This is a genomic window from Mesorhizobium sp. LNHC232B00 (assembly GCF_000502435.1).
In the GTDB taxonomy this organism is placed as follows: domain Bacteria; phylum Pseudomonadota; class Alphaproteobacteria; order Rhizobiales; family Rhizobiaceae; genus Mesorhizobium; species Mesorhizobium opportunistum.
Map to the genome: position 1 here is coordinate 284,178 of NZ_AYWP01000001.1, position 57,459 is coordinate 341,636.

49 protein-coding genes, 3 tRNA genes and 3 pseudogenes (1 of these 55 cut by a window edge) are annotated in these 57,459 nt (G+C 58.8%); 26 read left to right on the forward strand and 29 right to left on the reverse strand.

What is annotated here, in order from left to right; translation table 11 throughout:
- From X743_RS167190 to X743_RS167160, 7 genes are all read left to right on the forward strand, one after another.
- On the forward strand, positions 1-334 hold the 3' portion of the coding sequence (locus X743_RS167190) for a sugar ABC transporter substrate-binding protein (protein WP_023763518.1). The gene continues 794 nt to the left of window position 1, outside the view; 334 of the gene's 1,128 nt are visible here — the last part of the coding sequence; its start codon lies off the left edge, out of view; it ends in the stop codon at positions 332-334.
- 103 nt (positions 335-437) lie between these two features.
- Positions 438-1,970, forward strand: coding sequence for a sugar ABC transporter ATP-binding protein (locus tag X743_RS167185; protein ID WP_023763519.1), 1,533 nt, complete (start codon positions 438-440; stop codon positions 1,968-1,970).
- On the forward strand, positions 1,967-4,042 hold the full coding sequence (locus X743_RS167180; protein ID WP_023763520.1) for an ABC transporter permease: 2,076 nt from the start codon (positions 1,967-1,969) through the stop codon (positions 4,040-4,042). Before X743_RS167185 ends, X743_RS167180 begins: the two co-directional genes overlap by 4 nt.
- Before the next feature lie 13 nt (positions 4,043-4,055).
- Positions 4,056-4,862, forward strand: a complete 807-nt coding sequence (locus X743_RS167175; RefSeq protein ID WP_023763521.1) for an SDR family oxidoreductase — start codon at positions 4,056-4,058, stop codon at positions 4,860-4,862.
- A gap of 13 nt (positions 4,863-4,875) precedes the next feature.
- Positions 4,876-5,823, forward strand: a complete 948-nt coding sequence (locus X743_RS167170; RefSeq protein ID WP_023763522.1) for a 3-hydroxyacyl-CoA dehydrogenase — start codon at positions 4,876-4,878, stop codon at positions 5,821-5,823.
- Entirely contained in the window at positions 5,820-6,782 is a 963-nt protein-coding gene (locus tag X743_RS167165) for a 3-keto-5-aminohexanoate cleavage protein (protein ID WP_023763523.1), read from the forward strand. The genes X743_RS167170 and X743_RS167165 overlap by 4 nt, the downstream gene beginning before the upstream one ends.
- A 45-nt stretch (positions 6,783-6,827) precedes the next feature.
- Entirely contained in the window at positions 6,828-7,706 is an 879-nt protein-coding gene (locus tag X743_RS167160; protein ID WP_023763524.1) for an SMP-30/gluconolactonase/LRE family protein, read from the forward strand.
- A gap of 128 nt (positions 7,707-7,834) precedes the next feature.
- Here the strand turns inward: X743_RS167160 and X743_RS167155 are convergent, their stop codons facing one another.
- The 13 genes and pseudogenes from X743_RS167155 to X743_RS167095 form a co-directional block, all read right to left on the reverse strand.
- Positions 7,835-8,608, reverse strand: coding sequence for a hypothetical protein (locus X743_RS167155; protein ID WP_023763525.1), 774 nt, complete (start codon positions 8,606-8,608; stop codon positions 7,835-7,837).
- A 298-nt stretch (positions 8,609-8,906) separates the two neighbouring features.
- Positions 8,907-9,134, reverse strand: a pseudogene (locus tag X743_RS1000000170210) (JAB domain-containing protein); the annotation flags it as partial.
- Between the two features lie 676 nt (positions 9,135-9,810).
- On the reverse strand, positions 9,811-11,169 hold the full coding sequence (locus X743_RS167150) for a glycosyltransferase (protein ID WP_023763527.1): 1,359 nt from the start codon (positions 11,167-11,169) through the stop codon (positions 9,811-9,813).
- A gap of 576 nt (positions 11,170-11,745) precedes the next feature.
- Positions 11,746-13,593: an asparagine synthase-related protein gene (locus X743_RS167140; RefSeq protein ID WP_084555404.1), complete on the reverse strand. Its 1,848-nt coding sequence runs from the start codon at positions 13,591-13,593 to the stop codon at positions 11,746-11,748.
- A gap of 897 nt (positions 13,594-14,490) precedes the next feature.
- Positions 14,491-15,159: a hypothetical protein gene (locus tag X743_RS1000000171850; protein WP_156934369.1), complete on the reverse strand. Its 669-nt coding sequence runs from the start codon at positions 15,157-15,159 to the stop codon at positions 14,491-14,493.
- A gap of 58 nt (positions 15,160-15,217) precedes the next feature.
- Entirely contained in the window at positions 15,218-17,203 is a 1,986-nt protein-coding gene (locus tag X743_RS167130; RefSeq protein ID WP_023763534.1) for a radical SAM protein, read from the reverse strand.
- Positions 17,193-18,125 (reverse strand): hypothetical protein, encoded by a 933-nt coding sequence (locus X743_RS1000000172680; protein ID WP_023763535.1) that lies wholly within the window; start codon positions 18,123-18,125, stop codon positions 17,193-17,195. The genes X743_RS167130 and X743_RS1000000172680 overlap by 11 nt, the downstream gene beginning before the upstream one ends.
- Positions 18,122-19,621: a radical SAM protein gene (locus X743_RS167120; protein WP_156934370.1), complete on the reverse strand. Its 1,500-nt coding sequence runs from the start codon at positions 19,619-19,621 to the stop codon at positions 18,122-18,124. Before X743_RS167120 ends, X743_RS1000000172680 begins: the two co-directional genes overlap by 4 nt.
- A 1,541-nt stretch (positions 19,622-21,162) precedes the next feature.
- Positions 21,163-21,426, reverse strand: a complete 264-nt coding sequence (locus tag X743_RS1000000172685) for a hypothetical protein (protein WP_198028401.1) — start codon at positions 21,424-21,426, stop codon at positions 21,163-21,165.
- Complete coding sequence (locus X743_RS167100; RefSeq protein ID WP_023763541.1) at positions 21,423-22,154, reverse strand: hypothetical protein; 732 nt, start codon at positions 22,152-22,154, stop codon at positions 21,423-21,425. The genes X743_RS1000000172685 and X743_RS167100 overlap by 4 nt, the downstream gene beginning before the upstream one ends.
- A gap of 482 nt (positions 22,155-22,636) precedes the next feature.
- Entirely contained in the window at positions 22,637-22,861 is a 225-nt protein-coding gene (locus X743_RS0135270) for a helix-turn-helix domain-containing protein (RefSeq protein WP_031257363.1), read from the reverse strand.
- 424 nt (positions 22,862-23,285) lie between these two features.
- A pseudogene (locus X743_RS1000000171855) lies at positions 23,286-23,408 on the reverse strand (DUF3363 domain-containing protein); the annotation flags it as partial.
- A 215-nt stretch (positions 23,409-23,623) separates the two neighbouring features.
- A complete protein-coding gene (locus X743_RS167095; RefSeq protein ID WP_023763542.1) occupies positions 23,624-24,082 on the reverse strand; it encodes a MucR family transcriptional regulator in 459 nt (152 codons plus the stop codon).
- Between the two features lie 189 nt (positions 24,083-24,271).
- On the opposite strand from X743_RS167095, the gene X743_RS167090 reads away from it, so the two are divergent.
- Positions 24,272-25,027, forward strand: coding sequence for a DUF5131 family protein (locus X743_RS167090; protein ID WP_023763543.1), 756 nt, complete (start codon positions 24,272-24,274; stop codon positions 25,025-25,027).
- Here the strand turns inward: X743_RS167090 and X743_RS167085 are convergent.
- Positions 25,024-25,848, reverse strand: coding sequence for a three-Cys-motif partner protein TcmP (locus X743_RS167085; RefSeq protein WP_023763544.1), 825 nt, complete (start codon positions 25,846-25,848; stop codon positions 25,024-25,026). The two genes, X743_RS167090 and X743_RS167085, sit on opposite strands and share 4 nt — an antisense overlap.
- A gap of 118 nt (positions 25,849-25,966) precedes the next feature.
- On the opposite strand from X743_RS167085, the gene X743_RS167080 reads away from it, so the two are divergent.
- Positions 25,967-27,007, forward strand: a complete 1,041-nt coding sequence (locus tag X743_RS167080) for a hypothetical protein (RefSeq protein ID WP_023763545.1) — start codon at positions 25,967-25,969, stop codon at positions 27,005-27,007.
- The gene (locus X743_RS167075) at positions 27,004-27,588 is read left to right on the forward strand and encodes a hypothetical protein (protein ID WP_023763546.1); all 585 of its coding nucleotides are present in this window, start codon (positions 27,004-27,006) and stop codon (positions 27,586-27,588) included. The genes X743_RS167080 and X743_RS167075 overlap by 4 nt, the downstream gene beginning before the upstream one ends.
- A gap of 437 nt (positions 27,589-28,025) precedes the next feature.
- Here the strand turns inward: X743_RS167075 and X743_RS167070 are convergent, their stop codons facing one another.
- Both X743_RS167070 and X743_RS167065 read right to left on the reverse strand, forming a co-directional pair.
- Positions 28,026-28,889, reverse strand: a complete 864-nt coding sequence (locus X743_RS167070) for an ImmA/IrrE family metallo-endopeptidase (RefSeq protein ID WP_031257364.1) — start codon at positions 28,887-28,889, stop codon at positions 28,026-28,028.
- A complete protein-coding gene (locus X743_RS167065; RefSeq protein WP_023763549.1) occupies positions 28,882-29,262 on the reverse strand; it encodes a helix-turn-helix transcriptional regulator in 381 nt (126 codons plus the stop codon). Before X743_RS167065 ends, X743_RS167070 begins: the two co-directional genes overlap by 8 nt.
- A 181-nt stretch (positions 29,263-29,443) precedes the next feature.
- On the opposite strand from X743_RS167065, the gene X743_RS1000000169755 reads away from it, so the two are divergent.
- The 7 genes from X743_RS1000000169755 (at position 29,444) to X743_RS1000000171860 (ending at position 34,568) form a co-directional block, all read left to right on the forward strand.
- Positions 29,444-29,899, forward strand: a complete 456-nt coding sequence (locus X743_RS1000000169755; protein WP_023763550.1) for a multiubiquitin domain-containing protein — start codon at positions 29,444-29,446, stop codon at positions 29,897-29,899.
- Positions 29,874-31,061 (forward strand): ThiF family adenylyltransferase, encoded by a 1,188-nt coding sequence (locus X743_RS167060; RefSeq protein ID WP_023763551.1) that lies wholly within the window; start codon positions 29,874-29,876, stop codon positions 31,059-31,061. Before X743_RS1000000169755 ends, X743_RS167060 begins: the two co-directional genes overlap by 26 nt.
- The gene (locus tag X743_RS167055) at positions 31,058-31,489 is read left to right on the forward strand and encodes a DUF6527 family protein (RefSeq protein WP_023763552.1); all 432 of its coding nucleotides are present in this window, start codon (positions 31,058-31,060) and stop codon (positions 31,487-31,489) included. Before X743_RS167060 ends, X743_RS167055 begins: the two co-directional genes overlap by 4 nt.
- Before the next feature lie 278 nt (positions 31,490-31,767).
- Positions 31,768-32,454, forward strand: a complete 687-nt coding sequence (locus tag X743_RS1000000172690) for a phosphoribosyltransferase (RefSeq protein ID WP_198028402.1) — start codon at positions 31,768-31,770, stop codon at positions 32,452-32,454.
- Between the two features lie 4 nt (positions 32,455-32,458).
- Positions 32,459-33,424, forward strand: coding sequence for a DNA-processing protein DprA (locus X743_RS0135280; RefSeq protein WP_198028403.1), 966 nt, complete (start codon positions 32,459-32,461; stop codon positions 33,422-33,424).
- Between the two features lies 1 nt (position 33,425).
- Entirely contained in the window at positions 33,426-33,935 is a 510-nt protein-coding gene (locus X743_RS1000000169760) for an HAD-IA family hydrolase (RefSeq protein WP_023763555.1), read from the forward strand.
- Between the two features lie 324 nt (positions 33,936-34,259).
- Positions 34,260-34,568: a hypothetical protein gene (locus X743_RS1000000171860; RefSeq protein WP_156934371.1), complete on the forward strand. Its 309-nt coding sequence runs from the start codon at positions 34,260-34,262 to the stop codon at positions 34,566-34,568.
- Here the strand turns inward: X743_RS1000000171860 and X743_RS1000000170215 are convergent.
- The 4 genes from X743_RS1000000170215 to X743_RS167025 form a co-directional block, all read right to left on the reverse strand.
- On the reverse strand, positions 34,511-35,056 hold the full coding sequence (locus X743_RS1000000170215; RefSeq protein ID WP_084555409.1) for a hypothetical protein: 546 nt from the start codon (positions 35,054-35,056) through the stop codon (positions 34,511-34,513). The genes X743_RS1000000171860 and X743_RS1000000170215 overlap by 58 nt on opposite strands.
- Before the next feature lie 145 nt (positions 35,057-35,201).
- Complete coding sequence (locus X743_RS167035; RefSeq protein ID WP_023763558.1) at positions 35,202-36,365, reverse strand: hypothetical protein; 1,164 nt, start codon at positions 36,363-36,365, stop codon at positions 35,202-35,204.
- Positions 36,366-36,962: 597 nt separating this feature from the next.
- On the reverse strand, positions 36,963-40,796 hold the full coding sequence (locus X743_RS167030; protein WP_023763559.1) for a hypothetical protein: 3,834 nt from the start codon (positions 40,794-40,796) through the stop codon (positions 36,963-36,965).
- Positions 40,797-40,942: 146 nt separating this feature from the next.
- Positions 40,943-41,140 (reverse strand): helix-turn-helix transcriptional regulator, encoded by a 198-nt coding sequence (locus X743_RS167025; protein ID WP_084555417.1) that lies wholly within the window; start codon positions 41,138-41,140, stop codon positions 40,943-40,945.
- 145 nt (positions 41,141-41,285) lie between these two features.
- Between X743_RS167025 and X743_RS1000000170220 the strand changes: the two genes are divergently transcribed.
- Complete coding sequence (locus X743_RS1000000170220; RefSeq protein ID WP_245264140.1) at positions 41,286-41,924, forward strand: hypothetical protein; 639 nt, start codon at positions 41,286-41,288, stop codon at positions 41,922-41,924.
- A gap of 33 nt (positions 41,925-41,957) precedes the next feature.
- Here X743_RS1000000170220 and X743_RS167020 read toward each other — a convergent pair.
- The 4 genes and pseudogenes from X743_RS167020 to map all read right to left on the reverse strand — a co-directional run bounded on the left by X743_RS167020 (position 41,958) and on the right by map (position 45,021).
- Positions 41,958-42,033, reverse strand: a tRNA-Ser gene (locus X743_RS167020).
- A 33-nt stretch (positions 42,034-42,066) separates the two neighbouring features.
- On the reverse strand, positions 42,067-43,329 hold the full coding sequence (locus tag X743_RS167015; protein WP_023763562.1) for a site-specific integrase: 1,263 nt from the start codon (positions 43,327-43,329) through the stop codon (positions 42,067-42,069).
- Between the two features lie 189 nt (positions 43,330-43,518).
- Positions 43,519-44,136 (reverse strand): annotated as a pseudogene (radC, locus tag X743_RS0135285) (DNA repair protein RadC); the annotation flags it as partial.
- A 57-nt stretch (positions 44,137-44,193) separates the two neighbouring features.
- On the reverse strand, positions 44,194-45,021 hold the full coding sequence (gene map, locus X743_RS167010; protein WP_023763563.1) for a type I methionyl aminopeptidase: 828 nt from the start codon (positions 45,019-45,021) through the stop codon (positions 44,194-44,196).
- A gap of 345 nt (positions 45,022-45,366) precedes the next feature.
- On the opposite strand from map, the gene X743_RS167005 reads away from it, so the two are divergent.
- From X743_RS167005 to X743_RS1000000171865, 3 genes are all read left to right on the forward strand, one after another.
- Positions 45,367-45,663 carry a DUF982 domain-containing protein gene (locus tag X743_RS167005; RefSeq protein ID WP_023763564.1) on the forward strand — a complete coding sequence of 99 codons (297 nt, stop codon included), beginning with the start codon at positions 45,367-45,369 and terminating at the stop codon, positions 45,661-45,663.
- A gap of 197 nt (positions 45,664-45,860) precedes the next feature.
- Positions 45,861-46,124: a DUF6074 family protein gene (locus X743_RS1000000173185; protein ID WP_013895144.1), complete on the forward strand. Its 264-nt coding sequence runs from the start codon at positions 45,861-45,863 to the stop codon at positions 46,122-46,124.
- A gap of 159 nt (positions 46,125-46,283) precedes the next feature.
- Positions 46,284-46,359, forward strand: a tRNA-Cys gene (locus X743_RS1000000171865).
- Positions 46,360-46,490: 131 nt separating this feature from the next.
- Here X743_RS1000000171865 and X743_RS29590 read toward each other — a convergent pair.
- The 5 genes from X743_RS29590 to phaC all read right to left on the reverse strand — a co-directional run bounded on the left by X743_RS29590 (position 46,491) and on the right by phaC (position 53,531).
- Entirely contained in the window at positions 46,491-46,697 is a 207-nt protein-coding gene (locus X743_RS29590) for a hypothetical protein (protein WP_023763565.1), read from the reverse strand.
- A 965-nt stretch (positions 46,698-47,662) separates the two neighbouring features.
- A complete protein-coding gene (locus X743_RS166990; RefSeq protein WP_023763568.1) occupies positions 47,663-48,031 on the reverse strand; it encodes a hypothetical protein in 369 nt (122 codons plus the stop codon).
- 1,941 nt (positions 48,032-49,972) lie between these two features.
- A tRNA-Glu gene (locus X743_RS166985) sits at positions 49,973-50,047 on the reverse strand.
- 190 nt (positions 50,048-50,237) lie between these two features.
- Positions 50,238-51,479 (reverse strand): YcbK family protein, encoded by a 1,242-nt coding sequence (locus X743_RS166980; RefSeq protein ID WP_023763571.1) that lies wholly within the window; start codon positions 51,477-51,479, stop codon positions 50,238-50,240.
- A gap of 216 nt (positions 51,480-51,695) precedes the next feature.
- Positions 51,696-53,531, reverse strand: coding sequence for a class I poly(R)-hydroxyalkanoic acid synthase (phaC, locus tag X743_RS166975; protein WP_023763572.1), 1,836 nt, complete (start codon positions 53,529-53,531; stop codon positions 51,696-51,698).
- A 98-nt stretch (positions 53,532-53,629) separates the two neighbouring features.
- Between phaC and X743_RS01000000168535 the strand changes: the two genes are divergently transcribed.
- The 5 genes from X743_RS01000000168535 to X743_RS1000000170230 all read left to right on the forward strand — a co-directional run bounded on the left by X743_RS01000000168535 (position 53,630) and on the right by X743_RS1000000170230 (position 57,348).
- Entirely contained in the window at positions 53,630-54,022 is a 393-nt protein-coding gene (locus tag X743_RS01000000168535) for a hypothetical protein (RefSeq protein WP_023763573.1), read from the forward strand.
- A 59-nt stretch (positions 54,023-54,081) separates the two neighbouring features.
- The gene (locus tag X743_RS166970) at positions 54,082-55,299 is read left to right on the forward strand and encodes an LL-diaminopimelate aminotransferase (RefSeq protein WP_023763574.1); all 1,218 of its coding nucleotides are present in this window, start codon (positions 54,082-54,084) and stop codon (positions 55,297-55,299) included.
- A 37-nt stretch (positions 55,300-55,336) separates the two neighbouring features.
- Positions 55,337-56,650: a homoserine dehydrogenase gene (locus X743_RS166965; RefSeq protein WP_023763575.1), complete on the forward strand. Its 1,314-nt coding sequence runs from the start codon at positions 55,337-55,339 to the stop codon at positions 56,648-56,650.
- Between the two features lie 103 nt (positions 56,651-56,753).
- Entirely contained in the window at positions 56,754-57,110 is a 357-nt protein-coding gene (locus X743_RS166960; RefSeq protein WP_023763576.1) for a hypothetical protein, read from the forward strand.
- A gap of 70 nt (positions 57,111-57,180) precedes the next feature.
- Positions 57,181-57,348: a Thivi_2564 family membrane protein gene (locus tag X743_RS1000000170230; RefSeq protein ID WP_023763577.1), complete on the forward strand. Its 168-nt coding sequence runs from the start codon at positions 57,181-57,183 to the stop codon at positions 57,346-57,348.
- Positions 57,349-57,459: the final 111 nt, after the last annotated feature.

The following is a 57,459-nucleotide window of genomic DNA, read 5'->3' on the forward strand; positions in this document are numbered from 1 at the left end:
CGAAGTCGAAGGTGCCGCTACTCCCTATGCACCGGCGGGCGCGCAACGCATTTCCTATGCCTCGCCGCCCTATTCCGGCGCGTTGGCGTTGAAGCTTGCCGTCGAGGCGATCGAAGGCAAGGACGTGCCGAAGACGACGATCCTGCCGTTGCCGGTCGTCACCAACGAGACGATCAAGCTTTGCAACGAGGGCACCTGGGCGGAGATGAAGGCCGGCTGCAACGTCTTCAAGCCGTCACTGGTTTCCAATCCCGGCTGGTTCGCTTCGATCTTTTCGGACCAGACGCCCGAGATCGGCCTCAACGCCGCCCTCGTCGGACAGCCCGAGAACTAGCCTCCCAAGGCAAACCCTGACGATGCGCGGACATCTTGTCCGTGCATCGTCGATCCGCGCTAATGCGTGTCGCCCAGAAATGCGCAGCCCGGCGATCGAGGACATGACAGAACACCCAGCGCTTCCCGCCATCGAGATCGACGGCATCGGCAAGGCCTTCGGGCCAACGGTGGCGCTGGATGGCGTGTCGTTCCGCATTGCGCCCGGCAGCGTCCATGCGCTGCTGGGCGAGAACGGAGCCGGCAAGTCGACGCTGGTGAAACTGCTTTCGGGACTTGTGCGGCCGAGTGCCGGTCATATCAGGGTCTTCGGCAAGGAGATCGGCTACGTCGCACCGCGCGCGGCACACGCGCTGGGCGTGCAGACGGCGTTCCAGGAGATGACGCTGGTGCGCGACCTCTCGGTCCTCGACAACATGCTGATGCCTTATGCTCCGGTCGGCATCTCCGGCCTGATCCGGCGCGCGGCGGCGCGCAAGGCGGTCCGTCGCCATATCGACGAGCTCGGCTTTTCCGTCGATCTCGATGCCGAGGTGGGCGAGCTCGAGCTTTCCGTGCGCCAGAAGATCGAGATCGCGCGCGCCGTCTACCGCAAGCCGCGCATCCTGCTGCTCGATGAGCCGACCTCGACGCTCGCCGGTCGCGATGTCGAGTGGCTGGGCGACATCATCGCCAGGCTGAAGGCGGCAGGCACCACCATCGTCTTCATCACCCATCGCATGCGCGAGGTCCGCGCTTTTTGCGACACGCTGACGATCCTGAGGAATGGCCGCCACATCGTCACCGCGCCGGTTGCCGATGTCTCGGACGCCGACGTCATCGAAAAGATCATCGGCCGCAGCATCGAACAGACCTTTCCGCCCAAGCCCGATGGCGCCCAGGCTTTCGGTCCGCCGGTCCTGGGCGTGCGTGACTTGAAGGTCGGGCGCAAGCTCGACGGCGCGAGCTTCGATCTGCGCCGCGGCGAGATCCTCGGCATTGCCGGGCTGCAGGGTATGGGCCAGCAGGATCTGTTCCTGGCCTGCTTCGGCATGGCCGAAATCACCCGCGGCGACGTCCTTGTCGATGGCCGAAAGGTCTGGCTCGGCTCTCCGGCGGATGCCTTGCTGCCCAATATGGCCATCGGCCTGGTGCCGGAGGACCGCAAATCCGAAGGCCTGTTCCTGAAACTGCCGGGTAGCCAGAACGCCACGCTGCCGGTGGTGTCGCGCTTCACACGCTTCGGCCTTGTCGATGTTGTGGCCGAGACGCGCGCCGTCGAGGCGGCGTTCGCAACCGTCGAGGTCGACCGACGGGCGCTGTGGACGCGGGCCGGGGCTTTTTCCGGCGGCAACCAGCAGAAGATCGCCATCGCCAAATGGCTGGTGGCGCAGAGCCGCATCCTGCTGCTGTTCGACCCCACGCGCGGCATCGATGTCGGCACCAAGCACGAGCTCTACGTGATGATGCGAAACTACGTCGCCGCCGGCGGCTCGATTCTGCTGCACTCGACCGAGATTCCCGAACTGGTCCACCAGTGCGACCGGGTTCTGGTTCTCTATGACGGGCGCATCGCGGCCGAGCTGGAAGGCGACGCCATCGCCGAGCCTGCCATCATGCGGCCGGCGCTTGGACATGCCGGGGATGTAGCCGCATGAGCAGCGTCTCCTCCTCTGCTTCCGCCGGATTCGGGCTGCGCCGTGCGCTGATACGCAATCGTGGGGCGCTGATCGCCGCGGGCGTCCTTGCGATCCTGCTTTTCATCGTCGACTGGATCAGCGCCGGGCCGCTGACCTATTTCGACGTGTCGTTCCTGTCCAGCGGCGGCGCGACCTCGGCGCTCGCGGCGATCGGCCAGACGATCGTGATCCTGTCGGGCGGCTTCGACCTGTCCGCCGGAGCGGTGATATCACTGGTCAATGCCGTGCTGGCGTCGAGCATGGATCCGATGGCGCCAGGCGCAAGCATTCTCTTGTGGACGGCCGTCGGCATCGGCGTCGGCATGGCGGTCGGTGCCTTCAATGGCTTCTTCATCGCGGTGCTGCGCATGCAGCCCATCGTGGTGACGCTGTCCACCATGTTCATTCTGCAAGGCGTGACGCTGCTGGTGATGGACAAGCCCGGCGGCTTCGTGTCGCCCGATCTCGGCACCTTCTATTTGGGCGACGCGATCACCGGCTGGCTGCCAATGCCGCTGGTGGTGATCGGCGTCGTCCTGCTCGCCTGGTTCTGGCTGAAGGGAACCCGTTTCGGCACGGCGCTCTATGCGGTCGGCAGCGATGCGGATTCGGCTGCCGCAGTCGGCATCAACGTCGTCCTGGTGCGCTTTGCCGTCTATGTGATCGCCGGCGGCTGCTACGGCCTTGCCGGCGTCTTCATCAGCGCGCAGACCGGCAGCGGCGACCCGCTGGTCGGCAATCCGCTGCTTCTGTCTATGTTCGCGGCGGTGGTTGTCGGCGGCACGCGCCTGGGCGGCGGGCAGGGTGGTCCGGTGGGCACCGTCTTCGGCGCCTACATCCTGATGATGGTGGTGAACATCCTGCTGGTGCTCAATGTATCGGCCTATTATTCGACCATCGCCGAAGGCACCATCCTGGTGCTGGCGGCCCTTGCCGGATCCCTGTCTCACGCATCGGTGCTTGCCGTGCAGCTACGCGCGGCGCGCGCCCGGCTGGCCGCCTGGCGAGCGGGTATTCTGCCCTCGCAGCTTGAACCGATCGACCGGCGGCTCAAGATTGCCGGACCCTCGCATGGCAAACCCGACACGGTGTCTCCGCGTCCCACCTTCCATGTTCGCAACGCGGAGACGCTGCGCTACGCGCTGCCCGCCTATATCTGCCTGCTTATCATCGTGGTCGTCACCCAGATCTGGCTCGGCCGTGCCATCCTCAATCCCGGTTACTGGAATTCACTGCTGGTGCTGTCGTCCTTTCTCGCCGTGCTGGCGCTCGGACAGGGAACGGTCATCCTGACCGGCGGCCTCGATCTCTCCGTTCCGTGGACGATCGGTATTTCCGGCATCATCCTGGCCGGCATGGTCAACGGTTCCGATGCGGCACTCCTCTACGCCTTGCCGGTCGTGCTGGTGATGGCCTGCGCCATCGGCTTCGCCAACGGCTTCGGCATCGTCTATCTCGGCATCTCGCCGATCGTCATGACGCTTGCCACCAACGGCATTCTGCAGGGCTTCGCGCTACTCTATTCGCAGGGCACGCCGGCCGGGTTTTCCTCGCCCATGCTGCGCTGGTTCATGACCGCCAAGCTCGGTTTCGTGACCCCGGTGGTCCTGCTGATGATCGTCTTCGTGGTGGTGGCGGTGCTGTTGCTTGGACGCACGCCGTTCGGGCGCCGAGTCTACGGCATCGGCAATGGGCTGCGCGCGGCGCGCCTGTCCGGCATCGGCGTCGAGCGCACGTTGATCCTGGTCTATATGCTGTCGGCAGTCTGCGCCGCTGTCGTTGGCATCATGCTGACCGGCTTCTCCGGCCAGGCGAGCCTTGGCATGGGCGACGACTATCTCTTGCCGTCGATCGCCGTCGTGGTGGTGGGCGGTGCGCTGATCACCGGCGGGCGCGGCCATTATCTCGGCATGCTCGGAGGCGTGCTGCTTTTGACGGCGCTGCAGATGCTGCTGGCCGGTACCACGCTGCCCTACGCCACGAGGGCAATTCTCTACGGACTGGTCGTTCTGGGCGCCGTCATGGCGTTGCGCGAGCGGCAGTTGCAATGAAAAGGATGGAACGATGAGCGCAAAGGCACCTCAAACGGCGGACGAATTCTTGGCCGGGCTGAAAGGACAGCGCGTGCTGGTGACGGCGGGCGCCGGCGGCATTGGCTTTGCCATCGCCGACACGCTCTCGCGGCTTGGCGCGCGTGTCGTCGTCTGCGACGTTTCCGACGAGGCACTGGCTGCCGCGCCTGGCAAGATCGACCTGGTCGCGGCGGTCAAGGCCGATGTCTCGCGCGACGATGACGTCGATCGGCTGTTCGAGGCGGTTGAGAAAAAACTCGGCGGGCTGGACGCACTGATCAACAATGCCGGCATCGCCGGGCCGACCGGTGGTGTCGACGAGATCGAGCCGGACGACTGGCGGCGCTGCATCGACATCTGTCTCACCGGCCAGTTCCTGTGTGCGCGGCGCGCCGTGCCGCTGATCAAGGCGGCGGGGGGCGGCTCGATCGTGTCGATGTCATCGGCGGCTGGCCGCCACGGCTATGCCTTTCGCACGCCCTATTCGGCGGCCAAGTTCGGCGTCATCGGTTTCACCCAAAGCCTCGCCAAGGAGCTTGGGCCGCACGGCATCAGGGTCAACGCCATCCTGCCGGGCATCATCGAAGGGCCACGCATCGAGGGCGTCATCTCGGCGCGCGCCAGGCAGGTCGGCATCAGCCACGAGGAGATGACCGGGCGCTACCTGCAGAACATTTCGCTGCGCCGCATGACCAGCCCTTATGACGTCGCGTCGATGGTCGCGTTCCTGCTGTCGGACGCCGGCATCAACATTTCCGGGCAGTCGCTCGGCGTCGACGGCAACGTCGAAACGCTCTAGGGAGGGCCGATCCATGGCAAAGGTTGCGATTGTCGGCAGCGGTTTCATCGGGCGGGCCTGGGCGATCAGCTTCGCCCGCGCCGGCCATGACGTGCGGATGTGGGACCAGTCGCCCGCCGCGACGGGTGGTGCCCGCGACTACATTGAAGGCGTGCTCGGCGATCTTTCCTCGAACGACCTGCTGCGCGGGCAGTCCGTCGACACGGTGCTTGGCCGCATCGCCATCGCGGCCGAACTGGAGGAGGCGCTGGCCGGGGCAATCCATGTCCAGGAGAACACGCCTGAAAACCTCGATGTGAAGCGGGAAGTGTTCTCCCTGATCGACAGTCTGGCCGGCCCGCAAACGGTGATAGCCAGCTCCACCTCGGCGCTGTTGCCGTCGAAGTTCACCGACCATCTGCAGGGACGGCACCGCTGCCTGGTGGTGCATCCGATCAATCCGCCCTACCTCATTCCGGCGGCCGAGGTGGTGCCGGCGCCATGGACGTCGGTCGAGACGCTGGAAAGAACCCGCGCCTTCCTCATCGATGCCGGCCATGCGCCGCTGGTGATGAAGCGCGAGCTCGACGGCTTCATCATGAACCGCCTGCAGGGTGCCTTGCTTGAGGAAGCCTTCCGGCTCGTCGCCGACGGCTATGCCAGCGTCGAGGATGTCGACATCGGCATCCGCGACGGGTTGGCGCTGCGCTGGTCGTTCATGGGACCGTTCGAGACCATCGACCTCAACGCGCCCGGCGGCGTGCGCGATTATGTCGATCGCTACCAGGGCATCTATTCCAACATTTTTCCGCAGATGCTGCGCCGGGTCGACTGGGCGGGCGAGGTCATGGCAACCGTGGAGGCCGAGCGCAGCAAGCGACTGCCCAGGGAAAATCTGGGCGGGCGGCAGGTCTGGCGGGACCGCCGGCTGATGGCGCTGGCGGCACACAAGAAGAAATCGGATCAGGAGTTCGGACAATGAAGGAAACCAGCCGCAAGCCCGGCGCAACGGCAGCCAGGGGCAAGGTCATCATCACCTGCGCGGTGACCGGGGCGATCCACACGCCGACCATGTCGCCCTACCTGCCGATCACGCCGGACCAGATCGCGTCGGAGGCGATCGCCGCGGCCGAGGCCGGTGCCGCGATCCTGCATCTGCACGCGCGAGACCCGGAAACCGGCAAGCCCGACCAGACGCCCGAGGCCTTTGCCCGCTTCCTGCCACGCGTCAAGCAAGGCACCAATGCCGCCATCAACATCACCACCGGCGGCAGTCCGTACATGAAGGTCGAGGAGCGCGTGCGCCCGGCCGCCCAGTTCAAGCCGGAAGTCGCTTCGCTCAACATGGGCTCGATCAATTTCGGGCTCTATCACCTCGCCGACAAATACGAGACCTTCAAGTTCGACTGGGAAAAGCCGCATCTGGAGGCGACGCGCGACCTGGTCTTCCGCAACTCGTTCAAGGACATCGAGTACATTCTGGCCACCTGCTACGACAACGGCACGCGCTTCGAGTTCGAGTGCTACGACATTGCCCATCTCTACAACCTCGCCCATTTCGCCGATCGCGGGTTGGTGAAGCCGCCGTTCTTCGTGCAGTCGGTGTTCGGCCTGCTCGGTGGCATCGGCACCCATCCGGAAGACGTCGCCCATATGAAGCGCACCGCCGACCGGCTGTTTGGCGACCGGTTCCGCTGGTCGGTGCTCGGCGCGGGCGCCAGCCAACTGCGCATCGCCGCGCAATCGGCCGCACTCGGCGGCAACATCCGGGTCGGGCTGGAGGACAGCCTGTGGGCCGGCAAGGGCAAGCTCGCCAAGTCGAACGCCGAACAGGTCGTGCTGGCGCGCAAGATCATCGAAGGGCTCGGCATGGAGGTGGCGACGCCGGATGAAGCGCGCGAAATCTTGTCCCTGAAGGGTGGCGACAAGGTTGCCTTCTGAGGCCGGACCAATCACCGCGCGGGCGTCAATAGAGAGGAGGACAGCATGAAGATCGAAGTCGTGGTGGATGTGAAGACCACCTTGGGAGAGGGGCCGCTTTGGGACGTCGAACAGGAGCGCCTTTACTGGATCGACAGTTTCGACGGGCGGGTGTTCCGAGCGACCGCCGACGGGCGTGAAATCCGCTCCTGGGACGTGCCGATGAAGATCGGTTCAATGGCGCTGCGCAAGGACGGCGGTGGCGCCGTCGTCTCGCTGCAGCGCGGCTTCCATCTGCTCGATTTCGCCACCGGCGAGGTGACGCTGATCCATGATCCGGAGCCGGACAAGCCGATGAACCGGCTGAACGACGGCAAGGTCGACCGGCGCGGGCGCTTCTTCGCCGGCTCGATGGATACGATGGAGGAGGGACCTTCAGGCGGGCTCTACCGGCTCGATCCGGATTTTTCCGTCACCCGGATCGATACCGGCATCATCTGCTCCAACGGCCCGTGCTGGAGCCCCGACGACCGCACCTTCTACTTCGCCGACACCTGGACCGGCGAGATCTGGGCCTACGACTACGACATCGCCACCGGCGCGGCCACGAACCGCCGCACCTTTACCCGCGTCGACACCAGCCGGGGCGGTGCGGCCGATGGCTCGACCGTCGACGCCGAGGGCTATCTGTGGAATGCCCTGGTCTATGACGGAAGGCTGGTGCGTTACGCGCCGGACGGCACTGTCGACCGCATCGTCGACATGCCGGTGAAGAAGATCACCAGCGTCATGTTCGGCGGGCCGAAGCTCGACACGCTCTACGTCACCTCGATGGCCAAGCCGCCGCTGCCGCGCTTTCCTGGCGACGGTGTCCTGCGCGGCAGCCTCTTCGCCATCACCGGCCTCGGTGTTACGGGCGTGGCGGAGCCGCGGTTTGGCGGGTGAAGTTCGGCGCACGACGGATCGCCCAAGCCGCCACGGATAGCCGCTCTTTACCTTCAGCAACCAGCAATGCCGCCGGCAAACCGGCGGCATTGTGACTGGCGGCTCCTGCCGTTTTCGATCGTTATGCCTTAAGGCGTCGTTTCCGCTTCGATCTTGGCGGCCGTCTGGTCGATCTTGTCGGCAAGGACTCCTTGGGCCCAAGTCGTGACCTCGGCGTCTATGGGCTTGTTGGCCATGTTTGCCAGCGCAGCGTCGAGTGATGCCTGATCGGTGCCGACGGTGGCCGTGGTAGCTGCTGCCTCAGCTTCGGCGGCGGCCGCGTTGGCGTCGGCGACAACGGCCGTCTGAGCCGTGATCTGCTCATTCAAGGCCTGGATCTGTGTGGCGTTGGCGACAGGGTCGACCTGCGCTGCCGTCAGCTGCGTATTCAGGTCATCCAGTTTGGCCTGGGCCGCTGCCGCTGTGGCTGCCGCCGTCTCCGCCGCGGCTTGCGCGACCTTGGCTTTCGCGGATTGCGTCACGAATGCCTGAACACCGGCGAACTTCTTGCTCTTGGAGTTCATATAGGCGTTAATGTTGCGCTGCAGAGAGTTCAGCCGGCCAAGCTTGGCGTGGATGTTCTTGTCCTTGGTCACCGACGAGACCTGCGTGCTCGTGTCGACCGTCGTGTCCTTTTGCGCCTTGGCTGCCTGCCCCGGGGCCGACGACGACTTGCCATGCGTAGCGCCGCTGTTGCCGTGTGAGGCGCCGGCATTGCCACCGCCGTTGCCGTTGCCACCGCCATTGCCACCGCCGTTACCGCCGCCATTGCCACCACCGTGCCCGTTGCCACCGGCGAGCGCCGGAGTTGCCAGGAGCGCCAGTGAGGCAAGGGCCGCAAATAAAGTTTTTCGGGTTGTCATGGTAATCTCCTCGAGGAATCGCCATCCGCCCGACAGCTAAGAAAGGCTCGTATGAGAAATCGCTAATTCTACAGAGTAAACTTTAGTCAAATGCCGTATCAATACGCGAGCCCGCAGCCCGCAGACGCGGTAACGGTTTGATAATACAAAGAAATCGGCGCCATAAAGCTGATGCAGTACTGAAGTCCCATGTCGGCGGGACCTTGGTCCTAGTTGCCAACCGCGGCACTGCTACGCCAAGCGCGAACGCCTGGTTTCGTCTTGGCGAAGACGATTTCACAACATGTGTTTTGTTGCCCTAGATCAGCAACAAACCCTTCATGCTGGCGTATCCCTTTCGCCCGATGATGAGGTGATCGTGCACGGAAATTCCGAGGGGCTTAGCCGTATCGATGATCTGCTTGGTCATCTCGATGTCCGCGCGCGATGGCGTTGGGTCGCCTGACGGGTGATTGTGGATCAGCAGACCAATGGAGAAATAGTTATGTTTGTCAGATACTTGAGTGACAATGACAGGGTGCAGGGGCCTTTAAATGGGATATGTGCCGACTGACGAGTCGTGATCGTTCATGCTTGGGCACGGCTGTATTTTCTCAGCACCCCAACGTGACGATCGATCATGGATTCCGAACGCTCATTTTTCTCGCTGGCGCCATGGCCGATCTAGCGCCCAAGATGCTCCTTCAGGGCGCATTTCTCTCACTCCTATCGACTGGGTCGTTTCGCTCTTTTGATATGCCGGCGATAAGTTCGTCCGCTCGTGACAGGAACAGCGTGAGGGTCGGCGATGTTGCATAGGTGTAGCCGATAACCAGTTCGATTGTTGGCGCTTCGCCCTCCAGCGGATGGCTAACGATTACCACGGCAGCAGGCTGTTGGCGCAGGCATTGGCAACAACCCACGATTGGACGCAACGAGCGACATGGTCATCGTAAGGTTGTCCACTCCATGATCCTGTTTGTTGTCGAGCCCGCAGCGGCCATAGCTTTTAGTCACGCTGTGAAGCACTGTGGCCTTGTTCGAACCACCGATGAAAATCTCGCCGGCCAATTCCTGCGGGTGAATTGCTCGCGGCTGGTGAGGCGATGGTCGCTCGGCATCAGAACGATATCTGGACGATCAGCGATCCGTGGTCTGCCCCTCGTACCACGGCCATTGGTGACACTATGATATATCTTGCAAGCTCAAAGGCAGCAAATCATTCAAGCTGTCGGTAATGGATTGATCTGAAAGTCCGCCTCATTGGTGTTCGCAGGAAGCACGGAACGTCCAATTTGCTCTATTGCAGCTGCAACGGGGTGAGGATGAAAGAATCGCTCACAGGTAGATGACAAGTAATATCCATGTTTTCCAATTACTTTACAAGCAATTCTATCTTCAATCAGTGCACCCAAGCGCTTCGCCACCTCAGAGATATTTGTTGGATCGGTTATCTCGATGAAGTTCTTGCCGTCGACAAGACTTTCTGCAAATGGTTGCTTTCGCGCAACTTCACTTGAGCAGACCAAACAGGTGCCAGTGGCCAAAACCTCGCGCGGCACTCGGGGAGCATGGAACTCAATCGGAAAGTTTCTCTCAAGAAAGCATACAACGTCGCTCGACGTAATCAGATCTGGCACATGCCACGGTGCAACCAACGGCAGAAATGTTGTGCGTTTTAGCAACGACGGATGAGCCGCGATCTCGCTATAGTAGCGTTGCAAGACCTCGCGCCACCCACCGGCCACGGTTAGAAAGTTGAACCTTAGCCCATCCTGCGCCAAGGCAGCAAGTCCAGAAACGAGATCGAAACTTCCCTTGACCGTTCCCACCTTCCCATACGTGGCGATAGTCGGAATGCTCCAATCGATGGGAGGCTCATTTGCATTAGTGAGCTGTTCGAGGAGCGCGGGCTCGAGTCCAATTGGCGTGACCCATTCCCGAAACTGCTTCCGATACATCTCGATGGTGGGCCGCCCTTGCCGGCTTGGACGAGAGAACATCGTCTCGACGCGAGCAATTGGCAGTTCGAACAGTTTACTCTCTTGTATTCCCAAATCACTTAGCTTGGCCCTAACGCTGGGAGAGTGTCCAGAGGTCAGAACACCGGACGCATGCTCGAGCATCCATTCGTATGCGCTTTTCAGATTGTGGTGTTGTGCGAGCCTACCGATATCACTTCCTGCGTGACACACGATATACGGAAGGTTCAACGCGCGAGCTACTTGAGCGGCAACGAGCCCATACGGTTCGAAATACCATCCAACGACAATATCAGGTCGAAAGTCACGCCCGATCGAAAGTCCAAGCCCGAACAGCTTCGACCCGTATGGATTTGCAAATGGAATGTAGGCCCGCTCTGAAATCTCTTCGACGTGGAAAACGCTAATCCGCGAGGTCGTCGATTCCATCTCGCTATCGTCATCGAGGATGCACTGTCTGAAACTCGCTTCGACCTCCCGCGCATTGGTAAGCAGATACACGACGTGGCCGCGCTCAGCGAGAGTTCGCGCAGTTGAATAAACGCGTCGACTTACCCCTCCCTCGATCGGTGGGTACTTTCCTACAATTAGTATCCGCATTTGCGAGTCAATCGAAGGGAATCATATTTAGAGACCTATGCGATGCATCGACAGCCACAGCTGCACACGCATCCCGCGGCGGCATACGCTAAGGTTTCAGTAGGCATCGGCCTGGGCCAAAGGTGTGCAGGAGGCACTTCACCAAAAACAGTTTCGTAGTCAGCAAGAAACTTCTTGTATCCGTCAACAATGTTCGCGCCATCCTCTCTAGGGGCAGGAGGCTCGCTATCCGAGTCGACAAGTTCGCCCGGGATATGGTGGATAAACTGGCCTGCTACCACGTTGCAAAAATCCGCATACTGGCGAGTGAATACTACAAACGTATGCCAGAACTCGTCGATTGGCCCTCGCATCCCGTAGAAGCCATCAGAATTCGAAGCGCAAAGCGCAAGGTACCGCTTCAGTTCTCTTTCATGCTCCACTGCAACATCAAATGGAAGGCCCTGCTCGTTGGCATATCGAGCGGTAACCTCCTGCATTGGGAAACGTAGCGCTCTTGCGATAGCCGAGTTTGTCATATCGAAAACCCACCAAGCAACGGCGAATAGGGCCGTCTCTCTATTGCGTGTAGAATAGTCAACTCTCAAAGATCGCACTTGTCAAATCCTCGAACGAAAGGCCGTCGATACGACCGCAGCGTTCTTGGAATATTACGATCAGCGCGCCGATCCAAAACTTTTCCGCAGGATCGAGACTGAGTTCGTGGAGCGCCGGGTGCCGAAATCGAGAAACTGAAGTTTTCGCTTTCACAAATTCGCTTAGCCACCGCCGACATCTGTTCGTTGCCATAAACGCTGGTGAAGTTCGGCGGGCGAGCAGTTGCTTCGCTAACACTTGGTGCTGCTGAAGTACCGTTGCAAGTGCCAACCGCAACAGCGTCTTTGGCCTCTGAAGCACGCTATGTATCCGAGGCGGAATTTCGGCTGCTATTGAGATCAAATCCGTGTCCAAGTATGGGACGCGGCACTCAATTCCGTGGGCCATGGGCCCATGATCGCATCCCAGCAAATGAGAATTTACGAGCTGATCGCGCTGAAAAAGTTGAATCAGATCTAGCCAGATATCCGTAAGCGGCAATTTGGACCAATTGTTTACTCTACTCAGTAATTCCGAAGACTCAACAATTTCGTTCGGCACCTTTTCAAGCTTAGCATTTACGCCGGAAACATATTCGCGAAAGTTGGCAAATATGGAATACCCTAGGAATATCTCATCGGCGCCTTCCCCCATAAGAAGCACCTTCGCATCCGGCCATCTCAGTCGAACGGCCTTGGCAATCTGGTATCCGGAATAGCTTGATGAAATGGTACCTTGAGCCAATACCATTGCGGCAAAGTTATGTTTGAATTCGTCGATCGATAGATTGTATACGAAATGTGTCATATTTGTTGCCGCGGCAAAAAGGGCGCTGTACTTAACGTCGTCGGTGTCGGGGCGGTCGGCGATAGTGATCGCGCTTACCTGTGAAGGAAAGTCTTGCGCTGCGAGCGCTGTCATAAGCGTCGAATCGATTCCCCCGGACAAGGACATCACTACGGGAAAATGGGAGGAATGGCGGACTCGCTTTGCGACGGCTGCTCGTAGATATTCTGTGGTCTGTTGTACCGCGTTCCCAATCGGGTCAAGGCTAGCGAGGAGTCTCGATTGTTTGAGGGGCCGCGCAGCGTCGCGAATGGAGGGTGGCCTGCTAGCGGATAGAGTAACATGGCTGCCTGGCGGGCACTGCCGGATGGTCCGGAAGCAAGTTCTGTTTTCTGACCAGAAGCCAAGGACCATTCGTTCTTGCACGACAATTGGATCGAGTTCGCACGAGAACCCCGGAATTGCAAAAAAGGCAGATACTGCCGAGGAGAACGCCCACCCGCCGTCATTTAGCGGGGCGTAATATAAAGGCTTTACGCCTACTGGGTCACGAAAGAGGTGACAAGATTTGCTACTTTGCTGAAGAACAACAATAGAAAAGTCTCCATCTATTAACTTAGTGAAATCTGAACCAAAACGAATATATAGCACCAATAATAAATCAGCCTCACAAGATTGCCGATCAATGTCGTATTGCCTGAGTAGAAGGTCGAAGTTGTATATCTCGCCGTTGAAGGCTAACACAATGTCTCCGTTGGAACTTATGACCGGCTGCTTTCCATTCTCCAAGCTCATAATCGCGAGACGCGTGAAGCCAAGGGCGAACCAGTCCTTCGTCATCATTTGGACGTCGTCCGGGCCTCGCGAACGGATTAAGGAGACTGGCGAAATGAGTTCGGACGCTCGAATGTTCTGGGCGACAATACCAAAAAGCCCACACATCTGCCCTGATCCCCCAAAATAGTGTCCGTTGTCACGACGGCGGCAGAGCCCTAAATGAGACGGAATTGTACATAGGACACAATTTGACCCTAGAAGAAAGTGCTCGATATTGTTGAACATATCTAGGCTGGCGGGATCCCGCCATCATGTAGACCTGCGCGTCGTCCGCTCAGTTTGAGCTATAAGGAGAGGTTTCTCTATAGCCTTGTTGTCTCGGCCTGCCGATGTAACTGGCTCTGGGCTAGCATCAGCACCAAGCGAAAGGACCTGGCTAAGGGCTCGACGTCCTTTGTAGCGACAAGCTGAAAGCTTAGCCTCTTCATTTCGCGAGCCGGGTCGGCTCGGCGCTGCCACGAAGTGGCTCGCCTTCACCGCGAATGCGATCTGTTGCGTGAGGTCAGACCCTCCCCAACGACGGTTCGATAAGAGATTCAAACAAGCTGCATACACCGGCGACGTCGGGAGCTTGACCCTCGTTTGTATCGACTACTTCTACCCCGTTCTCGCGAAGTACGTTCAGATTCCTTTGTAAGAGGTTATTGGACCACATCATGGAATTCATTGACGGGACAACCATGCGGGGCTTGTGGTGACCTGTCAGAAAAGTCGTTGACGCGACATCCGTCGCCAAACCGCACGCTGTCCTGCCAATGAAATCCGCACTTGCAGGATACACCAGAATGCCAAGCGCGTGACTGGCAAGCCAAATGTGATCGGGACGTCCGAACAGCGGCTCGGAGTTGTCCGTCACCACCGCGGTGGCTTCCCCTGCGTAGCGGATGGCGTCCGTCGTAACGAACCTCCTAGCACCTTTCGTAAGAACCACGAAAGTCGCCAAACCGATACGCTCCCTCAACAAACTGGCAAGCCCTGCTGCATTGCACGCTGCAAGTGAGCCAGAAACAATCAGCACTATACAAGCACGGTCATCCAACAATCCGGGCACAGTCAATTCCTCAAGAGACTGTCCGCGGACAGCCTCAATTCTAATAAAGATTGCGCATCGCGATCGGCTCACTAAACGGCGGTAACTTCGATCACTTCGATTCTTCCAAATTGGTCGATGTCGAATCCCCCTCGCTTCAGTCTACTGGCGAGAACCTTGTCGAGACGGGTAGTTGGAGGGATCTTTCCATCTCCGAATTTCCTGTCGGCGCTGATCGCCAATTCAGCCAGATCGATTCCGTTAGCTGAGAGAAAGTTCTTAACGCGAGGTGGAAGATCACAATCACCGAAGATCGCCTCGATAATTTCGCCGGTGACTTCTTCATCGACGTCGTCGATGAAGATCTTAGGCACTTGTAGACGTACGTAGATCACCTCAGACGGATATTTCATTTTGGCCGCTTGATCGTATTTGAAGTCGATGTGCACGGACCCCCCACGGAGGGCCGACAGTTTCCGATCGGCCAAGAGCTTTCTGGTCTTAGGACCAGGAATGAACTCACGATCACCAGGCGCGGGACATATGCCGAGTGATGGCTCAGCATATGCGGCCGCAAGACTGTTCGCGCTTATTCCTCTACGCTCCAAATTGGCAATGAGTTCTGGGCGAAGCAGATCAGGGCCAAGCAGGAACTGAACTGCCGCTTCCTCAAACTTTTGTCGGTCGCCGTCTGGAACCGCTTTAGGTACAAGAATTTCTATGGCGATGGCTGCGTTCAAGTCTACATATTGTACGCTCATTTGGAGCTCCTCTCTTGCTGCACATCAGTTTATTTTTTGAACATTGCCTCGCGTGAGACTAGTCCTCCGGCTTCTCGACCATGTGTTCCTCAGAAGTTCTAAGGACAAAGACTTTTGAGTCGTCTTCTGAAAGCGCAGCGCGGGACCCAGACAGTTCATGCCGGGAGGCTTTGGCGCCTCTTGCGATGGACTCCACTGAAACTAAGTCAAACGTGAAGTTTACCGATCTTTCTCGTAAACTGTTTTCTGACTCAAGAGACCTACTCAGGTGCGGTATCGCAACGGGCTGTTTGAAAAAGGAGACTCTCTGGCGACAGCAAGCAAGGAAGGTCAGCCAACCACCAATCCCAACTGTGTGGATCTCCGCATGTTGCGGGTATCTGTCTTTGATCGAATTTTCCATTTGCCACACCACAGTCGCAACTCGTTCGGGGGGCATACCGTCCTTGTTTCTGTTGCGGTAGGAAAATCTTGGTTGGATTAACCCACGTTCAGCTATCAATTCGATATTTGCTAGTTTTGGATTATACATGAGGGGAGAGCCAGCCGAAACATTGAACCTGTGCAAAGTTACAAAAGAAATCTTCTCTGCATTGTCCAGGTAAAACCTGATGGTGCGCCAAGCGTCCTCTTCAGTTTCGGTCGGGAAGCCAATTATACTCATCAGGCTGACTTTGATGTCTAGGTCATAGCAATCACCTAAGATCCTCTTTACAATCTCAAGATCGTTGCGTTTGTTCATGGCCGCAAGCGTGCTCTCGTTAACGGATTCTAGCCCGAAGCGAAGGTGCTTGCAGCCGCTTTCAGCCATTTGGGTCAAGCGAGCTGTGTCGAAATTGCGGTCGAGCAGGACCTCGGCATTCCAGAGGATATTGAGCTTGGCTTTTGAGATAGCCGTTGCCAGCTCGGCAAGCCCTTTGGGGTGGTATGCGTCAATGCAAAAATCGAAGTACCTTGTACCGACCACAGCGCTGAGCGCCTCAATGTCAGCTACTACATTTTCCACCGCGCGGAATCGGTACGGCTCCTCAGATTGGTTTGAGATATTGCAAAACGTGCACTTTCCCCAATAGCAACCCTTAGAAATCGGTAGGGCAACTATGGGATGAGGCGCTACATAGGTAGCGTGGTCGATGCCGTCGAACTCCAGCATGGGTATCGGCAGATCATCCAATTTGGTACGCGCAATTCTATGGCTCTTTTGAATGCTTCCATTTGCAACGAAATGGAGGTTCGGGATTTTGGCCTGTTCGTCTGCAGTACCATTTTCACCGAGTTCTGCGAGCGATAGAAGAGCGTCTTCACCATCCCCTAGGACAAGATAGTCGAAGAAATCGAACCACCGTCTCTCTGACGTGAACGATTGCGCCATCCGCGTCATATAGCTCCCGCCGAAAACGATGCGGCGCAATGGAAACATTTCACGCCACTTCCTGGCAATGCAGAGGGCCGGTAAAAGTTGGTCCGGGTAAGTGACTGAGAGACCTAAAAGCTTGGCGTCGGGCAATGGGGTCGAATCAACGAAATCTAAGAGAAGGTTGGCCTCCTGGCTCGTCACCGCTCTCTGAAGGTTCTCCCAGCTATCGTATACTCCGTCCACCCGGAATTCCTGAAAGCTGAAGTGTTGTCCAGGATGAGCTGCCGTAATTGCCCGTCCGGCGTCCTTCAACGTGCGTAAGGCCCTCGCTAGTCGTATTGGTTCATCAAGAATGGCCGGATCACGCAGTTCCTCTATGATACTTCCGATCTCCCGGCCGACCCTATCCAGAAGCAGTGTTAGGCGGACCTTTGTTGCCAAACTTTTAGCCTCGCTCTGTGTAAGAGCATCTAGCCGGCCATCTTGCTCCGCACTCGAGCGAACCTTGTCACGGAGCGCCAACAGGTATTTAGACGAATGATAGTGATGAAAGCACTCAATCGCCAGATCGCGTTGGGTCGCCGTGACTCCTTTTGATCGCAGGTAAGCGGTCAGCACACATATGGCTGGATGCACCTGCGCGAAGTTGCCAACCGGTGGGGAAACCAAGAGTACATCAGAGGGCATGTTTCGCATCCGTCTGACGTAGAATCCCAGCGGCCATTCTCCAGCGAGCCGCGAGATTCCCCCACCCCATCCATGCTGGAGGTGCTTGCGCCACCGCTGAGTCGAAAATGGGCTGAATCCGGGCGAGCATGTCTCCAAGTGGCGTTTCGGAGTGATGATCCCATTCATGGATATCTTCGGCGGAAATCACGACTCTGCCTTCGCTTCGCGAGACAACGATCGGGACAACTTGAGCATTGTGACGGCGTGCCGCTCGGAATATTCCGCTCGGGACGACTCCAGCACGTGTGAAAATTTTTGCAATCACCACCTCTGAGCCAGGATAGGCATAATCTATGTTGCAAACGACTACTTGGCTGGAACGAAAGGCCTCAAGGATTGCACGCCCTGGTCGATCATCCAGGAAGACGAAACTCCACGCCGGGTCCGCTTTTGTCAAAATCTGGGGTATGCCAGGGTGCTGGCGGTGCAAAATAAGTTTGTAAGAAACGTTGTCAGGCAGGTTTGCGAACAGAATATGCAGAGGGACTGATGTCTGGATGGTGGGGGCAAGTATCGGCCGGCCGCTGCTGAGTGCCCGGCGAAGGCCGTCGAGACGGAGAACAAGCCCCGTCTCAATTCGGCGTTTAATGGATTTCCGAGGAGCATCCATCATGTCGGCCATCTCTAAGAAAAAACCGATGACGTATTGAAGGTGCCGCCTTTCGAAGTCGCTTGTGTCGTCAAGTAGCAGAGCGTAGCGCGCCCCTATTGTAGCGGATTGAAAATATCCGCTATCGAGGATGTTATAGCGCCTTCGCAGAAAGGTATCTGCCAAATCAACGAAGAGTCGTCTCGATATCACGCTACGGGCAAGCTGTGCCGGCGGGCTCAGAAGCATTGGGTAAAGCCAGTTCTCCCAACTCTCGCCCGTTACTTTCATGCGCTGACCGCCTTCATCGGCGAGCGGCGCCGACTACTCAGGTAGTAGTCGCGTAGCTTCGAACTAGGGTTCGCAAGGCTCTCAAACATAGCCGGAAAGATCGCTTTGCGCACAGAGCATTCGAAGTCGTCTACAGCCTTTACCGTTCCATGCTGGATAACGGCTTTCGCCATGCACGTTCCTGCGCAGTAGTGAAACCATGGGCAGGTAGCACATTCAGCTTCATGCAGTAGCCAATCTTGTCGTTCCGACAATGCTCTCCCATTTGCTGAGACCTGTGCCGCCGCAACCTCATCGCCGAGCGTCCCAATCACGAAAGATGGATGGTAGGTAGCATCGCAGGCCATTATCGTTTTGTCCGCGGCGGCTACAAGGAACTCCCTCCCTGCACCACATGGAAACTTTAGGCACATGTTTGACCGCCGGACTGAAAAAACATTGTCTAGTAGTTCTAGAATATTGTTGTACCTAAATCCGAACCAGCGCCCAGCTGCGCAATCGTCCAAAGCTCGAAGCAGAAATGTGATGTAGGCGTTCAAGTCTGGAGCAAGTTGCGATGCATTCCGCGCGCGGCCTTCCATATCAAAAATTGCCGTTTTCCAAGATGTAACACCGAGATTTCTTAAGTAATCAGCCACTTGCGACAGTTTGTCCACATTAGTGGAAGTTACGGTAGTTATATAACCAACCTTGGACCGCATGAAATCCGGAAAGAGGTCAAATAGCTTTTCGAACTGGGCAGAGGTGCCTCTCCCTAGGTGATCAATGCGGTTCTGGTCATTGAGCTCGGAGGGGCCGTCGATTGACATCCCCACTTCCACGGAATTTTGCTGCAGAAATGAAATCACATCCTCATCCAGGAATGAGCCGTTTGTCTGGATGGAGAATCGAACCGTAGCGCCGCGTGCTGCGCAGACTTCGTTGGCGAAGCCCAGTATCGCCTTCAACTCTTTGAACCGCAGCAATGGTTCACCACCATGAAAGATGATGTTCAGATGCTTATGGTTGTTCGCCATCTGTTCTATTACTGGTGCAACGTCGCCAAGCTCCAGGCTCTCTCGAAACCGCCTACGATCATAGTCATAACAGTATGTGCACGCCCAATTGCATGCACCAGTCAGCTTGACTAGGAGTGTGCTTGGAAAGGGAGGTGTTTCGTCGGAAGAAGACTGGAGGGCGGATGTTTGAGCCCCCGTCATGCCCGATGAAATGCCCGTAGCACCGCCCACCTCCAATAGCCCAGCTGCATAGAGGCGCGTGGCAATCTCCTTCAACTCCACAGCCGTAGTCGATTGAAGTAGCGCTCCCACGGTCGTCTCGACCATCTCAGCCAAAAGGTCCCTTCCGTCATCAGGAAGCAAAGCCCATCCAGGAGAGTCCTCCGCCAGCAATAGGGTATGGCTTTCAAGAAGGACGCGACGATGACGCCTCAGCCTAACCGCAGAACCAATAGGAACGGCATTCAAATTGAGGGGGCGACCGACCGAATAGTTCACGCCAATACCTCCCCAATTCGGGCTGGAAGGGTCCTCCTGGGAGCGTCGTTCGAAGGTGTTCGGCGCCGCTTAGCAGCAGGTCGACTTTTCCCACATAACGGGGATGTCAGGCAGTGTCGCGTCGAGATTGGCGTCAAATGTCAAAATTTGAGCACTGGGTTTTTTAGTTCCAGAGGTCTGAGACGTTTGCGTTGCCGCCAAATTCTCCCTCAACTCCCCTGCCAAGCGCATTTTCCCGACTTCGGAATTCTGCTTTGCAAACACACCTTTGGACATAAGACTGCCCTCCACAAGCGGAATATCCACCAATATGTTTCAAGGGAAGTGACATGTCAATACTTTCGGTCTGTTCAGGATTGAACGTATCGGAATGTGAGTACTTCTTGGTTGGTATTGATCGTGGGAAGGTCTTGGAAACGATCGCGTCCTGCGGATACCATCATGCAAGCCTTCGCCGGAGGCCGGCAACACACTCGCTTAGCTTCAGAGGCATTGGTCTAGTCACGATGAACTCGGATCTCGCCGCTGTAGTCCTGATGGCTGACAGCGATCTGCTTCCAAGCGGGTGAACCATCACGGTGCAGTGGGCGGAGTACGGTGAAACACCCGCGCCCGTATCTGCAGTCCAATCTGCAACAGCGCTGAGGTCATGGACACTTAGCTCAGAGCTGTCGATATCGACATAGGGCACGCCAGAGCCTCGCGTTTGGCGGAGAGGGTTTCCTGCTGAATGGAGAACGCATCGGGGGGCCTGCCGTTGCTGGCTTCGTGCATGTATACGCGCAGCCCACGATAGGGGAGCAACTCCGCATAAGCTTGGGGGAGGTGCTTCCTCTCGACGACGGTCTTTGCTTTGTAGGGGGACAGCGCGTGCGTCGGCCGGAACATCCATTGACCGCTATGCCGTTAAGCGCACTCAAGGTTATCGCGATTCCGTGGAACGCGCCGGAAAGCTTTGAGTACGTGTTCTCCGGCTTAGTGATGTCGGCCACATATCAACGCCGTCACCTCGTGTCCTGTCTTGCACTTAGGGCGACACCGATTCACAATTCCAATCTTACGTTCGCCCAGTTCGCCTCGACAAGCTGCAAGAGAACCTCATGACAGATACGAGCGTTGAAGCGACGATGCCCGGATACGGCCCAAAGTATGCACGTGACGTAGCTGACACGTGCAGGAGGATCGCCGCTCTGACGAACAACGATGCAACAAGATGGGAGGTGCCGGCAAAATACCAAACGGTTGCCCGCTCAAATGCTGATCACGCAGCTCTGGAGCGCCACGATGTAGACCGAGCTACCGCCGCATTAGGCACTGTCGACAACCCCAAGTTCGTGGATGCCGATGGCGTAGCGTTCAGCTTCTGGTCGGGTCTCAGGTTCGGGCCTTTAATTGCAAAAGAATAGGCGTTCGTCTGCAACGGAGACGGCCGCACGATGCGCCTGCTTGCGGAGTGGCTGCATCCATTCGGCAACGAGATTGCCCATGGTTTGGAAGGGTAATGATCGTTGGCGGCGGTAGTCGAGCAGGTGGAGCTTCGACTATTCGTCGGACAGAGCGAGCGCGGCAATCGCTCCATCGTGGTCATCAGCAGGTATACAATTATGCTCGTCGCATTTGCCTGTCGCGGGATCAGTCTTGCAGAAATATCCTCTCTGATTGATGATCATGAAGCAAAGATAGCCATGCCTCTTGTCTTCCTTCAAATCAGCGGCAAGCAACTCCAAAAGTGGCTTCGGAGTGCGTCGGCGCGGACTTTCCTTTTTGCTAGACTTTTCTGGGTCTGATTTCGAAGGGCTACTCATGGCGTGATCCTTCCTAGGTCATGGATGGAAGAGTTGATCTGTGAGGCCAAACTGGATACCTGCGCCGCCGGACCCAGCAGGTTGGGGTTCTTGTCGTCCGGCGGACCGAGCGTAAGCACCATCTGCTGATATCGGTCCCGTGAGCTGGCAAACAACGGATTGGAACCCGCTGAAAACTCGACAAGCTTCCACGATGGAGCGACGCCGCCTGACCATACGATGTCGAATTTCATGTCGTGGGAAATAGCGGTCGTTTTCGGAAAAGTGGGATGAGCTTTCATGTCGCTCTCAGGGCCTTCTGACACAGCCACGTTCAACGCGGCTTCAAGCCATTCGCCGATCTTGAGGTCGTTCTGAATAAAAACTGTCCCTTTTTCTCGTCTGCCAATTCCGCAGTTGCCATCTCTCGGTTTATCACCGATGAAGTCCTTGATTTTGTAGTTCAGCGTCACCTTGTCGATACGTGTTGCTTCGTTCTTGTGGCTTGCATTCAGTCCTAAGGTGAACGTGTCTCCCGCAGCAAGAGGATGAAGTTTCGAGATAAAACTCGCCGTGGGATTGATGGTCGTTTGCTCATCCACGTAGAATGTAAGCTGGAGTTGAGCAAGCCAACCAAAGAAGAAGTCGTAGTTCTGCCTACCCTCAGGATGTTTTTTGGACTCGTTGTATACGACGTTGACTTCTCTACTTAGTTCGCATGCAATCTGAGCTGCCACCGCCGACTCCATGGCCCCGGCATCCCCAGCACTGCCCCAAAATTCCTGAATTTCGGGAGTGTATGTTCCGCAGGAAGTCAGGACGAGAGAGGCCGAAATGACGACCGAGCACGTAAAAGGATGGCGAGCCAAGGAGTAACCTCGCAGTAGAATCACGCTATTTGTTAGACAAGGTTATTGCAGTGGACGCGTTTAGTGCGAGGGCTGAGTTCTTTTCCACAGGCATATTACAATGGAACTAACGGGAACGGCCGAGACATAGCGTGTCAGAGCGACAACCGAATTAACATGCCGCGACTACGTTGGCTCGCGTATTCAGAGGAGTCTGAGCGGGAAGATGGCGGCCCGTTTCCAGCATTTATTTTACCATCAGAATTCGAAATAGGTTACTTGCCTTTTAGCGCGAACGGCCCAACCTAGAGCGCAGGCGTTGCATCCCTCGGCTTTGCGCAATAAGGGATCGGTATTGGATGCTCCTCCGTCACTAATCACGCTCACTCACCGCCGTTCATGCTGAATCGCTTTGACGCACGGCACGCCACTGTGTTCTTTTGATCCCACGTCTCGAGTTCCTCAATTGGATACAACACAGCTTTGCCAAGCTTGACGTACGCCGGTCCAATCCTCTTGGCTCGCCAATTTCGCAGCGTTCCAAGAGAGATGCTGCCGCGATAGCGTTCCGACACTTCCTCAGCTGTCAAAAACTTCCTGTTGTCCATCAAGCTCTCCAAATGTCCGACGTCGGGAACATGTGAGCAGGCTCAAGCACGCTCCCAAACCCTTGGTCATCCAGTTGCGCAGCCATGAGTGGGTATGCGCATCGGAAATAAAAGCCGCTGAGTGAGGGAGTAGAAGCAGGGGATATGTCCGGATAGAAATCGGATCAACTGCCAACAAAGTGTGCAAAGTCGGTCGACCCGGGCCAGCCGGAAAATGAGGTGGCCGATCTCCGGTACCGTCGCCTCGACCCGTTAGTGCTTGGGGTTGACGTCAGAGTTTACGAATTGGAATGAGGCGACGCTTGTCGGCGAGTTTGAGCCAGCCGAGAGGCTGAGCGGGGGCGCGCAAGAAACGCGAGGCGAACTACTCTCAAAATCTCATCCCCATGTCGCAATGTAGGAGTGATGGGTTAATCAGAGGATGAACGCACGGTGACCACGGCACGAGTTGGAAGCCGAGGCCGTCGTCGCTCATCGCGAAGCGGCCAGGTGCCAGTATCAGGCGCTGGCGATAGGTGCCTGAGACGTGTTCGCCAGCGGTAGCCGCAGGCAGTGACCAGCTACTAGAGTCACCACCAAACCGGCACTGCCGCAGATTGAGTGAGCGACAATTGAAGCAATCGTCTATTGTCGCCCCGCTAGGAAAAAAGGCCGGCGCCCTCGCTGGGAGGTTGCCCGAATGGCGCCGGCCGGACGGTCCTTTTCAGGTCCGCCGCTCCCCAGACATAGCTGAGTCTTTCCGTTGCGTCAGGTGGTGGCGGACTACGCTTTGGCTTTCCGCTTGGCAGGTGCCTTCTTGGCTGGTGCGATGGGTTCCGCCTTGCGGCCAAGCCCGATGGACTTCGCCAATTGCGAGCGCTGAGCGGCGTAATTCGGAGCTGTCATAGGGTAGTCGTGCGGCAAGTTCCATTTGGCGCGATAGGCGTCCGGTGTCAGGCCGAAGTCCGTGCTAAGATGCCGCTTTAGGGATTTGAACTTCTTGCCGTCTTCGAGGCAGATAATGAAGTCCGGCGTCACCGACCTCTTCGGGTTTACCGCGGGAGTTTGCGGCTCAACGACAGGCGGGATCGGCGTGCCAAGTCCAGACAGCGAAGCATGAACCGATGCTATCATGTCCGGCAAGCCAGACACCGGCAATGGATTGTTGCTGACATACGCTGAGACAATGTCGGCGGTTAGCTCAGCTAGTTCGGCAGAGCGGGTATCGGATTCGTTGGTCATTGGTGGTCCTTTTGTCTGATTTATCCCGTCTCTATGGGTTGATGATCAACGACGCAACCGCCCTCCTATGGCGATCAATGCGTCGCATCCCACACGTTAGTCCCCACATAGAGCGACGGTTTGTTGCGGGCGCAACGAAAATTTCACGACCCTAGATTAACCATGATGGCGAGCTAGGAGCACCGTCCTATGGCTGACACCTCGATTGAGTGGACTGACGCGACATGGAACCCCGTGGCGGGCTGCACTATACTGACTGCTGGCTGCACTAACTGCTATGCGATGCGTATGGCCGCTCGGTTGGAAGCCATGGGCGTACAGAAGTATCACGGCCTCACCCGCAAGACGGGCCGTCGAGCTAAATGGACGGGTATGGTCGTGACCGATCCGAAGTCGCTGACGATCCCGGCGAGATGGTCCAAGCCGCGTCGGGTCTTTGTCAACTCGATGTCGGATCTTTTCCATATCGACGTGCCTGCCGACTTCATCCGTCAAGTCTGGACAGTGATGCAGGAAACGCCGCGACATACTTACCAAATTTTGACCAAGCGTCCTGAGGTCATGGCGAGCGTCCTGACACGCGGCGACTTCCCTGTTTTGCCCAATGTGTGGCTCGGGACCAGTGTCGAAGATAGCCGCGTGCTCGACCGCCTCGACGACTTGCGCCGCGTGCCTGCTGCAATCCGCTTCGTCTCTCTCGAGCCGCTGATCGGTTCTGTCGCGGGCGCCAATCTCAAGGCAATTCAATGGGCTATCGTCGGCGGCGAATCTGGGCCGGGCGCCCGTGACATGGACCCGCGCTGGGTCGATGAGATCGAGACCATGTGCCGCCGCAGCGGAACGGCATTCTTCTTCAAGCAGTGGGGTGGCCGCAACAAGAAGGCGACAGGCCGAACGCTGAACGGCCGAACCTACGACGAGATGCCGACGGCGGCGACAATTTAGAAAAGCGAGCCCTGCTTGGACTTGTTGGAAGCCACTTTCCAAAAGGCGTGGGCAAGTTGGTGCCGAGCGACCAATGTCAACCAGTATAGGTGTTGACCTCGGCTTCCCGTTATAAGCTCCATGTCTGTAGAAGCGCCGATTCCCAAATTCGCTACCTTCTGCTTCCAGAAGCTAAACACATCACGTCGAATAGCCGGTTGCGACTGTCTCAGATCCACAGCCGATCTCCAGCCGGGCGCAAACGTGTCGAATGCGGACTGCTGCGCCTTCACGTTGATACCGAGGTTGCGTTGAAGGTCCATCTTGCTCACGTGCACCAAAATGTCGATGTACCTGAGTTTTGCCAGTTCCTGCATCACGCCGAAGTCGAATGACGCCAGATTGTAGGGATCGAGAAATGCGAAGTGCAGGCCTTGAGGTTTAAGCCTCGACATGGCCGCATGGATCGAGATCGCTGCATCTCCACGAACTTCTATCACGGGCGCCTTAAGCCGCCGGAGGCGTTGCGCGGCTAGATCGCGGCGCTCGTCATCTGCATCGGCGATGATCACCTCAGAGAAAGGCGTTCCCCCGTTGACGCTGGCATTCCAGGCCGCAACGCAGCTGCCGTCGATAAACTCGCCCGTTCGCCGAACCTTTGCGCGTCCAGCGCCGCAGAAGAGATCGATGTAGGTAGCGCCCGCTTTCCCCGGATCGAGCCATTTAGAACGGACGCCTCTGGAAATGTCGACATAGCGCGACAGTGATTGATGTTTGTCTTTCGCCCATGCGCCGACTTCTTCGACCGAGAGGCCGTCATCACCTTCTACAAGTTCCCCCATCGAAACCCCTTCCCGTCGGCGACCCTATCCCAGCTTCATCGTCAAGTCTCGAATCTACATTGCCAAGACATATGGATTACATGTTAACTCCCCGTCTTCCGGGCCGAGGGGAGGCAAAATGCCATCAGCTTATCATATCGTGCATTATAGACACTTTATTGGGACCAACCATGAAGGTAAGAAACTCGAGCATCTTTGTCGGTCTGTTTTAGACCAGCAGAATCCGCAGGGTGCGTCTTTGTGGGAACGTGTTGTGGATCGTGTGCAGACGCTGGATACCGATGGCGCGCGACAGCTCGTTCTAAATAAAGTCGCAGATCTTTCTAGTGCAGTGTTTGGCGAAGTTTGTCTTGTCGACACAAAGGGGCTCCAGGCGCTGCTGCAGTCTCAACGCTCGACTGTAGAGCTATCCGATAAGACGAAAGCAGAAGTTTTCAACCTGGACGAGAGGGTGGCGCCTGCGGGATCGCAATTTCTAAGGGGGATGGCATATTGGCTCGCTGTTGGCGATCACCTTTTCTTCGTTAAAACGAGCGGAATGACGTCCGATTTGCTACGGGGTCATTTCGAATGGCTGATTAAAAGTCATCCGAACGGGCTGGCACCTGCTGGGAACTTCACTTTACAATCGGAATTCGACCGATCTCAACTATCGGGTGATATCGGCGATATCAGAAATCTCCGGGTTAAGGGAAGCACGGTCCCAAGCTTCAGAGTCGATACTATCGATGCCCCAACCGAAGGGTCAGTCATCCGCCGAACGCTTCGCTCTGTCGGGGATCGGTTTGTGCAATTCCAACAGGCGCTACCTATCGTTGAGGCGCTGTTAGGTCCCGCTAAAACCGAGTCCTTAGTGGCAAGTCTAGGACCAGATGAGTATCTAACGGTTGATGCCTCGGTGAAGGTCCAAGGTAAACGGACGGAGGAATCGAAGGCGAATCTGAAGAAGCTAGCAAACGATTTAGCCGACATAACGGACGGCACCGTCCAGGTCGAAGGTCGTGACGGGAAACTCTCAGATGGTGATGCGATTCTTCGCACGAACATGCCCTTCGATCTGCCCCACGCCGGTTCGAACCTCTTGGATTTCAACAATGTGTCCGATCAGCTCCAGGAGGTGTATTCACGGTTTGTTCGTGATGGTAAGATACTGGCATGACGTTTAGGCTGTTGACGCTCATAGCTGTCGGTCTCGCGGCCGGATTGGCCGCGTGGCGGGTGGACCTTCAAGACTTGTTTCTGGGTTTTCAGCCAACGACCGTGGCGCTTTCGATAATGGCTGCCGCCGTCCTCGTGCGCCTTAATCGAGGTATGCCGACACTGGACTGGAAGAGCCTTGAACCGAAAGGGCGAAAAAACCTGACCGCAAAAATTGTTAAGCTACAGCAGGAGTATCTATCGATCCTGCTGATTAACGTGGTGTTGGTCGGGACCCTTATCTACCTCGTCGTGGTGACTCCATCAGTAGCCGCCCTTTGGCCAGAAAAAGTGCGCCGCCTTATGTCAGGCTCATTGGCTGGTGGCATGGTGTTGGCCCTTGCGCGAATGGGTCTCGTGGTCTGGCGGGATTACGACATTGTAAGGTTACAAAAGGTCTTGATTGACGGGTCAGCTGACAAAGAGTTCCAAGCGGCGCAAGAGGAAGCAGCGGAAAAGCGGCGGTCAGCCATGAGAGGGTTGCGTCAAGTAGATCGACCTCCCGTAGTTGAATGGGACGCTTCTTCAACGGAAGGACGATAGCATCGCAACAACCCCTCCGCCGCCCGTTGACCTATGCTGGTTGAGCCAGCACTCCATGCTTGGCCCGCTGCCACGATCTCTCCGGCCGCGGGCTTTTTCTGCTCGCATGTATGGCCAAGCACCTTGGCGCGGTCGAGCGGCGCCGATGTCAAGCCTCCGAAAAGCTTGATGGCGTCTACCGCGCCGCGGATCGCGAGAAGCGTGATAGGATGGATATACAGGTCCAATCGCGCGGCGCCGCCAGCGAAGCCGGCCTCGATGCAATGAGCTGACAATCGGGGGAAGCCTACGCCTAACGGGTCTTCTGCGTCCGAAGCCTCAGGATCGTGAAACCCGCCTTCGTAGCGCCACTCCCTTAGTGCTACGGGAAGGTCAGATTTTTCTCGGCTCTACGGAAGGATGTTTCGCGCCGCGCGCCGGGCCGGCCGAGCTCTTTCCTATTTCCTACGTTTCGACCTGCCAGGCCAAGGCAGCTCGCCGTCAAGCTCGCGGAGGCCGTAGGTCTCCTCCTCCCATCGCTTCCGTTCAGCCGGCGGGGGCGGGAGATCTTCATCGTCGAACCAGAGCAGCGTCAGGGTCTGATCCCAGGCGGCGAGGTGGCGGACGTCTTCGTAGAGAGAACCTTCACGCTCCCAGCCCTCGAACCACTGATCCGGCTCGGCTTCCTCGGGGCCTGACACCGCTGCCCCCGCCCGCACCCGGGCGCTGTAGGAGTCGCTTGGCAAATCCATTCCGAGGCGAACCCAAGCCTTGGCGCCTCGCAGGGATGTGGAACGCGAGCAGTAGCGAACCTTGCCGCCCTCGGAGAGCACGAAGGCGCACAGTTCGCGCGAGAAGGTGGCGAAACGTGAGCCCGTCGACATCAAGGAAGCGTCGAATTCGTCGGCCAGGTCGCTGATCGCGGCGAAATTCATGTCAGCCGCATCGACTCTCGGCTTAAACAGCTTGAAGGGAAGTAGTAGCTCGGCCGCGAACACGTCGCAGGCGATCTCGCCGGGCGGCCTACGCGTGAAACTCCAGCTCGGCGACGTATGATCCGCCGCTATGCCAAGGGCTTCGTGAGCCACTTCGTGACAGATGCTAAAGCGCTGCCGACGGCTATTGTGGGCGCAGTTCACGCAAATGCGGTACTTGCCGTTCGACAACCGCACCGACCACGCGTCCTCATGTTCCTGAAGCACTTCCTGCTTCACGGTACCTCCGACTTGCGCGGCGTAGGCATTTACTGAGACCGGAAGCGCCAATGGACCGCACTTGGCGATGAAGTCGCGCGCCTTCATCGCAACGGAGAGTTCATCCATCTTCGTCCTCGCTCATGAACCGGCGGATGCGGGCAAGGGAGGTCGCGTAGTCGGGGCGGGCGCCACGGTTCACGACGGTGGTAAGCATGTGGAACTCCTCGAATGAAACTTGATCATCGGCCCTCGCGAACTCGGCGAGATCGGGGTCGACATTGGGGTGACTTGATAGAAACCGCAGGATTTTGACTTCCCGCTCGGACGGCGCCAGGGCGCCGAGCAGCTTGTTCACCACCTCGTCGGACGGCGCTTCCTTCGCACCCGTCTCGAGGCGGTAGATGTAGGCGTGGTCGACTTCGCTCCGCTGAGCTAACTCTCGCAGGCTAAGATCGCCGCGAAGCCCCTTCAGCCAAATTCCTAACGCAGACTCCGGCATCCGCCCTCCTTGACATTCGCCACAATATCTCCCATTCTGTTGTCCAGACAGACAACGCGCTCTGGATTGGTCTCGTGCCGAACAGGGCGTTTTTCAGAGCCTAGGTGTTGTCTGGCCGGACAGCAAGATGCCATCCGGCAGAGCGAAACGCAAGCACCGCGAAAGCGGAGAAAGTAGTAAAATGTCAGTCAATGTCGCTGCGCACCTGGTGCGTATCCATATCGACCGGGAGATTTTCGAGTCGCCCGACCCCACAACGGGCAAAGCGCTCTACGCGCTGGCCCAGATCCCGAACCACCGTGAGTTGTTCCGGGAAGTGGCGGGTGATCACGAGGACAAGCTCGTACCGCGCGACGACACCGTGATCGACCTGAAGAAGGACGATCACTTCTACAGCCAGAAGGCTGTGATAGTTGGCGTCAATGGCGAGCCCTTCGAAACCACTGAAACTCGTCTCTCGTTCGAGGAACTGGTGAAGATCGCATTCCCCATCCCGCCGACGGGAACGTGCATCGAATTCACCGTGACCTACCGTGATGGCCCTCCGGCGAACCCCAAGGGCACGCTTACGGCTGGCCACTCCGTGAAGATCAAAAACAGGATGAAGTTCGATGTCACGGCGACCGATCGATCGTAGCCCGCCGCTGAGGCGGCTTCGCGACGAGGGCTACAACGTCGACGTGGTCGCGGGATATCTCGTGATCCGTGACGTGCCCTTCGTTGACAGCAACCGGCAGGTAAAGCGCGGCGTCTTGTTCGCCCCACTGGAGGTGGTCAACGACGTCGCGAAGCCGCCCAAGGATCACCAGACCAAGTGGTCCGGCGATCACCCTTGCAACGAGGACGGCCGCAAGATCCAAGGGCTTGGCGACAGCGACTTGGGTGACGGCCTGAAGATCGACGGGATGCCGGTGCGCTGGAACTTTTCTTGTAAACCCAAGCCCGCCGACCGCTACGACGATTTCCACCACAAGATGGCGCACTACGTGGCCAAAATCTCAGGCCCGGCGCAAGTGATCGAACCGGGCGTGACGGCGCAAACCTTCAGGCCTTACGCGCCCGAAGAGGACGACAGTGTCTTTCTTTATGAGGACACTGCCAGTAGTCGCGCCGACATCGTGGCAATCGCGCTGAAGCTCAAGCCGCTGAAGGTCGGCATCGTCGGCCTGGGTGGTACGGGCTCCTATGTCCTGGACTATCTCGCCAAGACGCACGTCCGCGAAATCCACCTCTTCGACGACGACGGGTTCGTCCAGCACAACGCCTTCCGGGCGCCGGGCGCGCCTTCAGGCGAAGAACTGGATGAGGAGCTCTCCAAGGTCGAGTTTCACGCGCGTACTTACAGCAAGATGCGTCGCGGCATCGTCCCGCATAAGGTCAAGCTTACCCCTGAGAACCTTCACCTGCTGGAGGGCCTTGACTTCGTGTTCCTGTGCATGGAGGGGACCGGGAAGCGGCCGATCGTCGAAAAACTGGAGGCAATGAACATCCCGTTCGTGGATGTGGGCATGGGGCTGACGGTGCACAACGAGAGCCTGCGGGGCCAGATACGTACAACTACCAGCACACCGACCAAGCGCGAGCACGTCCACAACAGGAAACGCATCGCGTTCACGACGGCCGAAGAGGTCAACGAGTACGACAAAAACATTCAGGTGGTGGAACTCAACGCTCTGAATGCTGCCTTCGCAGTCATCAAGTTCAAGAAGCTTTTCAGTTTCTACGATGACGACACCCACGAACACTTCAGCATCTTCGTGCTCGTGGGCGCCGAGACGATCAACGAGGACTGCGAATGAAGAGACCCTTTCAGATCCGACACGAGTTCGTGGAATTCGTCCCGAAGGTCCGCGAGGCCGGTGTGCTCTATGTCTCGATCCCGTATGCAACCGCAGTCCATGATTGCTTCTGCGGTTGTGGCACCAAGGTGGTGACACCGATTAGCCCGGTAGGCTGGCAACTCACCTTCGACGGCGAGAGCGTCAGCCTCTCGCCGTCTGTCGGGAACTGGTCATTCGCCTGCCGGTCCCACTATTTCGTCCGTATGGACACAGTGGTCTGGGCAGGCGACATGTCGGAGAACGAGATTGCGTGGGGCCGGATGCGCGACAAGGCGGCGCGCGAAGGTCACTTCGATGGTCATGTCGAGCCGTTCGCTTCGCCGAAGGCCGAGGTCGCGAAAACCAAATCTAGAAGTTTCTGGTCGTGGATTACCGGCGGTCGTTAGCGCTGCCACGCCGTGAGGTTCGCACAGAGGTGCGTCTCAAAAAATACGCCTGGGCCGGGACGTCGACCTGAACATGCGCTCCCATATGGCCACCCAGCCCGGCTGAACTTTCAGAGTCGCACCTCAGCCGAAAACGCGTCGGTCCAGAGGCTGTATCCCAAGAGTGCACAACGGTCTCCGGTGAAATTTAGATTTTCGTAGAATAAAAAAGGCGGCAATGGAGTTGATAGTTGGCATTGTGCCTCCTATATCGTGCACGGCTAAGTGAGGGGGATGGCGTGATTTATTTCAATAAAGTTGCTGGATGGATGGGTTTTCCGCACCTAAGTGTGTCTGCCGGGATAACGCATTCTTTTACGATTGCTTATAAATTAAAAGACAAGACGGAAGAGAAATGGACCGCCCGGTTTATTCGATTCAAAGACAAAAAAAATAAAGCCGAGTGGGGGGCTGCAACGGTTCTATACGATGCTGTTCCGACTCTCATTAAGCATTTAGGTATTGATCCCAAGCGCGCCGCATTTATCCCTGCGCTTTCTTCCAAGGAAACGAAAGCCGACCCAAACCGGTCAATCCCGTGGATCGCGAAGGAATGCGCAAGGGTCGTGGGAGCGCAATATTCCGACGGCATTCTATCTAAGAATGTCCATCAGAAGATTCATGCGATCTATTCCGCTGAGGGTCGCTCCGCGGAGTTGGATAAGGCTAAGTATCAGTCGGCAAAAATAGATGCGGACCATGTCTTCGTTTTCGATGACTTCATCACGCGAGGTGATACGCTGTCTCGCATCGCGCTAGCGGTGCTTGCCGCCAATCCGAAATGTAAGGTGTATGGGATTGCGCTCGCGAAAGCGGAGAGTGTTGCTTACTGCCCGAATCCCGAAAACGATCATGTTCCTGCTAGGTTGGATACTCTATGGGGGCAGGGCGAACGGGAGCACGACGCGAAGTTCAAGAAGGATTAGAGCAATGGCTGCATCGCCCGTGTCATCGACATCAGTAGCGCTAGTCGCTTTGATGAAGCTTAAAGGTCTCGGCCGGCGAGGGGCCTTGCGCATCGTTTATGGGCCCATGCCTGGCAGTGACGCGAAAGACGTTGTGGTGGACAGGGCGGTGCGGGCGAAGGTATCGGAAAGCGCACTGTTAGAGGCATGGGATCGAGCGCAGGACGAGTTGGAGAAAACGCTAGATAGCGATACGAAGTTTTTCTCATTCCATGACGAAGGGTACCCTGAGCGCCTTCGTAATATCCCAGATCCTCCTGCCGTCTTGTATGTAAAGGGAGCCGTGGCAGGACTCCACGCTACGAAGTGCCTTGCCGTCGTGGGGACGCGTGAGCCAACTCCTTATGGTGAAGCTGTTGCTAGAAAGTCGGCAGCGGCGGCAGCAAGCGAGGGCTTCACTATCGTGAGTGGCTTAGCACATGGCTGCGATACTCTTGGTCACGAAGGCTGCTTGGATGCCGACGGTGTGGGGGTCGCAGTGATGGCTCACGGCTTGGACAAAGTTTATCCCGCCGCCAATCGGGGACTGGCAACTCGCTTAATTGAAAACGGCGGCTGTTTGGTCAGCGAGTATCCTCTTGGTGCTACCCCAATGCGGACAGCTTTCGCCGAGCGAGATCGTATCCAGAGTGGTCTCTCCGATGCAGTGCTAGTGGTGGAAACGGACGTGAAGGGTGGGACGATGCACACGGTCCGGTTCTGCCGAGAGCAGAAGCGTGCGCTGGCGTGCATTGATCATCCCGACAAGTGGAAGCACGAGGACAAGACGAAGGGCAATCAGATGATGATTGCTCAGCACTGGGCCCGCGCTATTTCAGATGGAGCTGCCTTGACGCAGTTCTTGCTGCACGTCGAGCAGATCGAACGCTCTCCAGCAAAAAGACCGGAGCGGTCATTGGACAACGATCCTCAAACTCGGTTGGGTTTTTGAGATGATCATTTTCGACTTCGATCAAACTCTTGTGGACACCTCGTCAGTTGAGCCCCTTCGCGCCGCTCGGGACTGGAAAGCGGTTATGGCCCACGCCCCGAAGCTACCCGTCTATGGCGGAATTACGGAGTTGCTTAACGAACTACATGCCGCTGGTCACAAATTGGGCATCGTTACTAAGAGCCCCGACATGGTGCCGAAGGCCTTCATAAAGGCACATGCCTGGCCGATAGGTATTGTCGTGGGCTATCATCACGTAAAAAACCGAAAGCCGCATCCTGAGGGTCTCTTGCTCGCGATGTCAAAAGCGGGAGCGAAACCGGAGAATACTTATCATGTCGGCGATCAGCCGCAGGATACCGAGGCTTCCCGTGGGGCCAACGTCGTCGCATTGGGCTCGGCATGGGGCTGCCTCGACGTGTCAGGTTTGGAAGCGTCGAAACCAGACGCTATTTTCTCATCTGTCGGCGAACTACGAGACTACCTCAAAAAAAAGCTGAACCTGAAATAACTCCCCAGTCGTAGACGTGGAGGGTAGAGAGGTTTTGTTCTCTCAGCCGGCCGCTTTGACATTCGACGTCAATTCGGCGGCGCGTCCAGCAGGCAAAGCGCAGCCTAGGCTCTGAGCCGCCGCCGTTCGTTGCGAACGTTTCTTGCAGTGGTGTCCTTTTCGGGCTGCATTGCGTTCGCTGAATTCCAGCGTATCCTGCTGTTGCGCACGTGAGTACAAGGTGGCGCCTGGCGCCTCGACCAGCCACCATTTTAAGAACCAGCGTCGGCATGGCGGCCGAAGATGCTGAGGAAAGAGACCGCCATTTCAAGAGGAAAGCTCGTCATGGATTCCCATGCCGGTATTGCGTCCCTGCCAGTCGCTGGGGCCGACCGCACTGTGCTTATTAATGCCGCCAACGCCGCGTTCGCGGCTGTCCTTGACCGGATTGAACCCAACAACGAGGCGCTAACCAGAAGCCTTTGGGATGCTGGTGACTACGTCGACAATCAACTGTTTACGGATCTGATCACCCCCGACAAGTTGCCGATACGACGCGACGAAGTTGCGTACCACATCGATGTCTTCTTGGTGCATCATGTCATTGGATTGGCAACCGAAGCCGACGGAGAGGCTGCCGAATCTCGGTCTTGAACCTCGCCGCCCGCAGCAAGCTGTGATTGCCGCGGCGTTTTAGGGGGCAGCGCCATCAATATCGTGACCTTTGCCGCCACCTCTTCGAGGGTGGCGGTAAGGCGGTTTATTTGCGAGGCGGTTGTCGCCAGTTCAGGGCCGTAACGGGTAACGAGATACTCCCGGTTCTGGCTTAAAGACTGAAGATGCGTGGCGGTTTTCGTGCGAAGGCGCAGCCCGGCTTCCAGCGCGTGTTCTGTTCGCGCCGACAGGTCGTGCTGCATTTTGCGGATCTGATTGGGATGGTGCCTGCAGTGGAGCAAGAGCGCGGTCAGATAGAGTTCGATCGCATGGATTGCCGACAATCTGAACGGCGCGCGTGTCAAAGGTTTGCCGGGTCGGCCTTGTTGAAGGAGCAAGTTTGCCGCCTTGCGGTATTCTTCCGCCAGCTCGTGAAGCTGCTGCGGGGATGCAAGCTCACCGGGATATTTGCGTTCTTCGATCGTCATTTGCGCGATCTGAAAATGCAAAGAGACAAACTTCGTGGAGTAACATCCATCGCGTCGCGCATCTCTTCACTTCGCTATTCCACATCGCTTCCAGCGATGTTCGCCTGCAGCCGGGCTGTCGGTCAGAAAGCTGTCGGCCGACTTACTATAGCGACGGCTCGTTAAGATGCGTTAAAATTTGTCCAGACCGCACTGGATCGATCCTGTCCGCCTCCGCGAGTGCCCAACGTTCCCATGCTTCCAGTGCCGAGGCATCGATTTCAGCCGAACCTTCATCGATGGCACGACGGACGCGCTCAACAAGCGCGCGAATGTCTTCAGCCCGGCGCAGCAGCTCCCCGCTGGTCCGCAGGTTTTGCAGGCGCTTTTGGTTGAGTTGAATTAGCCATTCCTGGCGCTGCTTTTCCCGTTCAATCCGCTCCCGCTCAACACGCTCCTCGGCTTCCCGCAGGCTAAGGCGAAACTTTTTCTCGCCCGCCACGATGATTGCAGCCGCGATCTCAGCGATCTTTGACTCAAGCTTAGCGTCACCGTCATCCTGCCAAGAAACCGTATTCTTGCGGTCGAAACCCGGATCGATCCGCAGGGCAAGCGTGGTTGATGCTGGCAGGTCTGGCGCCGGCCGCAGGTACCCGTGCTGACGCACGGTGCGGTGGCTGCCGACTATTCCTATCTCCAAACCAAGATAGGTGTCGCCGATGGCGGCTCGCGCGTAAATTTCTCCATCGCGCTCGTAGGCATCACCGTCGTGGCCACGCTTGCTGAGCGCCAAAAACAGCGCATTGAAGATTTTCAGCCGCCGCTTGCCTAGTGGATTGTCGAACTTGGGTTCGTCAAAGGTCCACTCGTGTCCTGCATTTTTGTCGCGGCGACGCTGCTCCTGCTTGAGCAGTTGAACGAGCCCTTTGTGAGGCCTGTCCAACGTCTGCGGGACAGAGACTTTGCCAATCGCCTTCAACTCTTGTGCGTGGAGTTTGTCGAGGTCTTCTGGAACCAGGGCGGACGCAAATGGCCCATTGGATGCAAGAGGGGCAGCAATCGACAGCACCTTTTTGAAGCGGGCGTCGACACTTGCTCGACCCAGTTCACCGGGGCGCCGAGGTGGCGCCTTGGGTAGTGATGGCACCCTCTTTCCGGCACGGATTTTGTTCCAATAGCCTTGCGGCGGCGACGCAACGCCACATCGCGTCAGCAGCTTCTTCAGCCCGACGTCGGACAGTTTGAGCTCCGCGGCCAAGTCCCGCATCGGTGCAGACCAGGCGAACGCAATCAGATCGTCGGGCAACACAAGAATGTCTTTCTGCCACACGGCGGCTTACCTCCATTTTGTTCAGCCAGGCTGCTTTTGGCACGCCTTCGCAGTGTCGATATGACAGGCTGGCCAGTGCCATCTAAGGTCAAATCTGGCAACTCCAACGTGCCCTCGATCGCGCAAGGAATACGCTTACATCATCATGGCGGCGGCAGATCGGCTGCAGCAGAAGCATCGCTCTCTTTGAGCATCAGCGGGGCGCTCTAGAAGCGATCTTCTTCCTTTCGTAGTTTCCTCGCGCAACAGGGGGCAGCCGGACATTGCCGCGTGGCAGAGCGAGGTTTGGTGCTATCGAGCGGGGTGGCGAAATACGACCGAAGACCGATGGCAAGATAAAAGGCAGCACATTGTGCTGCAGTCGGTTGGTTGTTTTTTCTGCGTTTTTCGGCGTGTTTCGCACGTTGCTACCTGACCGTGTAATGTGCCGTTTGCGTTCTAGCCATTGAATTGGTGGAGGAATTTGCACGTTGCGTGGCGTGGTCATTCGGCAAGAGCCGCAACTGGTCGCAGCAAAACGTCGTTTTGCCGGCGACGCCACAAATGCCCCAATCGGGGCTGACAACGGACGTTCCGCTTTCGGAAAGATTGCCAAGTCTACGGGTTGATCCAACCGACGAGAGGAGGGTCGGGCGGTTCCATGTCCGTTTTGATGGCCGTGCGCTCGATCATGATCGCGGCCCGCCTGTCGCGCAATGCTGTGACGAGTTCGGCTGTGTCGACCGCCACGCGCTCCAATCGCCTGATTAAGTGGTCGCAGGTGCCCAACAGCATTGGCGGACGCTCACGAACCAGGAACGTGAGCACTTTGACGAAATCGCCTTTCAATTTGGGAACATCCGCCCCCTCGGGTGGATCAAGGACAACCGACGCCATCTGGAGAGGCAAGAAGTCGTTCTGAAGCTTCTTCAGCACACCAACAAAGTCGCTCGGATCGGTCAGCCACCGGTCTAGATCGGATATATCGTCGAGGATGGCGGGCGAAGCCGCGACCATGCGATCGAGCCACCTCTCATGCACATCCGCGTCGATAGCGAGACGCAGCAGCGCCGCCCAGGCCTCTGGCATGAAATTGCCGGTCCAGCCCACTTTCAGCCGCAGCAATATGCCCAGCATGCGGTCGGCGCTTGCGGTGCCGAGGTCGGCAATGATGTGCGATACGCGCTTGCCGTCGCAAGCGTATGTGATGTGGTCCCAGGCGAGTTCGAACAGCGGGTGATCGGGGCGGCGCGCGATGGTTTCCAAAACCGGCTCCCAGATTTCCTCTCCGGCGTGATGCGTTCCGAGCCACCACAGGGGCTGTGGCCGGCCGCTATAGACGTGAACCGCCGCTTCGATAAGTATCGACGGTACCGTATCCAGCAATTGCGCGGGTGGCTGCGAGAGGTCGATCCCGCTGGGTAGAAGCCGTCTGAGGACCTCATCGGGCACTTCCGAACGCGTAATGGCGACGGCCTGGAGCCACCTGTCGTCGGTGAAGCCGCCGGTAAGACGCTCGAAGACGGTCGAGCGCTCGTCGGTTCGAAGAAGCTCCCAATGGGCGATCAGGTCGGCCATGAAAGTGACCTTTGCGCCAGTACCCGTGAAGGCTAGCAAGCGCACCACGCTGGCTTGACGGAGTTCAGGCTCCGCCGCGGTGGCCTGGAGCAGAATATCCGCGACTCCTAGCGAGAATTCGCTCGGGAGGAGACCGGCTCGTTCGTTCCGCTCTAGCCAGCCGATCCAGCCATCGCATAGCGCAACCAGGGACGGAGCCGATAGAGCTTTTAGCGCGCTGCGCGCAACAGCGAAAAGGCGTGCGTCGATGAAGGCGGCATTGTGCGGCAGCGTCGCCATGACGACCGGCATGAGCCGCTCGAAGATTTGCCAGGGCGGGTGCTCTCCAGTTTCCTCCTCACGATCGAAAAGTACGAGGTGGTCGAGCATCGCCGCTGCGCCCGCGGCATTGCTTGCTAGAGCTGCCAAACCGTCGAGGTGTCGGGTTCGTCGATTGGCATCGATTGTATTCCAGCCTGCTATCACGCCCTTTAGTGCAGCGAGTGCGCAGCTTGGATGATCGTCGGCGAAGATTCTGTCGAGGATGTCATCATCGTCCGTTCGGGGTTGGCTCAGCCAGAGCCTTGTCGCCGCGGCGCGCAAGGCAGCCTCGTCGTAGCTGAGCAGGCGGCCGGCCATCGTGGCCGTCATGGTCTCGGGCTCGGTGGCCAGAAAGCGCAGGACCGCGGCGGCGCGCTCGGGCATTATGACGCCTTCGGACGCATCAAGCAGATTCAATTCAGCGGCGACCTCGCGTCGGCGGACTGTCTGGAACGCCCGTTCGAAATAGTCGAACCCCGATCGTTCGCCATAAGGGAGATGCGCCTCTCCATCGCTCCATTCGAGGTTGTCCAGTGTGATCGAGGTGACTGATTTGATCCAGCCTGGCAACTCTTCTTGCTGTTCGGCTGGAAGATCGGACAGCCGGTTCAACAGGAAGCGAAAGCAAAGATCGCGTGTTGCAGGGAAGAACGAGCGAAGCCCGTCGATGGCCTCCGTAACGAGGGCGTCACGCTCTTTGGGATTGGCCTTGAGCCGGTCGAAGATCCAGCCGAGGTTGCGGGCAGTCGCACGGGAGGTTGTCGGGGACAAGCAGAACAGGCCGCGGCGGAGCGCGTGCCCGATGGCCTGGGCGACATGGTAGGTGGGCGCCTCAAGCAAAGTCTCTGCGGCCGCTCGGTAGAATGGGTGGGCGAAGCTGATGGCTGGCTTCCCGTCGATCGCGATCAGGCGCCGCCGTTCAAGCGCATCGAGGCCGGTCCGATCCGCGGCGGCGAGTTCGGGAGGTTGGTCGTAGGCGGGAGCAGCTGTTATTGGAACGGGTGGTCCACCGATTGTTAAAAACCGACCAGTCGCGCTGCTCTTGCCCGGCAGCCCCGGGCCCCCGCCGCCTCGGACATATGCAAGGTCTACCAGTCCGATCGGCTCCTGCGGGGCGGTCGCCACCGACAGGCTTACGCAGAGGTCTTCCAGCCCCTCGGCTGCCAGCTCCCGGCCGAGCTGAGCGGCGTCCTCGCGGGCGAGACGGGCGACATCGGCGATCGTCGCGGACGCGCCCAAGCGATGCGTATTGGCGGCCAGGTGCTCGAGACAGCCGGGTTCCAGCGTCAGCGCGCCGGCCATGAGCGGTTCGGCCACCCTCTCGCGTAGCATCGCATCGACCGCAAAGGTCGCCGCAAGCGACCGCCACAAGCTGACCAGGAAGGCTGGTTCTGGGTGGCCCATATCGCGCCAACGCCGATGTGCGGTCACGGTCTGGTCGAGCGAATTTGTCCGGTCGGTTGCGAGTAGTGGTTCGACCCCTTGCGCCACGAGGAGCTTGCGTTGAGGACGGGTACGACCGATTAGACTGGCAAGGCGCGCCAGGGACCGCGTCGCATCGGCCGACGTCTGCGAACCCCCGAGGGGATCGTCGAGAAGCGCTAGTCGCGGGGCCGTTCCTGGTTCGAGCAGAAAACGCTCGGCCGGGTCTACGTCTACAAATTCCTGCACTTCGTAACCGAGCGGCATAAATTCTGCGGCGATCCAACGCGCCGCGTAGGTCTTGCCGACCCGAGGTGTCCCTGACAGCAACAACACATTGTCGCGGGAGAGCGCCTCAACGAGGTCGGCCTCGTCACCTCGTGGAATGTAACTTCCCGGGCGGATCGGCGGAGGCGACGCACGCGTAAGTATGCTTCGCAAAAGGGGAAAAGCATCAGTCTTTTTCAACTTGGCTTCGCCGACCGCCGCGCGCAACTCCAGCAAAACTGCGATTGTGCGATCACTAGGAATGCCATGATCCCGTCGCAGGCGTTCCTCGCAGCGCGCCTGAAGCGCAGCGTCGTCTACCTGGTCGAACATGATCGTGCGACGGAGCGCCTCACGAACGCCCCCCCTGTCGACCGAGGCCGCGACGTTGGCATTATGCTTCTGTCGCCTTGCCTTAAGCTTGCCGTTGTCGCTGCCGGCGACATCAGCAACCGCGAAGGCTGCGATCAACGTCGTAGCGTCCGTGGCTTTGACCCGGGAATCTTTGTGAGGTTCGCCCTGCCACACGTTTTTCGAGAGATAGACCGAGCTCGCATCGTCTGCTCGGCCGCTCATAACAAATAACGCAATCCGGTCAGGGTCGCCTACGAGACGTTCGAGGAGCGTAGGGTCGGCACGTCGCGGTGGAGCGTGAGCGAGGCATGCGGCGACGTCGGCAATTGCAATCGCGCCACCTGCGCCCTTCACCTGGATCTCACACCGAACCATCCGACCGCCCATGGCGAATGTAAGCTCAGCATCCTCCCCGCCATCAGGTTCAACGAAAAGGGTGGCGCCGGGGTGCGCGCAGAACCGCAGCATCGTCTCGACGCAGACCAAGTCTTGAAAGGCAAACTTCTGGGGTGCGGTGACTGCGATCGTCATGACATCCTCTTTATCGCAAACGACCGCTTTGGGAATGGCCCAACGCCGCGGATATCGGCCAGAGTAAGGCGCAAAGCCGCCGCTCGCTCGCTACAGCGCTGTTGAGTGGCGCGCTCGCGACCGGCTCGGACGGTCTTAGCTACGATTCAGTTTGGTTCTGCTGCCAATCTCGTGATGGCTGCAGACGGGTCAAACCCCAGGATTTTCGCCAGATCGATGAACTCGACTACATCGACGCGGCGTTGGCCGCTTTCGAGTCGAGCGACAAACGACTGATATTCGCCTAGCCTTTCGGCGAGCTCGGTCTGTGTCAGTCCGCTAGCCTCACGCTTTTCAATCAACATGGCGATCAAGGACTGGTGACGTCGCGTTCCGAGCGTTTTCACCACAGATTTGCCTCATCCGGTTCCAGATGAGGGCTTCAATTATATCTGATTTCCAGTTATCTTAAATTCAGATACGACGTCACTTGTCGAGTTGGAGGAATCCATGATGGTGTCATCAACAGCGACAACAAATGACCCCGCTCTCGCTCTATGGATCGCATGGCATCGAGCCCAGCATACGTCTCTGGTGCTTTGCAGGGTCCAGCAGCGGTTAGAGACGAGAATTATCAAAAATACCGGAATTCAGGTATTGACCCCGGGCGAAGCCACAAAGCAGCCCACGCCAGTGGTCGCACCGGAAGGCGTCCGCCAATACGCTGTCGCTCAGGAGGCCGAAGTTCTAGCCATGACCGAGGCGCTCAAATTTCAAGATGCGCTCCCAGAGGTAGCAGCGCTGTCCCTAGCTGGCGTCTTGGCCAAGCTGGAAGTGATCGTCGGAGCCGACCGGGATATCGGCGATCCGACCGATTTCCCTTGGCCACACCTCGCTTCCGTTCTGCGAGATCTGAAAGCCATTGCGGGCGATTTGCCGCCACATGAGTCGGACCGCTCCACGACCCGCGCTGATATAGCGAGACACCTTAAGCAGGCAATCAGACTCGTGGAGGCTGTGGAGACAGAAAAGGCTTCCGAACACATACGCCAGAGTGCGACATCGTTCGCGGAAACATCCGTTTTTCCAAAACCGGCTGAAAAACCGGCTGAATTCCGAGAATCAAGCCGGTGTAGAGGCTCGCGATAGGTCAAAAAACTGAGGAAAATCAATTGGATGGAATGGCGCGCCCGAAGAGATTCGAACTCCTGACCCCCAGATTCGTAGTCTGGTTCCCAACGGTGAAGCTTGCCTCCGCCGGTGATGGCGGTGAGGAAAAGCAATCGCTAGCTCATGCAGCTTCCTTAAGCGTGGCTTTACGCTTCCTCTTCATGAGTATCTCGCGGACAAACTTATCCCACCGCGCCATGGCAGCACGTTTTTCCGGCATGTAATTCCAGCGATCGTAGCTCTTGGAACTGACGTCTTGCAGAGTATGGTTTTGCAATCGGTCTCGGATCNCTCGGATCTCCTTCGAGAGACCTGCCTTGCCGGCAAGCGTTTTCCAGGTTCGCCGGAGATCGCGGTTTGTCACGACGGGAATGACCTCGCGATCGCGCTGGCGCCACATGAATGAATAGAGCGTTCCATGGCTGACAGGCTTGGACGGGTCTGTTGCGGATGGGAAAAACCAACCAAATTTATTCGGCTTGATCGACCCGATAAGCTCGGCCGCGATCTTGGGCACGGGGATGGCGTGAGGCTTTCCATTCTTAGTCTTTGACCAATCGATGATACGCTCGGCCGCATCCCATTGATCGACGTGTAGCCGAGCGATCTCCCCGACGCGCTGGCCGGTCAGCATGAGAATTCTCACGGCACGCGTGTAAGGGGGGTGGACCGGCGCATCGGGAGATTCGAGCCAGCGATAGAGACGGATAAATTCCTCCTCGTCCAACCAACGCGTTCCAACGGTTTTCGGTTCGGTCGGAATACCTGCAGCCGGATTGTAGACGAGACGAAAGCGACGGACCGAGGTCGAGCGGTAGTCGTGCTCGGATTTCAGCCCCCAACTGTAGGCCGATCGAATATAGCTACGAACGTGATCGGCCATGGACCTTTTGCCCCGCTGGTAAATCGGGCGAATGATGTCCCTGATCTCATCAGGCTCGATGTCGCGGGCAGGGCGGTTGCGGCCGAGCGTATCGGCGATCTTGTTCAACCCCTTTTCGGCCTCCTTCCAGGACGGCTTTCCCTCCGCCTTTAGCGACGCGACGTAAGCCCCGAACAAATCCGCGATGGTGCCGGGTCGCGTGTCGCCCGCAATCTTGATGCTGCGTCCTTTCTGGATCATGTCGGCGAAGTCGCGTTTGAAAATCTCGCGGGCTTGGCTGAGGCCCATTGACGGATACGAGCCAAGCTTTTTCTTCAGACGCTTTTGGTCTCGCCATTGCTGGGCCATCCAGTCCGCAGTTACCCGGGTCGGCATTGGCTTTATCACGAGAACAAGGCGACCTGTTCCGTGGCCCTCTCCATCGACCAGATTATGCTGCTTTCCCGTCTCCTCGACCTGCTTCAAGGCGCGGCGAATTTCTCCATCGGTTAGGCTTGGCACTGGGGTCTCCCGTAGGCTTTCGAGTGGGATCGGCTGACGGGTAGTAGGGGTCTGTAGCTGGGTTAAAAACGGGCGTTGATCCCCCTAAAACCGACCCCAATATGCCATGATATCCGACTTTACGACAAGTCGAAAAAGCAATTCGCATCAATGATCTAGAGCGTGATCGCGCGTGATCGAAAAGGGGCGAGTGGGATGGTTGTGGACCAGGATGATCGCGGTCGCCGACAGTTCGAGCGCCCGCTTGACCACTTCCCTGGGGTAGACGGGCGTGTGATCGACCGTGCCCGTCTGTTGCACCTCGTCGGCGATCAGCGCGTTCTTCTTGTCGAGGAACAGGATGCGGAACTGCTCGCGCGCCTCGAAAGCCATGGCCGAACGGCAATAATCGAGAAGCTGCTGCCAGGAGGAGAGGACCTCGCGGCCGTGGATCTCACTGCGCGCCATGCGCTGCGCGGTCGCCGCGACGATTTTCAAGTCGAGCGCCACCGTGGGGCCAATGCCCTTGACCTCCTGCAACAGCCCGACGGGCGCGCCAAGCACTTCGGCCAGCGTGCCGAAGCGCGCCAGCAGCGCCTTGGCGGCCGGCTTGGTGTCGGCGCGCGGGATCAGCCGGAAGAGCAAAAGTTCCAGGAGCTCGTAATCGGGCAGGGCGTCGGGACCGGCCGAGGCAAAGCGCTCGCGCAAACGGTCGCGATGGCCGAGATAGTGCGGCTTCTCCTCGAGCGTCGGCCTGGCCTTCGCGACCGGCCGGACCGGCACCTCGGAGAAGAAACTCCGCTCATCGTCGTCGTTTGCCTTGCCCATCCGCCCCCGCATCCGGCAATCAATCGGGCAAAGCAGTCGCCCGAAATGTCAAGAATATCAGGCCGGCAGGCCGGGGCGGTCGAGTTTGTTCGGCGAGAGCGTGAAAATCTCGCACCCCGTGTCGGTCACCCCGATCGTGTGCTCGTACTGCGCCGAAAGCGAGCGGTCGCGTGTCACGGCCGTCCAGCCATCTGACAGGACCTTCACATGCGGGCGGCCGAGATTGATCATCGGCTCGATGGTGAAGATCATGCCGGGCCGCATTTCCACGCCTTCATTGGCGTTGCCGTAGTGCAAGATGTTCGGGGCGTCGTGGAAGAGCTGGCCGACGCCATGGCCGCAGAAATCACGCACCACCGAGCAGCGCTCCGCCTCGGCATAGGTCTGGATGGCGGCGCCGATGGCGCCGGTGCGTGCGCCCGGCCTGACCGCGGCGATGCCGCGCATCAGGCATTCATGGGTGACCTCGAGCAGGCGTTCGGCGGCGCGCTTGATGGTGCCGACCGGATACATGCGCGAGGAATCGCCGTGCCAGCCGTCGAGGATGTAGGTGACGTCGATGTTGACGATGTCGCCATCCTTCAACGGCTTGCTGTCGGGAATGCCATGGCAGACGACGTGGTTGATCGAGGTGCACGATGACTTGGTGTAGCCGCGATAGTTGAGTGTCGCCGGCAGTGCGCCGTGATCCATGCCGAATTCGAAGACGAAACGGTCGATCGTGTCCGTGGTGACGCCGGGAGCGACCATCGGCACCAATTCGTCCAGACAGCGCGCGGTGAGGTCGCATGCCCTGCGCATGCCGGCAAAACCTTCCTCGCCATAGAGGCGGATCTGGCCGGTGTTTCTGAGTGGTGCCGTGGCGGCGTCGAGATAGGTGACCATTTTGTCCGTATAGAGCTGGGGCGCTGCAAGAGTGCTGGCGTGAAGATGCCACCAGATTTGGCACTTGGGGGCGAAAGGTTCAAGGAAGAACTGCCTGATACGGCCCACGCCGCCGGGATATTCGTTTCGTTGGTGCGATCTCTTGCCGGTTTTGCACGGCTGCTTTGCTTTCTGGACATCATGCCCTTGGGTCGCCCGAGCGGGTCAGATCGCCCGAAGCGTCGCTGATGGCAGCCTGCTGGGCCACTTCCGCAGTGACGACACATTTGCATGACACAAAACCGTCAAGGCAACTTTTGACGACGAACGGCGTTGCTTGGGCGACGCCGGCTCGGGAGATGACGGATGGACAGATTGCAGTTCGAGGTGCCGGTGCGCATTGCGCAAGGCCCCGGCTTGCCCGTCGAGGAGATCTACAGTGTCGAGCAGGCGCTCGACTTTCTCCAGGACTGGCCAGCACGCCGGCAAGGACCGGTGTATCAGAAAGCCTTCAATGCCTGTTTTGGCGCCACGGTGGACGTGGTCAAGACCGAGGATGCCTGCCGGGCATTCATGGCGTTCTGCCGTGTCACCGGATTGATGGCTGGCGACATGCTGGCTCCGCGCAAGCGCGGCGGCGAGCCGAGGGCACTGCAGGCCTGAGAGCCATAGCGGCGGTCACAGGCGAACGGCAATAACCGCTTAAACACGCGGCCATGGGGCGCTGCACACTTATCATCCTGCAGCCAAACCCACGAAGACGCCTCGACGGCGTCGTTAAGCTTCCGTTTCCACCTTAACGGCTACGCCATTGCTGTTCAGCGATGGTTGATTCGTTGCGTCAGTTCAGGGTTCGGATGATGTCCTCAGAAAAAGTTCGTGCGTTCCCGATCGACCGTCAGGTATTCCTGGTCCGGGAAGTTGCCGCCAGGCTCGATAGCCTGCAAGGCGAAACTGCCGCCTCGTTCTGGAGGGCAAAAGCGGCGGAGTTGCTCGATCTCGTTGTCGGATCGGGAAGGGATAAAGCCGCAGCCACTGATGAAGTACGCAGGTTTTTCCTGGCCGTGCAAAGAGAACTGTTGGCCGGAGTGACGGCTCAGCCGGCGCCAGTTCTTTCCGCCTGAGGCAGGTCTACTATTTTCCTGGCGGGGATGAACCAACGGCGTCCCTACGCCATTGTTATCTGACGTGTCCTGCGCCGTGCTTTCCGTGGTATCGATCAGGGAAATTTTACCAAAGACGTCAACAACCTTTAAACTTCTTACCGCTACTACCAATTGCATGGCCTCGTGGCGGAGCGGCTACGCTAGAGACGGCAAATCTCGGAAGCCTCGGTTCGATCCCGAGGCGAGGCCTCCAATCTCCTAGAGCAAACAACTGGACGGCGGATTCGGCTGCAAGCTTGAAACGCGCACGGCTTGATCGAGGCGGCCTAGATCGTTAGCGACGTCCAAGAGTCGAATCCTAGCCCCACTCCGAAGGTTCGATGTTCACGGCTGCCGTTGAGATAGCGGGGCCGTCATGGCGATGGTGAACTGCCTTGCATACATCCGCTCTTTTACCGCCACGGGTTGATCGGGCTGCTGCGCGTTGGCAGCTTGAGAGGCTGTCGAGGCGAAGAGGATTGTCTGAGTCAGGAGAGCCGAATAGACAGCGACCTGGATCAGCACGGCAGCAAAAGCGATCTGTTTGAGCATGCCATAGAACGCGCTGGCCTGTATCGGGTTCCCGGCTCTCGCATTCGCCCGCTGCCGCTCGGTGGCGGCTTTTTCAATGGCTGGAGTTCGATCTGCCTTCGGCCAAATTGGTCAGTGAGAGGAGTCTTCCGGTTGCCCGCTATGCCTCGGATTCCGGTTTCACCGTGCCGACTGTAGCGTTCCCGAGGTCGTAAACAGCGCGAGAAGCAAAGTGCCCAGCGCGATTGCTAGGAGGAGATAGGCTAGCACCTCCAACAGCCTGTGCGTCCAGCGTGTTGGAAGGACCGGCGCCTGCGCCCACGCTGTCGACGGTGATACGGCACGCTCTGCTTTCCGGGCTCGTTTCCTATCCAGCCGTTGCTGAGCGAATTGCTGCCTGGTCTGTTCGGATGACCGGAGCGAGTTGTCCTGGAGCCACGCTTTGAATTTGCCAGAGTGGACGCTCACCCTGATAGCGGGAGAGCCTTGGCGGCGTTGCTCAGCTTCAGACGCTTTGAAATTCTCCCACCACTCCTCCCACGTCGGCGGCAGATCGCCGACTGCCGAAAGCTTGAGGATGAGAACGTAGTCTCGAGGGCTATAGACCGGAGCGGCCGGCCAACGGGTGGTGTCCGTCATCGCCTTGCCTCGCTCTATGAGGCGCTTAGAATGCCATGGTCATTTCAGGATGAAGTAGAGCGGAACGAGCATCGCGAATGCAGCGACACCCGTGAGAAACAGGTTTGTGGTCATGTCGTGTGGCCCCCCGGCCGTTTTCATAGACCATACAGCCACGCAATTTAGCTAAAATGCAAGCGACCTTGCTCCATCGCCCGCCTCGCTCTCTTGCCTATAAGTCGAGACTTATGCAATATCGCCTCGTTCCCAACTACGAGGCGCGGCGCGCGCGACAGCGAATTGACCGAGCGGCCCGGCAAGGGCTGGACACTTTGGCAGGAAGGCGTCCTGACCGAGTCTGCTAGTCCTCAGCGGGCAAGGAAGCATCCTTGACGGACGGTATCCTGGTAGCATTTGTCGGAAAATCCGGGATGACGCTGGCGAAGTTTGTCGACGATCTCGGGATGTGAAAATCTCTGGGCGAGTGCATCCTCGCCGGCTTGGAAGGCGTCTTGAAAAAGTGCGGGCGCCCGGCGGCGTGCGTCATCGTTTTGGACCTCTGAAAAGCGATCTCTTAGGACGCGTAAGTCCTCACCGAGGGGGCCGAACCGTTGATGAGAGCTGTTATGAGAAATAATTGCAAACGCCGCATCGAGCAGCTTGGCGTTTCGCGCTTCTGTCACGACCTTGGCTCGGGCAGCGGTGCGAAGTTGTTCGACGTCTTGCTCATCGATCATCGGATCTTGCCCACGGCGCACCCAAAGAGAGAATGCTTCTATTCGACGATGGTGTCCATACATCAGGGGGTGTCGTATCCGCTGGCCTTCCGCAAAGTTCAAGGCGAACGTGTCGAAGTGGCCGAAGCCAGCGGCGAATGGTCCGTTCGCGTGGTCGAGGAAGACCAGGAACTTACCCGTTCATTCGAGCTGGAGTCGAAAAGCAATGGCTACGCGATTTTTATAAGTCCGCCGAACTCGGGGTTTCAACAGGAAAAGACTGTACGGTTTTTACCAAGGAGTTGCCGACCCAACGGCATGCTCTAGCTCCGGCAGGTGGCAATTCCCTCAAGTTGCCGCAGTGGCCGGCGCTCTAGGCGGATTGCTTTCATCTGCAATCGCGCCGGCCGCTCTCCCAGAGCGTCATTTCGGTCGCTTCGGGAAGTTGATTATCTTGGCGCTTCATAAGGCCTAGATCGGAACTTTAGCGTTCTCTCATGGTTCTCCCTTCGATGTTGTCGAACCTAGGATCGGTAGAGCGATGGCTGTGTTGGCCTTTGATTTCATCCATTGCCCGAGTGTGACCCCGGACGAAATATTAGTCGGGGTTTTGTCCGTGGCAGCGTGCTTGCTGTTTTTCAATGTTTTTGCGACCAACCGTCCAAATCGATAGGCCGCAGGGGCGTCGTTGAGGAACATTAGCTATTTCGAAAGGTTGGGATCACGCGCCCGGATGACGCTGCTTGGCATCCGAGCAGGCTGGTGCGGCAAACATCAGCCGGCCCGCGTCATCGGTCCCTCCGTGGCGCGGGCTTTTTCTCGGGNTCCGAGCAGGCTGGTGCGGCAAACATCAGCCGGCCCGCGTCATCGGTCCCTCCGTGGCGCGGGCTTTTTCTCGGGTCAGGAGAGGCGGAGGGTCGTCTTGTTGTCTTGGCCGCCGAACAGTTGTCGCCACCGACGTAAAACGGCGCCAGCGCACGTTTGTCCCTAGTCTCTGTCCTGCGCCGCGCTTCCTGCCCGCGACGCCTGGCGTCAACACTCGCTGCTGCGATGGTTGAGGTGCAAGTCACGATCCCGACATTTCGCCGGCGACGCCCTCCTGATGCCCCTGCCGGTTAGGCCCGGTGNTGCCCTCGGCATCAATCGATATCATCGGGCCGCCCGCCCCAGATTTGACATCGCCATCAATCAGCGGTCGATCGAAGATGGTTCGAGAAGTTCCTTCCCGTTTGGCAGGCCTGACCAGCATCCGCATTGCGTTACCCCGTTATATCTGCCCTGTGCGCCGGGCGAAGGCTGCGAACATTCCGGAAAAGCCTGCCGCTCCACTATCGTTCCAGCCTGTTTGGCGCGTCAGACCTTTGCGCCATCGTCTAGGGACCTTAGCCCTACCTGCTTGCTTGTGCGGTCAATGCCATCGCCGAAACTGAAGCCGGTAGATCAAGCGGGATGACATCATGGCACATGTGCGCGAGAAGTTCGGTGCTGCACTCGCGCATTATCGCACTTACGATCTGATCATTACGTGCACAAAGATTTCCGAATCAGAAGCGGCGACTCGGCCGAAGTGAGAGCACAAATCTCACGACCAGACCGACAACGAGGCCCAGCGGACCGGTTATGAAGATGCCAAGCAGCGGACCCTGGTTGGCATCAGGCGTGAAAATGATTGGCCCGACGAACCCCGCCGACAAAGCCGATGATGCCCAGGATCACGCCCCAGCGAAACACGGTGGCGATCATGGGGAGGTCTTCCGCAGCCTGACCCCGGCGCCGCCGCCATTCTCAGGGATGAACTCGACGCCGGCCGCTTCTAAAGCCGCTTGCACCGCAGCCATTGAGTGGCCTGGCACCGTGGCCTCGGTCTTGATCCTGGTGACGGTGTTCCGGTGCACGCCAGATTTCTATTCGCCAAAATATTGGACAGGTGATGGGCCAATGCCGCTAAGTGCTTGAGATCTCTGGTACGCCCAAGGGGAATCGAACCCCTGTTACCGCCGTGAAAGGGCGGTGTCCTGACCGCTAGACGATGGGCGCGCTCAGATGAGAGCGGCTTATACTGGCGTTGCGCGCAACCGGCAACCCGTCAGGTGCCGCCTTGGACAACTTTTTTCCAGCCCGCCAAATCGGCGATTTCATCAGCATCGGCAAGGTGTTGATATCTGTCCGGCCGCCCGCCATGCCAAGGTCTCGGCGAAAGAACTTCGCCTGAGTGACCACTTTGCCGCTAGCCGTCGTCACCGCCGCTGCGGCGCCGGCAGCGCCAGTTCCAGTCGCGCTCGGGGCCGACGTCGATGTGGACCGATTCGGTGTGGCAGTAGGTGCCGACGCCGCCGCGGCCGGGCATCGTCCTGATGTAGCTCGCCAGCTCCCATTTGGAGACGCCGGGCACCTGGATGTCGGCGGCGGCGCAGTACATGTGCAGTGAATTCTTGGCGCCGTTGGCGCGACGGTTGCGGGCCGGGTCGCGATAGCCCGAGGTCACCATCATCTTGCGGCCGTAGTGGCCCTCGATCGTCTTCAGCACGCGCACCAGCGACGGCTTCAGGCAGGCGACGTCGACGCTTTCGTTCTGCTTCAGCAAACCATTGGGCGCGAGCCGCGCCATGCCGGCGGCGGACGCGACCTGGTAGGAGCCGCCCGACCCTTCGTCCTCGTTGAGATCGACGTCGCTTTCGTCGTCGATGCCGGATTTTCGCTTGATCTCGAACAGGGCGGTCTGGCGCACGCCGGGCAAGGCATCGCTGCCGGTGATGTGGCCGGCTTCATCCCCCGTGGAAGCCAATTGTATCGGTTTTGCCGTGGAATCGGCCGAGGCCAGCGTGATGATCGGCTTTGCCGCCGCCGGCGCCGGCTTGGCTTGTACGGCCGGCTGCTCGCCCGATCGCGCGTTGATCAGCGGAGCGGGCGCCGCCGAAGCGGGCGTGGCGCCGAACATCGAGGCCAGGAAGCCTTTTTTCTTGGGCGCCTCGGCTTGCGGCATTTCCCCGGCGGTCACATAGACGGGATTGTTCATCGCCGGTGCCGCGGCCGGCTTCGTCACGCCGGCATCGGCAGCGGCGATCTTCTGGGCGACAGCATCGGTCTGTTGCGCCGTCTGGGCGGGCTGCTGCAGGGCCTGCGGTGTTTGTCCCGCGATGGTTTCAACGCCGGCCGGCATCGTCAGCGGAAACGCGGCCTGGGGCTTGGCCACCGGCACGTAGGCGACCTTTTCCGGCAGCGCCGTATCGCTTTCGCTCATCACGGTCGTCTGCGTGGTCGCCATCTGAGACGACGAATCGACGCCGGCGGCCGGTTTGCCGGCAGAGGTGTTGATGTCCGATGCGGAGGCATTGTAGCCGGGCATTCCGACCGACATCGTCTGGTCGCCGGCCGATGTGCAGGAGGCCAGGAGCACCGAGCAGAGCGCTGCCACAATGGCGCGGCGTTCTCCCTTGGCGAGGCTCCATCCTGCTGATTTCAAAGTCAAATTCCCCCTCGATGTCCGGTCGGTATGTCCTTGGCGCGGAACCAAGATATCCGCGTCGAGGTGACCTTTGTCTCCGATCCGGAAACGAGACCTGTGTCAAATCCGCAAGCCTGGAGGTATTTTTGCAGAGATCGCCGAATTACGGCCGCTTGAAGGTTGACGACACCATTTCGCCCGCTTTTACCGGGCCGTCAACTCACCACACATTACAGTCCGTTACACACGCACCTTCACATAGGTGCCGGGAGCATCGCCCAAGGTTTTCATATGCTTGCCGGGTTTGCGGGCAGGCACGCGGGTGTTGTCCTTGGACTCTATCCAGCTTTGCCAATGCGGCCACCAGGAGCCCGGATGGTCGGTGGCGGCGGCGATCCACTGGTTGAAATCGCCCGTCGGCGGGCCGCCGGTCCAGTACTGATACTTGTTGGACGCGGGCGGATTGACGACACCGGCGATATGGCCGGAGCCCGCCATCACATACTCGACCTTGCCGCCGAAATATTTCGAACCGAGGAAGACGGACAGGGCAGGCGCGATGTGATCTTCCCGGGAGGCGAGGTTGTAGATCGGAATGGTGACATCGCCGAGCGAGACCGTGTGGCCCGCCAGTTCCATCGTGCCGCGCGAGAGGTTGTTCTCGAGATAGCAGTTGCGCAGGTAGAAGGAGTGATTGGCGGCCGCCATGCGGGTCGAGTCGGCATTCCAGTAGAGCAGGTCGAAGGGCAGGGGATCCTTGCCGCGCATGTAGTTGTTGACGACATAGGGCCAGATCAGGTCGCCGGAGCGCAGCATGTTGAAGGCGGTCGCCATCTTGGTACCGTCGAGATAGCCCTTTTCGTTCATCGACTTTTCCACCGCCGCGACCTGTTCCTCGTCGACGAACACTTTCAGGTCGCCGGCATAGGTGAAATCGACCTGCGTGGTGAAGAAGGTCGCCGACTTGATGCGGTCGTCACCTTCCTTGGCCATCAGCGCCAGGGCGGCAGCCAGCAGCGTGCCGCCGACGCAATAGCCGATCGCGTTGACGTCGCGCTCGCCGGTCGCCTTCTCGATCGTGTCGAGGCCGTATTGCAGGCCTTCCCAGATATAGGCTTCCCAGCTCTTGGCGACGTGGCGTTCGTCCGGATTGATCCAGGAGATGACGAAGACGGTGTGGCCCTGCTCGATCGCCCAGCGGATGAAGGATTTCTGCGGGTTGAGGTCGAGAATGTAGAACTTGTTGATCCAGGGCGGGCAGATCAGCAGCGGTCGTTTCAGCACCGTCTCGGTCGCCGGATCATACTGGATGATCTCGGCCACATCGCTGCGGCCGACCACCTTGCCGGGCGTGGTGGCGATGTTCCTGCCGATCTCGAAGGGCGAATAGTCTGCCTGGCGCAGCTTCAGGTCGCCCTTGCCGGCGGCGATGTCCTCGGCCAGCATCTTCATGCCGCGCACCAGGTTCTCGCCGTTCGAGGCAACGGTTTCGCGAAACAGTTCCGGGTTGGTCAGGATGAAATTCGACGGCGAGATGGCGTTGGATACCTGCTTGACGTAGAAGCTGGCCTTGTGGCGGGTGTGCTCGTCCAGACCTTCGGCGTGCTCGACCAGTTCGGACGCCCAGCGCGAGGTGACGAGATAGGCCTGCTTGAGAAAATCGAAGAAGGCGTTGCGGCCCCATTCCGGATCCTGGAAACGCTTGTCGCCGCGCTCCGGCTTGACGGCATCGTCGGCGCCCTCGGCGCTGGGGCTGACGCGCTGGATGGCGTTCGCCCAAACGGTCATGTAGCCGGCGAACAGTCGCGTCTGCGCTTCGAGCGCGCGCTGCGGGTCGGCAAGCCAGTACTCGCTGAGCTTGGAGAAGGTCTTGACCATGTCGACGACGGGTTCGGCGACGTGGTCGCGCACTTCGCCCCTTTCGCGCGGTTCGGCCCAGGCGGAAGCCGCCTTGCCGGCCTGCTCGACCATGCGCGCCATATTCAACGCGAAGCGTTCCGGATCCTTCACCAGATATTGCTCGACGGTCGAAGGCTCGTCATCTTCCGCTTTGCCCGAATCGGGTGTTTTGGACATGGTTCGCGGGGTTCCTCCCGAAGCGTTTTCTTGACATATTAACATGGGACATCCGGCAGGGTCCAATCTCGCTCTACCCCGGCTGCCAAGGAAACAATATGACGATTAAGATTGGCGAGACTGTTTTTTTTGACGCCGGACGCTTTTGCCGCATCGGCGCGGCGATCGTGCTGCTGGGCATTGCCGGGTGTTCGAGCACCAACACCAGCGGACCGGTGCCGCTGGCGACGGATGCGGGCCCGAAGGATACAGGCTCCTTTCCGAACCTGAACATCAAACCGCAAGTGGCGGCCCCACAGTTCACGGAAGCGGAGAGGAACGCCAAGCTTGCCGAACTGAAGGCCGATGAGAATGCGCAGGGCGCCAAAGCTGGCGCTGCCAACGTCTCCAATCAGGCGGCGCTGTCGGACCTGGCCAAGAAACACGGCCCCCAGACGTTGAAGCAGATCGAGGGCAAATGCGATCCCGCCCTCGACCCTACCTGCAAATGAGTATATAGCGCGCGCCCAACGCCTCGGATTTCCGGGGCCCTTCGATGTCTGGAACTGCCATGGAAGAATTTCACAAGGTCCGCCGGCTTCCGCCCTATGTCTTCGAGCAGGTCAACCGGCTCAAGGCCAGCGCCCGTTCGCGCGGCGCCGACATCATCGACCTCGGCATGGGCAATCCGGATCTGCCGACGCCAAAGGCCATCGTCGACAAATTGTGCGAGGTGGTGCGCGACCCGCGCACGCATCGTTATTCCTCCTCGCGCGGCATTCCGGGCCTGCGCCGCGCGCAGGCCGCCTACTATCAGCGCCGCTTCGGCGTGAAGCTCAACCCCGACACGCAAGTGGTGGCCACGCTCGGCTCGAAGGAAGGCTTCGCCAACATGGCGCAGGCGATCACCGCGCCCGGCGATGTGATCCTGTGTCCCAATCCGACCTATCCGATCCACGCCTTCGGCTTCATCATGTCGGGCGGCGTCATCCGCTCGCTGCAGGTCGAGCCTGACGACGGCTTCATCCCGGCGGTCGAGCGCGGCATCCGCCATTCGATTCCGAAACCGCTGGCGCTGATCCTCAACTATCCGTCGAACCCGACGGCGCTGGTCGCTTCGCTCGATTTCTACAAGGACGTGGTGGCGTTCGCGAAGAAGAACGACATCATCATCCTGTCCGACCTTGCCTATTCGGAGATTTATTTCGACGGCAATCCGCCGCCTTCGGTGCTGCAGGTTCCCGGCGCCATCGATATCTGCGTCGAGTTCACCTCGATGTCGAAGACCTTCTCGATGCCCGGCTGGCGCATGGGCTTTGCCGTCGGCAACGAGCGGCTGATCTCGGCACTGACGCGGGTGAAGTCCTATCTCGACTACGGCGCCTTCACGCCGATCCAGGTGGCGGCGGCGCACGCACTCAACGGCGACGGCGCCGATATCGCCGAAGTACGCGACATCTACCACAAGCGCCGCGACGTGATGGTCGATGCCTTCGGCCGTGCCGGCTGGACCATTCCGGCCCCGGCCGCCTCGATGTTCGCCTGGGCACCGATCCCGGAGCCGTTCCGCCATCTCGGCTCGCTCGAATTCTCCAAGCTGCTGATCGAGCACGCCGACGTGGCGGTGGCGCCCGGTGTCGGCTTTGGCGAACATGGCGACGATTTCGTGCGTGTCGCGCTGGTCGAGAACGAGCACCGGATCCGGCAGGCGGCGCGCAACATCAAGCGCTTCCTGTCGAGCAGTGCCAAGCAGCCCAACAATGTGGTTCCGCTTTCCGCCCACCGGTAAATACAATTCCGATCTGATTTGAGGGACGTCGCCTTCCATGGCTGAAGCATTGCGTGTTGGAATTGCCGGACTTGGCACGGTGGGCGCGTCCGTGGCGCGCGTGCTGCGCGACAAGGCGGCGGAACTGACCCGGCAATGCGGGCGCGACATCATCGTGTCAGCGGTTTCGGCGCGCGACCAGAAACGCGACCGCGGGGTCGATCTCGGTTCGGCAACTTGGTTCGACGATCCGGTCAAGATGGCGCAGACGGCCGAGATCGACGTGTTCGTCGAACTGATCGGCGGCGACGAAGGCCCGGCGCGATCGTCGGTGAAGGCCGCACTCGAAGCAGGCCGCCATGTCGTCACCGCCAACAAGGCGCTGCTCGCCAAGCATGGCGTGGCACTTGCCGAGATCGCCGAGAAGAAGGGCGTGCTGCTCAACTACGAGGCTGCGGTGGCCGGCGGCATTCCCGTCATCAAGACGATGCGCGAAGCGATGGCCGGCAATTCGGTCACCCGCGTGTTCGGCATCCTCAACGGCACCTGCAACTACATCCTGACCCGCATGGAGGCCGAGGGCATCTCGTTCGACGCCTGCCTGAAGGACGCGCAGCGGCTGGGCTATGCCGAAGCCGACCCGACCTTCGACATCGAGGGCCACGACACTGCTCACAAGCTGTCGATCCTGACCAGCCTTGCCTTCGGCACGAAGATCGCGGCCAACGACATCTACATGGAAGGGATTTCCAACATCACCCAGGCCGACATCCGCGCCGCCGGCGATCTCGGCTACCGGATCAAGCTGCTCGGCGTCGCCCAGCGGACCGAAAGCGGCATCGAGCAGCGCGTGCATCCGACCATGGTGCCGACCGCTTCGGTCATCGCGCAGGTGCACGGCGTCACCAATGCGGTGGCGATCGAGACCGACATCCTCGGCGAGCTGCTGCTTTCAGGGCCCGGCGCCGGCGGCAACGCCACCGCTTCGGCCGTCATCGGCGACATCGCCGACATCGCCAAGAGCCGGCCCGGCTTCCAGCACGGGCCCGTCTTCGGCAGGCCGGCGAAGGAGTTGAGGCCCTACAAGAAGGCACAGATGCGCAGCCATGCCGGCGGCTACTTCATCCGGCTGACCGTGCATGATCGCATTGGCGTGTTCGCCGCGATCGCCAAGCGCATGGCCGACAACGACATTTCGCTGGAATCGATCGTCCAGCAGGCGATCGGCGGCGAGGCGGTGGCGCAGAAGACGGTGATCCTGGTCACGCACGAGACGACAGAGGCGGCCGTGCGCAAGGCCGTCGACGGCATCACCAAGGACGGTCACCTGACCGACAAGCCGCAGGTCATCCGCATCGAGCGGGCTGGATAGCGCCGCGCCATCGCGCTTTGGCTGGTCGGGTGGCGGTCGGGATTGCCGGAACCAATCCTTGCCGGCGTCGTTCTCCTGAGGTCCCCAAACCGAAGGAACCGCAATGGCCGAAGCATCGAAATCCGATAGCCCTCAAATCGACGATGTCCAGAAGACGCTGGAAAAGCAGATCGCCGAACTGCGCAAGGAGATCACCAAGATCAACAAGAGCATCTCGGCGCGCGGTGCCGAAATGCTCGACGATGCCAGCGAGCAGGCTTCCGATTTCTACGATACGGCGGCATCCCGCGCATCACGGACGGCACAGCAGTTGCGCAGCCAGGCCCAGTCGGTTTCGGAAGTCGCGCGCGAAAATCCCGGCACGACGACCGCCGTGGTTGGCGTGATCGGCCTGCTCGGCTTTCTTGCCGGCCTGGCCGTCGGCCAGTCGATGAACGACACGTCGCGCCGCTGGTATTGACGGCGCCGGTACTCAGCCGGCGTTGCCGGCTCGTTTCCCTGCCTCAGGAAATCATTTCAAGGAGGGTACCATGGCTTCGTCCGCGCTGATCGGCATCCTGATCACGTTCCTCGTCATCATTCTCGTCCTCTATTTGGTGCAACGCCTGCCGCTCGACGCCAGGATGAGACAGATCGCCCAAATCATCGTCATCATCATAGGCATCGTTTCGCTGCTCAAATATCTCGCGGTTTTCTAGGCTGCGAAGGGCAGGATTTTCCCGTTTCATGCCGGCTTGGTCCCTGTCGACCGGGCCGGCATTTGTTTCAAAAACGCCGTTTAATCGATTGATACTGCTGGCTTTTCGATA

Bases quoted from the DNA above. Each gene is read 5' to 3' on its own strand.
- X743_RS167185 (WP_023763519.1), top strand. From the start codon at position 438: ATGACAGAACACCCAGCGCTTCCCGCCATCGAGATCGACGGCATCGGC.
- X743_RS167180 (WP_023763520.1), top strand. From the start codon at position 1,967: ATGAGCAGCGTCTCCTCCTCTGCTTCCGCCGGATTCGGGCTGCGCCGT.
- X743_RS167175 (WP_023763521.1), top strand. From the start codon at position 4,056: ATGAGCGCAAAGGCACCTCAAACGGCGGACGAATTCTTGGCCGGGCTG.
- X743_RS167170 (WP_023763522.1), top strand. From the start codon at position 4,876: ATGGCAAAGGTTGCGATTGTCGGCAGCGGTTTCATCGGGCGGGCCTGG.
- X743_RS167165 (WP_023763523.1), top strand. From the start codon at position 5,820: ATGAAGGAAACCAGCCGCAAGCCCGGCGCAACGGCAGCCAGGGGCAAG.
- X743_RS167160 (WP_023763524.1), top strand. From the start codon at position 6,828: ATGAAGATCGAAGTCGTGGTGGATGTGAAGACCACCTTGGGAGAGGGG.
- X743_RS167155 (WP_023763525.1), bottom strand. From the start codon at position 8,608: ATGACAACCCGAAAAACTTTATTTGCGGCCCTTGCCTCACTGGCGCTC.
- X743_RS167150 (WP_023763527.1), bottom strand. From the start codon at position 11,169: ATGCGGATACTAATTGTAGGAAAGTACCCACCGATCGAGGGAGGGGTA.
- X743_RS167140 (WP_084555404.1), bottom strand. From the start codon at position 13,593: ATGTTCAACAATATCGAGCACTTTCTTCTAGGGTCAAATTGTGTCCTA.
- X743_RS1000000171850 (WP_156934369.1), bottom strand. From the start codon at position 15,159: ATGAGCGTACAATATGTAGACTTGAACGCAGCCATCGCCATAGAAATT.
- X743_RS167130 (WP_023763534.1), bottom strand. From the start codon at position 17,203: ATGCCCTCTGATGTACTCTTGGTTTCCCCACCGGTTGGCAACTTCGCG.
- X743_RS1000000172680 (WP_023763535.1), bottom strand. From the start codon at position 18,125: ATGAAAGTAACGGGCGAGAGTTGGGAGAACTGGCTTTACCCAATGCTT.
- X743_RS1000000172685 (WP_198028401.1), bottom strand. From the start codon at position 21,426: ATGAGTAGCCCTTCGAAATCAGACCCAGAAAAGTCTAGCAAAAAGGAA.
- X743_RS167100 (WP_023763541.1), bottom strand. From the start codon at position 22,154: ATGGAGTCGGCGGTGGCAGCTCAGATTGCATGCGAACTAAGTAGAGAA.
- X743_RS0135270 (WP_031257363.1), bottom strand. From the start codon at position 22,861: ATGGACAACAGGAAGTTTTTGACAGCTGAGGAAGTGTCGGAACGCTAT.
- X743_RS167095 (WP_023763542.1), bottom strand. From the start codon at position 24,082: ATGACCAACGAATCCGATACCCGCTCTGCCGAACTAGCTGAGCTAACC.
- X743_RS167090 (WP_023763543.1), top strand. From the start codon at position 24,272: ATGGCTGACACCTCGATTGAGTGGACTGACGCGACATGGAACCCCGTG.
- X743_RS167085 (WP_023763544.1), bottom strand. From the start codon at position 25,848: ATGGGGGAACTTGTAGAAGGTGATGACGGCCTCTCGGTCGAAGAAGTC.
- X743_RS167080 (WP_023763545.1), top strand. From the start codon at position 25,967: ATGCCATCAGCTTATCATATCGTGCATTATAGACACTTTATTGGGACC.
- X743_RS167075 (WP_023763546.1), top strand. From the start codon at position 27,004: ATGACGTTTAGGCTGTTGACGCTCATAGCTGTCGGTCTCGCGGCCGGA.
- X743_RS167070 (WP_031257364.1), bottom strand. From the start codon at position 28,889: ATGGATGAACTCTCCGTTGCGATGAAGGCGCGCGACTTCATCGCCAAG.
- X743_RS167065 (WP_023763549.1), bottom strand. From the start codon at position 29,262: ATGCCGGAGTCTGCGTTAGGAATTTGGCTGAAGGGGCTTCGCGGCGAT.
- X743_RS1000000169755 (WP_023763550.1), top strand. From the start codon at position 29,444: ATGTCAGTCAATGTCGCTGCGCACCTGGTGCGTATCCATATCGACCGG.
- X743_RS167060 (WP_023763551.1), top strand. From the start codon at position 29,874: ATGTCACGGCGACCGATCGATCGTAGCCCGCCGCTGAGGCGGCTTCGC.
- X743_RS167055 (WP_023763552.1), top strand. From the start codon at position 31,058: ATGAAGAGACCCTTTCAGATCCGACACGAGTTCGTGGAATTCGTCCCG.
- X743_RS0135280 (WP_198028403.1), top strand. From the start codon at position 32,459: ATGGCTGCATCGCCCGTGTCATCGACATCAGTAGCGCTAGTCGCTTTG.
- X743_RS1000000169760 (WP_023763555.1), top strand. From the start codon at position 33,426: ATGATCATTTTCGACTTCGATCAAACTCTTGTGGACACCTCGTCAGTT.
- X743_RS1000000171860 (WP_156934371.1), top strand. From the start codon at position 34,260: ATGGATTCCCATGCCGGTATTGCGTCCCTGCCAGTCGCTGGGGCCGAC.
- X743_RS1000000170215 (WP_084555409.1), bottom strand. From the start codon at position 35,056: ATGACGATCGAAGAACGCAAATATCCCGGTGAGCTTGCATCCCCGCAG.
- X743_RS167030 (WP_023763559.1), bottom strand. From the start codon at position 40,796: ATGACGATCGCAGTCACCGCACCCCAGAAGTTTGCCTTTCAAGACTTG.
- X743_RS167025 (WP_084555417.1), bottom strand. From the start codon at position 41,140: ATGTTGATTGAAAAGCGTGAGGCTAGCGGACTGACACAGACCGAGCTC.
- X743_RS1000000170220 (WP_245264140.1), top strand. From the start codon at position 41,286: ATGATGGTGTCATCAACAGCGACAACAAATGACCCCGCTCTCGCTCTA.
- map (WP_023763563.1), bottom strand. From the start codon at position 45,021: ATGGTCACCTATCTCGACGCCGCCACGGCACCACTCAGAAACACCGGC.
- X743_RS167005 (WP_023763564.1), top strand. From the start codon at position 45,367: ATGGACAGATTGCAGTTCGAGGTGCCGGTGCGCATTGCGCAAGGCCCC.
- X743_RS1000000173185 (WP_013895144.1), top strand. From the start codon at position 45,861: ATGTCCTCAGAAAAAGTTCGTGCGTTCCCGATCGACCGTCAGGTATTC.
- X743_RS29590 (WP_023763565.1), bottom strand. From the start codon at position 46,697: ATGCTCAAACAGATCGCTTTTGCTGCCGTGCTGATCCAGGTCGCTGTC.
- X743_RS166990 (WP_023763568.1), bottom strand. From the start codon at position 48,031: ATGATCGATGAGCAAGACGTCGAACAACTTCGCACCGCTGCCCGAGCC.
- phaC (WP_023763572.1), bottom strand. From the start codon at position 53,531: ATGTCCAAAACACCCGATTCGGGCAAAGCGGAAGATGACGAGCCTTCG.
- X743_RS01000000168535 (WP_023763573.1), top strand. From the start codon at position 53,630: ATGACGATTAAGATTGGCGAGACTGTTTTTTTTGACGCCGGACGCTTT.
- X743_RS166970 (WP_023763574.1), top strand. From the start codon at position 54,082: ATGGAAGAATTTCACAAGGTCCGCCGGCTTCCGCCCTATGTCTTCGAG.
- X743_RS166965 (WP_023763575.1), top strand. From the start codon at position 55,337: ATGGCTGAAGCATTGCGTGTTGGAATTGCCGGACTTGGCACGGTGGGC.
- X743_RS166960 (WP_023763576.1), top strand. From the start codon at position 56,754: ATGGCCGAAGCATCGAAATCCGATAGCCCTCAAATCGACGATGTCCAG.
- X743_RS1000000170230 (WP_023763577.1), top strand. From the start codon at position 57,181: ATGGCTTCGTCCGCGCTGATCGGCATCCTGATCACGTTCCTCGTCATC.